51 protein-coding genes (1 of these 51 cut by a window edge) are annotated in these 57,671 nt (G+C 70.5%); 33 read left to right on the top strand and 18 right to left on the bottom strand.

Translation table 11 applies throughout. The features are described 5' to 3' along the window. The 3 genes in view from CGQ25_RS11280 to CGQ25_RS11270 are tightly spaced (at most 36 nt apart) and all read left to right on the top strand, a layout consistent with a single transcriptional unit that may run on beyond the window. Positions 1-473: the 3' end of an O-antigen ligase family protein gene (locus CGQ25_RS11280; protein ID WP_208709751.1), read on the top strand. It extends 820 nt beyond the left edge of the window; 473 of the gene's 1,293 nt are visible here — the last part of the coding sequence; its start codon lies off the left edge, out of view; the stop codon is at positions 471-473. Further along, positions 457-1,662, top strand: a complete 1,206-nt coding sequence (locus CGQ25_RS11275) for a hypothetical protein (RefSeq protein WP_208709749.1) — start codon at positions 457-459, stop codon at positions 1,660-1,662. The genes CGQ25_RS11280 and CGQ25_RS11275 overlap by 17 nt, the downstream gene beginning before the upstream one ends. Positions 1,663-1,698: 36 nt before the next feature. Continuing rightward, entirely contained in the window at positions 1,699-2,688 is a 990-nt protein-coding gene (locus tag CGQ25_RS11270; RefSeq protein ID WP_208709746.1) for a polysaccharide pyruvyl transferase family protein, read from the top strand. Positions 2,689-3,259: 571 nt separating this feature from the next. On the opposite strand, the gene rfbA is transcribed toward CGQ25_RS11270, so the two are convergent. After that, the gene (gene rfbA, locus CGQ25_RS11265) at positions 3,260-4,135 is read right to left on the bottom strand and encodes a glucose-1-phosphate thymidylyltransferase RfbA (protein ID WP_208709745.1); all 876 of its coding nucleotides are present in this window, start codon (positions 4,133-4,135) and stop codon (positions 3,260-3,262) included. 54 nt (positions 4,136-4,189) lie between these two features. Between rfbA and rfbB the strand changes: the two genes are divergently transcribed. The 3 genes from rfbB to CGQ25_RS11250 all read left to right on the top strand — a co-directional run bounded on the left by rfbB (position 4,190) and on the right by CGQ25_RS11250 (position 8,125). Next, complete coding sequence (rfbB, locus tag CGQ25_RS11260) at positions 4,190-5,185, top strand: dTDP-glucose 4,6-dehydratase (protein ID WP_208709743.1); 996 nt, start codon at positions 4,190-4,192, stop codon at positions 5,183-5,185. 169 nt (positions 5,186-5,354) lie between these two features. Continuing rightward, positions 5,355-6,659 carry a glycosyltransferase gene (locus tag CGQ25_RS11255; RefSeq protein ID WP_208709741.1) on the top strand — a complete coding sequence of 435 codons (1,305 nt, stop codon included), beginning with the start codon at positions 5,355-5,357 and terminating at the stop codon, positions 6,657-6,659. Beyond that, entirely contained in the window at positions 6,656-8,125 is a 1,470-nt protein-coding gene (locus tag CGQ25_RS11250; RefSeq protein WP_208709739.1) for a bifunctional dTDP-4-dehydrorhamnose 3,5-epimerase family protein/NAD(P)-dependent oxidoreductase, read from the top strand. Before CGQ25_RS11255 ends, CGQ25_RS11250 begins: the two co-directional genes overlap by 4 nt. Before the next feature lie 36 nt (positions 8,126-8,161). Here the strand turns inward: CGQ25_RS11250 and CGQ25_RS11245 are convergent, their stop codons facing one another. Both CGQ25_RS11245 and CGQ25_RS11240 read right to left on the bottom strand, forming a co-directional pair. Continuing rightward, positions 8,162-8,329: a hypothetical protein gene (locus tag CGQ25_RS11245; protein WP_208709737.1), complete on the bottom strand. Its 168-nt coding sequence runs from the start codon at positions 8,327-8,329 to the stop codon at positions 8,162-8,164. A gap of 2 nt (positions 8,330-8,331) precedes the next feature. Next, complete coding sequence (locus CGQ25_RS11240; protein WP_255405778.1) at positions 8,332-9,045, bottom strand: class E sortase; 714 nt, start codon at positions 9,043-9,045, stop codon at positions 8,332-8,334. A 228-nt stretch (positions 9,046-9,273) separates the two neighbouring features. Here CGQ25_RS11240 and CGQ25_RS11235 point away from each other — a divergent pair, with 228 nt between their 5' ends. The 5 genes from CGQ25_RS11235 (at position 9,274) to CGQ25_RS11215 (ending at position 17,324) form a co-directional block, all read left to right on the top strand. Beyond that, positions 9,274-10,734 (top strand): FG-GAP-like repeat-containing protein, encoded by a 1,461-nt coding sequence (locus CGQ25_RS11235; protein WP_208709733.1) that lies wholly within the window; start codon positions 9,274-9,276, stop codon positions 10,732-10,734. A 124-nt stretch (positions 10,735-10,858) separates the two neighbouring features. Then, complete coding sequence (locus tag CGQ25_RS11230; RefSeq protein WP_208709731.1) at positions 10,859-12,673, top strand: VCBS repeat-containing protein; 1,815 nt, start codon at positions 10,859-10,861, stop codon at positions 12,671-12,673. A gap of 113 nt (positions 12,674-12,786) precedes the next feature. Then, positions 12,787-14,676, top strand: coding sequence for a VCBS repeat-containing protein (locus tag CGQ25_RS11225; protein ID WP_208709730.1), 1,890 nt, complete (start codon positions 12,787-12,789; stop codon positions 14,674-14,676). A gap of 230 nt (positions 14,677-14,906) precedes the next feature. Continuing rightward, complete coding sequence (locus tag CGQ25_RS11220) at positions 14,907-16,436, top strand: FG-GAP-like repeat-containing protein (RefSeq protein WP_255405260.1); 1,530 nt, start codon at positions 14,907-14,909, stop codon at positions 16,434-16,436. A gap of 147 nt (positions 16,437-16,583) precedes the next feature. Further along, the gene (locus CGQ25_RS11215; protein WP_208709728.1) at positions 16,584-17,324 is read left to right on the top strand and encodes a CGNR zinc finger domain-containing protein; all 741 of its coding nucleotides are present in this window, start codon (positions 16,584-16,586) and stop codon (positions 17,322-17,324) included. Positions 17,325-17,329: 5 nt separating this feature from the next. On the opposite strand, the gene CGQ25_RS11210 is transcribed toward CGQ25_RS11215, so the two are convergent. Together CGQ25_RS11210 and CGQ25_RS11205 are read right to left on the bottom strand one after the other, a co-directional pair. Further along, entirely contained in the window at positions 17,330-17,683 is a 354-nt protein-coding gene (locus CGQ25_RS11210) for a hypothetical protein (protein WP_208709726.1), read from the bottom strand. 111 nt (positions 17,684-17,794) lie between these two features. After that, positions 17,795-18,508 (bottom strand): hypothetical protein, encoded by a 714-nt coding sequence (locus CGQ25_RS11205; protein ID WP_208709724.1) that lies wholly within the window; start codon positions 18,506-18,508, stop codon positions 17,795-17,797. Positions 18,509-18,635: 127 nt separating this feature from the next. Between CGQ25_RS11205 and glgX (CGQ25_RS11200) the strand changes: the two genes are divergently transcribed. Continuing rightward, a complete protein-coding gene (glgX, locus tag CGQ25_RS11200; RefSeq protein ID WP_208709722.1) occupies positions 18,636-20,786 on the top strand; it encodes a glycogen debranching protein GlgX in 2,151 nt (716 codons plus the stop codon). Positions 20,787-20,808: 22 nt separating this feature from the next. On the opposite strand, the gene CGQ25_RS11195 is transcribed toward glgX (CGQ25_RS11200), so the two are convergent. After that, positions 20,809-21,315 (bottom strand): MarR family winged helix-turn-helix transcriptional regulator, encoded by a 507-nt coding sequence (locus CGQ25_RS11195; RefSeq protein ID WP_208709720.1) that lies wholly within the window; start codon positions 21,313-21,315, stop codon positions 20,809-20,811. Between the two features lie 150 nt (positions 21,316-21,465). Here CGQ25_RS11195 and CGQ25_RS11190 point away from each other — a divergent pair, with 150 nt between their 5' ends. The 4 genes from CGQ25_RS11190 (at position 21,466) to treZ (ending at position 28,519) form a co-directional block, all read left to right on the top strand. Continuing rightward, a complete protein-coding gene (locus CGQ25_RS11190; RefSeq protein WP_208709718.1) occupies positions 21,466-21,711 on the top strand; it encodes a hypothetical protein in 246 nt (81 codons plus the stop codon). Between the two features lie 71 nt (positions 21,712-21,782). Continuing rightward, on the top strand, positions 21,783-23,993 hold the full coding sequence (gene glgX, locus CGQ25_RS11185; protein ID WP_208709717.1) for a glycogen debranching protein GlgX: 2,211 nt from the start codon (positions 21,783-21,785) through the stop codon (positions 23,991-23,993). A 19-nt stretch (positions 23,994-24,012) separates the two neighbouring features. Continuing rightward, positions 24,013-26,580 (top strand): malto-oligosyltrehalose synthase, encoded by a 2,568-nt coding sequence (locus CGQ25_RS18475; protein ID WP_255405257.1) that lies wholly within the window; start codon positions 24,013-24,015, stop codon positions 26,578-26,580. Continuing rightward, positions 26,573-28,519, top strand: a complete 1,947-nt coding sequence (gene treZ / locus CGQ25_RS11175; protein WP_208709715.1) for a malto-oligosyltrehalose trehalohydrolase — start codon at positions 26,573-26,575, stop codon at positions 28,517-28,519. Before CGQ25_RS18475 ends, treZ begins: the two co-directional genes overlap by 8 nt. A gap of 65 nt (positions 28,520-28,584) precedes the next feature. On the opposite strand, the gene CGQ25_RS11170 is transcribed toward treZ, so the two are convergent. Then, complete coding sequence (locus CGQ25_RS11170) at positions 28,585-29,094, bottom strand: Hsp20/alpha crystallin family protein (protein ID WP_208709713.1); 510 nt, start codon at positions 29,092-29,094, stop codon at positions 28,585-28,587. A 213-nt stretch (positions 29,095-29,307) separates the two neighbouring features. Beyond that, positions 29,308-29,571: a GlsB/YeaQ/YmgE family stress response membrane protein gene (locus tag CGQ25_RS11165; RefSeq protein ID WP_208709711.1), complete on the bottom strand. Its 264-nt coding sequence runs from the start codon at positions 29,569-29,571 to the stop codon at positions 29,308-29,310. A gap of 177 nt (positions 29,572-29,748) precedes the next feature. Between CGQ25_RS11165 and CGQ25_RS11160 the strand changes: the two genes are divergently transcribed. Then, on the top strand, positions 29,749-30,645 hold the full coding sequence (locus CGQ25_RS11160) for a diacylglycerol kinase family protein (RefSeq protein WP_208709709.1): 897 nt from the start codon (positions 29,749-29,751) through the stop codon (positions 30,643-30,645). A gap of 36 nt (positions 30,646-30,681) precedes the next feature. After that, complete coding sequence (gene mgrA, locus CGQ25_RS11155) at positions 30,682-31,692, top strand: L-glyceraldehyde 3-phosphate reductase (protein WP_208709707.1); 1,011 nt, start codon at positions 30,682-30,684, stop codon at positions 31,690-31,692. A gap of 106 nt (positions 31,693-31,798) precedes the next feature. Here mgrA and CGQ25_RS11150 read toward each other — a convergent pair whose 3' ends face one another. Next, complete coding sequence (locus CGQ25_RS11150; RefSeq protein WP_208709705.1) at positions 31,799-32,110, bottom strand: PLD nuclease N-terminal domain-containing protein; 312 nt, start codon at positions 32,108-32,110, stop codon at positions 31,799-31,801. Positions 32,111-32,223: 113 nt separating this feature from the next. On the opposite strand from CGQ25_RS11150, the gene CGQ25_RS11145 reads away from it, so the two are divergent. Beyond that, a complete protein-coding gene (locus tag CGQ25_RS11145) occupies positions 32,224-33,309 on the top strand; it encodes an inositol-3-phosphate synthase (RefSeq protein ID WP_208709703.1) in 1,086 nt (361 codons plus the stop codon). A 160-nt stretch (positions 33,310-33,469) separates the two neighbouring features. Then, positions 33,470-34,891: an FAD-binding oxidoreductase gene (locus CGQ25_RS11140; protein WP_208709701.1), complete on the top strand. Its 1,422-nt coding sequence runs from the start codon at positions 33,470-33,472 to the stop codon at positions 34,889-34,891. On the opposite strand, the gene CGQ25_RS11135 is transcribed toward CGQ25_RS11140, so the two are convergent. The 3 genes from CGQ25_RS11135 to mshA form a co-directional block, all read right to left on the bottom strand. Continuing rightward, on the bottom strand, positions 34,792-35,346 hold the full coding sequence (locus CGQ25_RS11135; protein ID WP_208709699.1) for a MerR family transcriptional regulator: 555 nt from the start codon (positions 35,344-35,346) through the stop codon (positions 34,792-34,794). The two genes, CGQ25_RS11140 and CGQ25_RS11135, sit on opposite strands and share 100 nt — an antisense overlap. A gap of 231 nt (positions 35,347-35,577) precedes the next feature. Next, a complete protein-coding gene (locus tag CGQ25_RS11130; protein WP_208709698.1) occupies positions 35,578-37,305 on the bottom strand; it encodes a formate--tetrahydrofolate ligase in 1,728 nt (575 codons plus the stop codon). 138 nt (positions 37,306-37,443) lie between these two features. After that, positions 37,444-38,712 carry a D-inositol-3-phosphate glycosyltransferase gene (gene mshA, locus CGQ25_RS11125; RefSeq protein WP_208709697.1) on the bottom strand — a complete coding sequence of 423 codons (1,269 nt, stop codon included), beginning with the start codon at positions 38,710-38,712 and terminating at the stop codon, positions 37,444-37,446. A 99-nt stretch (positions 38,713-38,811) separates the two neighbouring features. Here mshA and alr point away from each other — a divergent pair, with 99 nt between their 5' ends. From alr to CGQ25_RS11095, 6 genes are all read left to right on the top strand, one after another. Beyond that, positions 38,812-39,990 (top strand): alanine racemase, encoded by a 1,179-nt coding sequence (gene alr, locus CGQ25_RS11120; protein ID WP_208709695.1) that lies wholly within the window; start codon positions 38,812-38,814, stop codon positions 39,988-39,990. Continuing rightward, entirely contained in the window at positions 39,987-40,649 is a 663-nt protein-coding gene (gene tsaE, locus CGQ25_RS11115) for a tRNA (adenosine(37)-N6)-threonylcarbamoyltransferase complex ATPase subunit type 1 TsaE (protein WP_208709693.1), read from the top strand. The genes alr and tsaE overlap by 4 nt, the downstream gene beginning before the upstream one ends. Then, positions 40,646-41,329: a tRNA (adenosine(37)-N6)-threonylcarbamoyltransferase complex dimerization subunit type 1 TsaB gene (gene tsaB, locus CGQ25_RS11110; RefSeq protein WP_208709691.1), complete on the top strand. Its 684-nt coding sequence runs from the start codon at positions 40,646-40,648 to the stop codon at positions 41,327-41,329. Before tsaE ends, tsaB begins: the two co-directional genes overlap by 4 nt. A 41-nt stretch (positions 41,330-41,370) precedes the next feature. Beyond that, complete coding sequence (gene rimI / locus CGQ25_RS11105) at positions 41,371-41,826, top strand: ribosomal protein S18-alanine N-acetyltransferase (RefSeq protein ID WP_208713049.1); 456 nt, start codon at positions 41,371-41,373, stop codon at positions 41,824-41,826. Next, positions 41,823-42,902 carry a tRNA (adenosine(37)-N6)-threonylcarbamoyltransferase complex transferase subunit TsaD gene (gene tsaD, locus CGQ25_RS11100; RefSeq protein WP_208709689.1) on the top strand — a complete coding sequence of 360 codons (1,080 nt, stop codon included), beginning with the start codon at positions 41,823-41,825 and terminating at the stop codon, positions 42,900-42,902. The genes rimI and tsaD overlap by 4 nt, the downstream gene beginning before the upstream one ends. Before the next feature lie 694 nt (positions 42,903-43,596). Next, complete coding sequence (locus tag CGQ25_RS11095) at positions 43,597-43,983, top strand: endonuclease domain-containing protein (RefSeq protein WP_208709687.1); 387 nt, start codon at positions 43,597-43,599, stop codon at positions 43,981-43,983. An 18-nt stretch (positions 43,984-44,001) separates the two neighbouring features. Here CGQ25_RS11095 and CGQ25_RS11090 read toward each other — a convergent pair whose 3' ends face one another. The 3 genes from CGQ25_RS11090 to CGQ25_RS11080 form a co-directional block, all read right to left on the bottom strand. Then, positions 44,002-44,190 (bottom strand): YwiC-like family protein, encoded by a 189-nt coding sequence (locus tag CGQ25_RS11090; protein ID WP_208709685.1) that lies wholly within the window; start codon positions 44,188-44,190, stop codon positions 44,002-44,004. Further along, positions 44,187-45,335: a glutamate--cysteine ligase gene (locus tag CGQ25_RS11085; RefSeq protein WP_208713048.1), complete on the bottom strand. Its 1,149-nt coding sequence runs from the start codon at positions 45,333-45,335 to the stop codon at positions 44,187-44,189. The genes CGQ25_RS11090 and CGQ25_RS11085 overlap by 4 nt, the downstream gene beginning before the upstream one ends. A 94-nt stretch (positions 45,336-45,429) precedes the next feature. Further along, positions 45,430-47,154, bottom strand: coding sequence for an acyl-CoA dehydrogenase family protein (locus tag CGQ25_RS11080; RefSeq protein WP_208709683.1), 1,725 nt, complete (start codon positions 47,152-47,154; stop codon positions 45,430-45,432). Positions 47,155-47,270: 116 nt separating this feature from the next. Between CGQ25_RS11080 and ykgO the strand changes: the two genes are divergently transcribed. Continuing rightward, entirely contained in the window at positions 47,271-47,393 is a 123-nt protein-coding gene (gene ykgO, locus CGQ25_RS11075) for a type B 50S ribosomal protein L36 (protein WP_208709681.1), read from the top strand. A gap of 35 nt (positions 47,394-47,428) precedes the next feature. Continuing rightward, complete coding sequence (locus CGQ25_RS11070; protein WP_255405255.1) at positions 47,429-48,274, top strand: shikimate 5-dehydrogenase; 846 nt, start codon at positions 47,429-47,431, stop codon at positions 48,272-48,274. A 126-nt stretch (positions 48,275-48,400) separates the two neighbouring features. Here CGQ25_RS11070 and CGQ25_RS11065 read toward each other — a convergent pair whose 3' ends face one another. Further along, positions 48,401-49,624, bottom strand: coding sequence for a class I SAM-dependent methyltransferase (locus CGQ25_RS11065; protein ID WP_208709679.1), 1,224 nt, complete (start codon positions 49,622-49,624; stop codon positions 48,401-48,403). A 54-nt stretch (positions 49,625-49,678) separates the two neighbouring features. Between CGQ25_RS11065 and CGQ25_RS11060 the strand changes: the two genes are divergently transcribed. The 3 genes from CGQ25_RS11060 to groL all read left to right on the top strand — a co-directional run bounded on the left by CGQ25_RS11060 (position 49,679) and on the right by groL (position 52,264). After that, a complete protein-coding gene (locus CGQ25_RS11060; RefSeq protein ID WP_208709677.1) occupies positions 49,679-50,065 on the top strand; it encodes a hypothetical protein in 387 nt (128 codons plus the stop codon). Positions 50,066-50,275: 210 nt separating this feature from the next. Then, positions 50,276-50,572, top strand: coding sequence for a co-chaperone GroES (groES, locus tag CGQ25_RS11055; RefSeq protein ID WP_208709675.1), 297 nt, complete (start codon positions 50,276-50,278; stop codon positions 50,570-50,572). Between the two features lie 78 nt (positions 50,573-50,650). Then, on the top strand, positions 50,651-52,264 hold the full coding sequence (groL, locus tag CGQ25_RS11050) for a chaperonin GroEL (RefSeq protein WP_208709673.1): 1,614 nt from the start codon (positions 50,651-50,653) through the stop codon (positions 52,262-52,264). A 95-nt stretch (positions 52,265-52,359) separates the two neighbouring features. On the opposite strand, the gene CGQ25_RS11045 is transcribed toward groL, so the two are convergent. Next, complete coding sequence (locus tag CGQ25_RS11045) at positions 52,360-53,343, bottom strand: DUF389 domain-containing protein (RefSeq protein ID WP_208709671.1); 984 nt, start codon at positions 53,341-53,343, stop codon at positions 52,360-52,362. A 170-nt stretch (positions 53,344-53,513) separates the two neighbouring features. On the opposite strand from CGQ25_RS11045, the gene CGQ25_RS11040 reads away from it, so the two are divergent. Next, positions 53,514-55,610 (top strand): acyltransferase family protein, encoded by a 2,097-nt coding sequence (locus CGQ25_RS11040; protein ID WP_208709669.1) that lies wholly within the window; start codon positions 53,514-53,516, stop codon positions 55,608-55,610. A 172-nt stretch (positions 55,611-55,782) separates the two neighbouring features. Beyond that, positions 55,783-57,294: an IMP dehydrogenase gene (gene guaB / locus CGQ25_RS11035; RefSeq protein WP_208709667.1), complete on the top strand. Its 1,512-nt coding sequence runs from the start codon at positions 55,783-55,785 to the stop codon at positions 57,292-57,294. A 78-nt stretch (positions 57,295-57,372) separates the two neighbouring features. Here the strand turns inward: guaB and CGQ25_RS11030 are convergent. Then, the coding region (locus tag CGQ25_RS11030; RefSeq protein ID WP_208709665.1) for a VCBS repeat-containing protein at positions 57,373-57,671 on the bottom strand (299 nt) is incomplete at its 5' end.

Genomic DNA, 57,671 nt, shown 5'->3' with positions numbered 1-57,671 from the left:
ACGTCGGCTTCGCTAAGTTCTCGCAGCCGCTCAACCTCGAAACAGGAACCGGGGCACTTCGGTACGATGTCAACGCTTCAGCTTTAGTTGAGTTGTTCGGTTCCGACTATATGCTCACTGGTCTCGGATTGAATTCTTTCGGGCAGCGCCATCTTGATGAGACTCAACCAGGGAAGAACTTGCCTGGCTATCTTGGGAATCTGCCGCTCCAGCTGGCATACGACGGTGGCCTAGTCGCGATCGTGATAGTTGGCATTTCCGTCGTAGCGGTGTCGTATGGCCTGATGAAGAAGGGCGGGGGCAGGACCTTTCTTGTGCTTGGCTCCGCCTACCTTCTCTTCTCTATATCAACAAGTACTTTGTGGCTCTTACAAACATGGTATTTTGTGGGGCTCGGTTGGGCCTCACTGCAGCCCTTGCCGACATGCACGATCCATGGATCCTTCAGGGAGCGCCGTGTCATCATCACGTAAGGCGTTCGTGAGGGATGGCGCAGCTTTGCTCGGCGCTGAGGGTATTTCTCGCGTCATTGTTTTCGGTGTGTCTTTCGTTGTCGCTCGTCATGCTGGCCTGGAAGCACTCGGAACACTTGCGCTTGTACAATCACTGTTGGCATATGCGACGGTCGCAGGCGACGCTGGCCTGGGTACAAATGCCGTCCGTGTAATAGCGTCGCGACAAGACGATAGCCCGGTCATCAGGGACACATTTCTTCTCCAGACTGGGCTCACGTTCGCTGCCTTACTTGTGCTGATTCCGGTAACAGCTCAAGCATCTTCTTGGGACCTAGCGCTGTCTTTGGCGCTCGTACCCGTTGCGACGGCGATGAGAACGTCGTATGTGCTCCAAGGACGTCTACATGCCGTGGCTGCGGCGAAGGCTCGGGTCGGCGGCAACCTCGCGACTGGCCTCAGTGGAGTACTTGTGGCGGCTCTCGGGGGTCCGCTTTGGGCAATCGGATTGAGTTATAGTTTCGGCGCAATTGTGACGACTATCGCGGTGAATGCAGCGTCGCGTTTCAATTTGTCGAGCATCACTGCTGGATTTAGACTCGGCGCAATGGTGGGCCTTCTACGAAAAAACTTGGGACTTGCACTGTTCACTGTGCTTGTACATGCTTACTCGTCACTCTTGATCGTTTTTGCTCAGTATGGACCGACTCCTGAGCTATTAGTGCAGGCATCAGTGGCGACGCGAGTACTGCTGCTTCTCGTAATTCCCTCACAAATATTGGGTGGTATTGTTCTTCCACGGCTTGTGGGTAGCGCAAAGTCTAAACTGTCCCTAATCTTGGGGGCTCCATTTCTCGTCGGGCTGTTGATTGCTTTCTGCTCGTACTTTGCGGCCCCAACCTATGTCCCACTGTTATTTGGAGAGTCGAGTATGGGCAGTGTTGCCGCAGTACAAGCGATCTCCTGGCAGGTTCCATTCTCGATGGCGAGCTCTGTTCTGCTGGCCTATTTGCTGTCGAAAGGTCGCTACTGGCTTTCCTCCGGAATACAATTGATTGGCCTTCTAGTGCAGCTAGCTGCTTGCTGGGCCTTAGCCGCGCGCGGCGCGGAGTTGTATGTTTTTTCAATTGTTGTGAGTGAGATTGCGCTTGTCTTGCTCCTGATATTCGCTCGGCTGCTCTGGGTATACTCCGCGCGCCACAGGGCGTAGGCATCTTGTTCGGCTTCATCTTTGGGGGGATTTTCTGTGAGTGTGGTTCTCGTCGGGGGGTCTGGGTGGGGGAATCTGGGTGACGATTTAATCGCCCGGGAGATTGTTCACGCATTGCCGCCTGAAGACCGCGGAGCGGTTGTTCTTGTTGGTGGCGGTCTTTCTTTGAAGGCTGATATCCAGTTTGTACGTCGAGTTTCTTTGTCGGGAAAGCTGCGAGAGCGATTGCGTCTTTTGTACGAGATCGCGCGTGCAAGGGAAGTGATCATAGGCGGCGGAGGCCTCTTAGATGATCGGTTGCCTGATTTTTATCGCCCGTTTACTCGTATTGCGCAATGGAGTGCTCTCGTCGGAACGCCTTATAGATTCCTCGGTATTGGCGTAGGTCCGGTTAGGCGTCCTAGCACGGGAAGTAATTACTTGAAGGCGCTCAAAGGTGCGAGCGCTGTAAGTGTTCGAGATCATGCATCTGCTCAGCGACTTGCTGGGATAGGCTTCCGCGGAGCCGTGGAAGTGGTTGACGACCCCGCTCTTTGGCGGAAGCGGTCGGTAACGACGACCCGGCCGAGGTTTGACATTTGCATAAACTTGCGCTGCTGGGCAAGCGAAGGGAGTTCCATGCCATCCTATGATGGCGCCAGCATTGAGCGGATTTTGGACGTTGTAGCTTATGCAGTTAGGCGGGTCCACGGAAGGGGTGCTCGCATAGCGCTCGTCTCAATGTCCGAATTGAGGGGAGACCAAGATTCAGTGATTCTTAATAGATTGGTGCGTTTATTAGACGGTGACATTGAAGTCTTCGCGGGCGTTCCGGTCGAGACTGTTGAGCGGGTGATCGCTTCATCATCGTCTGCACTTGGCATGCGATTACACTTCTTGCTGATTGCTTATCTACACGGAGTGAGACCAATTGGGCTTTCCTACGACCCCAAGGTGACGCAACAGGCAGAGAAGCTAGGATTTGCCGCGATGGAGCTTGATGATGACCTCGCGGGTGAAGCTCTTGCCCTCCGCCTGCGCGGCTGATCGCGTTATCAGGTTTATGGCTGCCATACGTCCTGGCCACCATGATTCCATTGATCTCTGCGCGGGTGGGCGTTGTAGCTGTGTGAGAAAATGTAGTCTCGGAAGCGTTACATTGTGGTGTGCGTAATTCTTTTGAACGGGAGGCAAGGCAGTCCGGAGGGGCACGTGGCGACATGCGGACTGCAGCTTCTTAGTGGTGCTATTGATCGCGATCTTGGCCGGTTTTTGCGTTCATCGTATTCGTGTGCAATCGGGTCTTATCGTCCCATTTCGGTTCGAAACATAATTTGATGCCAGCCGTTGGAAAGTTGCCGACTGCTGCGGCTAAGATGCGCCATGTCGGTCAGTAGGCTGGCAAACCGCTGAAATGAGAGTCTCGTCTGATGCAGTCCGGCAAGATGGCGTCTTCCCCGTGCCGGGAACAGGTCGGCCATTTGCCGGGGTAGCGTGAGGTCGCGGCTCTATATTCGGCCTCCCGCCTTGTGCTGGACTCTCTGTGCGCAGCGTAAGGGGGTCGGGGTTGCACGTCGGATGCTTCCGTTAATGGTGCGGCGGTCCCGCGAGCGAAGCGTTACTGAGGCGAGGTGCGGTTGAGCAGTTGGAGAAGGTAGCGTCCGTAGCCGCTTTTGACGAGGGGCTGGGCGGCTTTCCGGAGGGATTCGTCGTCGAGGAAGCCTTGGCGCCAGGCGATTTCCTCGGGTGCGCCGATCTTGAGTCCTTGGCGGTTTTCGACCGTGCGGATGAAGTTGGAGGCGTCGTTGAGGTCGCTGAAGGTGCCGGTGTCGAGCCATGCTGTGCCGCGGGGGAGGACTTCGACGTGGAGCCTGCCGGCGTCGAGGTAGGTGCGGTTGATGTCGGTGATCTCGAGCTCGCCGCGGGCGGAGGGCTTGAGGTCCTTGGCGATGGCGACGACGTCGTTGTCGTAGAAGTACAGGCCGGGGATGGCGTAGTTGCTCTTGGGCTGGGCGGGCTTCTCCTCGATGGAGACCGCGCGCCCGGTGTCGTCGAATTCGACGACGCCGTAGGCGCTGGGGTCCTTGACCCAGTAGCCGAAGACGGAGGCGCCGTCGATGTCGTGGTGGCGGCGCAGCTGGGTGCCCAGGCCGGGGCCGTAGAAGATGTTGTCCCCGAGGACCAGGGCGACGGTGTCGGCGCCGATGTGCTCGGCGCCGAGGATGAAGGCCTGGGCCAGGCCGTCGGGGGAGGGCTGCTGGACGTAGCTGATGGAGATCCCGAAGTGGGACCCGTCGCCCAGGAGCCGTTGGAAGAACGGGGCGTCCATGGGGGTGGTGATGACCAGGATGTCCCTGATGCCGGCCAGCAGCAGGGTGGAGAGCGGGTAGTAGACCATGGGCTTGTCGTAGACGGGCACGAGCTGCTTGCTCACGCCCAGGGTGATGGGGTGGAGTCTGGACCCGGTGCCCCCTGCAAGGATGATTCCCTTCATGGAGGTCATCATTCCGGTTCGCGCGCGTGTTCCCAAAACCGATACATTCGGCTCATGCGATTGCTCGTCACTGGGGGCGCCGGGTTTATCGGCTCCAATTTTGTCCATTATGTGATCAAGAACACGGCCTATGAGGTGTGCGTCGTGGACAAGTTGACGTATGCGGGGAATCTGGCGTCGTTGGAGGGGCTGGAGGGGGAGCGGTTCCGGTTCGTGCGGGGGGACATTGCGGACGCGGCGCTGGTGGATCCGCTGGTGGCGGGGGCGGATGCGGTGGTGCATTACGCGGCGGAGAGCCACAACGACAATTCGCTGCGGGACCCGCGCCCGTTCCTGGAGACGAACATCGTGGGCACGTACACGCTGATCGAGGCCGCGCGCCGGCACGGGACGCGGTTCCACCACATCTCCACCGATGAGGTGTACGGGGACCTGGAGCTGGACGACCCGCAGCGGTTCACGGAGTCCACCCCGTACAACCCCTCGAGCCCGTACTCGGCGACCAAGGCCGGATCGGACCTGCTGGTGCGGGCGTGGGTGCGCTCGTTCGGGCTCGCGGCCACGATCAGCAACTGCTCGAACAACTACGGCCCCTACCAGCATGTGGAGAAGTTCATCCCGCGCCAGATCACCAACGTGATCGACGGTGTCCGGCCGAGGGTGTACGGGCAGGGCAGGAACGTGCGGGACTGGATCCATGCCGAGGACCACTCCTCCGCGGTGCTGGCCATCCTCGAGCGCGGCAGGATCGGGCAGACGTACCTGATCGGCGCGGACGGGGAGCGGGACAACAGGGCGGTGGTGGAGCTGATCCTGGAGCTGATGGGCCAGGCGCCGGACGCGTACGACCTGGTCGCTGACCGGGCCGGGCACGACCTGCGCTACGCGATCGACTCCACCAAGCTGCGCACCGAGCTCGGCTGGGAACCGGCCTACCGGGACTTCGCGGCGGGCCTGGCCGCCACGATCCGGTGGTACCGGGAGAACGAGCACTGGTGGCGCCCACAGAAGGCCGCCACCGAGGCCCGGTACGCGGAGCAGGGCCAGTAAATAGACGCACGGGCTCCCTGTAAGGCGTTTTAGAAATCAATCCGCAGGGAAATGCGGCGCCTCGGTCGTCAGTGGTCTATCCGAGGACCCGTGCCCAGCGCCCAAGGTCGGGGTGATGGAGCCAATGCAGTAAGATGGCGGGGGCGCGCGCTATGAGTGAGGGGGAACTTTGAGTAAGTCTGTCGCGATTATCGGGACGCGAGGGTATCCAAGTTACTACGGCGGATTTGAAACGGCGGTGCGGAGACTTTCACCGTACCTTGCCGAAAACGGTTGGGATGTTGTGGTTTACGGGCGGCCAGGGGCAACGCGGCCGGACGATCCCCAATCTGACGAACGCGTTAGATCCGTCATAACGCATGGTGTGGAATCCACGTCGCTGAGCACTCTTTCGTTCGGGCTAACATCAGTACTCCATGCTATGAAATACCGCCCGGACGTCGCTCTCGTGATGAATGTGGCGAATGGTTTCTGGCTGCCCCTGCTTAAGCTCCGTGGCATTCCGACGGTCGTCAATGTTGATGGTATTGAGTGGGAGCGTGCCAAATGGGGTCGCGTCGCCAAGAGGGCGTTTCGGCTCGGCGCTCTTCTGACGGCGAAGTTCGCCACTGAACTCATCGCCGACGCACATGCAATCGCGGAACGCTGGCGACGAGAATTCGGGCGCACAGCCCGGTTTGTCCCATACGGCGGGGATGTACCGGCTGAGCTCCCCATCGAGGAAGGACTGACGCACCGTGGATACATTCTCATGGTGGCTCGTTTCGTCCCCGAGAATACTGTCGCGGAATTCTTCAGGGCTTCAGAAGCACTCGCCACCCGACATCCTGTAGTCATCGTCGGCTCCTCAGGGTATGGGGGGGAGTTCGACGAGCAGGCGGGAGCGCTAGCAAAGGCCCACAGCAACGTTCGCTGGCTCGGCCACCTCAGTGATGACCGGAGACTCCACTCGCTCTGGCAGCACGCGGGAGCATACTTCCACGGGCACAGCGTGGGAGGTACGAATCCGGCCCTTGTTCAGGCCATGGCTTGTGGTGCGCCGACCGTCGCCCGCGACACCGTATACAACCGAGAGGTTCTCGGTGATACCGGCTTCTTCGTTGAGCCAACTGCTGAGGCCATCATTGAGGGCCTCGACGAAGCGATGGCGAGGGCATCTTCCATCGACACCACGGCGATCGTCGCGCGCGCCGAGGAGCACTACTCCTGGACCGGTGTCTGTGACGGTTACGAAAAGGCTCTGTTGGACCATATCGGCGAGAAGGATTCGCGGACCGGTACCCCTGCACCGAACGATATCCTCACTGCAAACCCGCACGAGGACCTGGAATCCGAGACCTCAACCAGTTCTTCAAATGGCGAAATGGAAGAGTTCGAGGCCGAGTTCGGCACGACGGTCGAAAGCAATCTTGCCGTGTCGGATGAAGATTCTCAGGAAGAGAATGTTGCGCCGGCGAGAGGCGACCGCAGGTGAGTCTAAGAGAAGGGTCCGGTATCGAGTTCTCCAAGCCCCTGACGGTGCAGGGGACGGCGATCCCGGGGCTGCTGCTGCTGGACCTGCCGGTGCACGGGGACGGCCGGGGCTGGTTCAAGGAGAACTGGCAGCGTCAGAAGATGACCGGCCTGGGGCTGCCGGACTTCGGACCGGTGCAGAACAACATCTCCTTCAACGCGACCGCCGGGACGACCCGGGGGATCCACGCGGAGCCGTGGGACAAGTACGTCTCGGTCGCCACGGGCCGGATCTTCGGTGCGTGGGTGGACCTGCGCGAGGGCCCCACGTTCGGGGCGGTGGTCACGGCCGAGCTGGATCCCTCCAGGGCGGTGTTCGTCCCGCGCGGGGTGGGCAACGCGTTCCAGACCCTCCAGGACGGCACGGCCTACACGTACCTGGTCAACGACCACTGGTCCGCCGAGGTCCAGGGCGAGTACACGTTCCTGAACCTGGCCGACGAGACCGTGGCCATCCCGTGGCCGATCCCGCTGGCAGACGCGGAGCTGTCGGAGAAGGACCGCGCCCACCCCCGCCTGGCCCAGGTCGCCCCGATGCGGCCCAGGACGGTCCTCGTGCTGGGGGCCAACGGCCAGCTCGGCAGGGCCCTGCGGGACGCGTACGGCGCCGATGACTCACCTGCCGCTGTCGAGTTCGCCACGCGCTCCGAGTTCGACCTCGCCGATCCGGGCGCGTACGCCTCGCGGGACTGGTCGCAGTACGGGGCGGTCGTCAACGCCGCCGCCTACACGGCCGTCGACAAGGCAGAGACGCCCGAGGGGCGCCGGGAGGCGTGGGCGGTCAACGCCGGCGCGGTGGCGAAGCTGGCCCGGGTCGCGGCCGAGCACCGGATCACCCTGGTCAACGTCTCCAGCGACTACGTCTTCGACGGCACCATCGCCGTGCACTCCGAGGACGAGCCGTTCTCCCCGCTGGGGGTGTACGGGCAGTCCAAGGCCGCCGGGGACGCCGCCGTGGCCGCCGTCCCGCGGCACTACACCGTGCGCACCTCGTGGGTGATCGGGGACGGGAACAACTTCGTGCGCACCATGGCGCGCCTGGCCGCCCAGGGGGTGAGCCCGGCCGTCGTCGATGACCAGATGGGCCGGCCCACCTTCACGCAGGACCTCGCCGCCGGCATCCGGCACCTGCTGGACACGCAGGCCCCGTACGGGACCTACAACCTCAGCTGCTCGGGGGAGACCGCGAGCTGGGCCGACGTCGCCGCGGAGGTGTTCGCCGTCGCCGGACGCCACCCCGGCGACATCCAGCGCACCACCACAGCCGCCTACTTCGCCGACCGGCCCCACACTGCCCCACGCCCGCTGAACTCCACCCTGGACCTGCACCGGATCGAATCCACCGGCTTCACACCCCAGCGCTGGGAAGACCGACTCCGCACCTACCTTGGTGCCGATGATCAGGGCCGCATCACTCAGAGTCGCTGAAAACTCGTGGGGCCAGCATGCGCTGGCCCCACGTGTTCAGAACAGCAGCATCCCCACAGTATTGTCGCTCGCATGCGTCACCTCAGCGAGCCAGGGGAACAGGAACCGCACCATGAGGGACAGCGCCGCTGCCACGAGGAGCAGGCTGGTCAGGATGCGCAGCCACAGCGGGCCGGGGAGGTTCCGGAAGATCCAGGCGTACATCGTCAGCCTTTCTGGGCGGCGGCCACGGTGGCGGCGATCTCGGGCGGAGGGCCTGCCGACGTCGGGCGCCAGGAGTCGAGCGTCGAGTAGGCGATGAACCGCTCCGTGGAGCCGTAGCGCGGGTGGCAGGTGGTCAGGGTCAGGAGGCTCTCCGTCGGCTTCGCTCCCGGCTTGTGCGGCACGGGCAGCAGGACGTCGAGGGCGTCCGGGAGCACGATCTCGCTGCTGCGGAACACGTACGTGTAGTACGCGTCCTTGGTCTGCAGGTAGATCTTGTCGCCGGGCTCGAGCAGGTCGATGTTGTCCAGCACCGCGCCGTGCGTCTGGCGGTGGCCGGCGAGGGCGAAGTTCCCCGGCGCACCCGGCATCGACGTGGACCCGTAGTGGCCCAGCCCCAGCGTGTCCAGGACGTCCCGGCCCGTGCCCTCGAGCACCGGCCGCGCGTACGCCTCCCCGAATCGCGGGATGTACATGACGCCGATGACGCTCAGGTTGCCCGGCTGCGGGGGCACGGGCGCCGGTCCGTCGCCGGGCTTCGGCGCGGCGGTGGCGGTGGGGGAGGGGGCGGGGTCCGGCGTGGCCGCGTCCTGGACGAACTCGCGGACCACGGCGCCCTGGCGGGCGTCGGCCTCGACGTTCGTCCACCACAGCTGCCACACCACGAAGAGCACGATGATCGCCCCGACCGTGCAGACCAGCTCCCCGACCACCTGCAGGGCGAAGAGCCCCCCGCGGGCGCGAGGGCGCGGGGCACGGCGGCGCCGTCGGAGCGCAGTTCCAGATGACTCGGAGTCAGTACTCGCGTCTGTCTCCGTGCGCGCGGCTGGCAACGGATCCCCCTTCGTTCGCCGGTCTGAAGCAGAATACCAACCCGGGATAGAGTGCCCTGGTCACATCATCCGCGCCGGGCCTCGCATCCCCGGCTGCTCACCCTTGGGGGCCCCTTGGACGTCCTGTCTCCGCGCTTCGGCGCGCCCGCACGCAGGTGGTTCGCCACCGCCGTCGTGCTTCTCACCTTCATCACGGCGCTCGTGGCCCTGCCCGCGCGGCCGGCGGCCGCATTCGGCACCGAGATCGTCACCATCAGCGGCGACCCCGTCACCTCGGTCCAGCTCTGCGCCACCGTCTCCTGGCCCACCGACGGCCTGTCCCAGTACCGCTGGCTCCTCGACGGCCAGCCCACGGCAGCCACCGGCCGGTGCTACACCCGCGACCCGCTCAACGACACCGGCAAGGCCCTCAGCGTCCAGGCGGAGGAGACGAGCCGGAACTTCGGGTACCACGCCGGCAGCTCGGCCGCGTTCGGCCCGCTCGGGACCCGCGTCGAAACGGTGCCGGTGGTGCTGGTCGGCCAGCCCGACGCCGGCCACGAGCTCTGGCCCGAGTTCCTCGGCTACAACCGGCCCACCACGAAGCCCACCGCACTGCCCATCTCGTACACGTACGCCTGGACCCGCGACGGCGCGCCCATCCCGGGCGCGACCGAGGCCAGGTACACCGTGCAGGCCGCGGACCGCGGGCGCCGGCTCGGCGTCATCGTCACGATGGGCACGGTGGGCTCCTCCGCGCCCGTGACCGCCTCCATCCTCGTCCCCGCGACGCGCCGCGCCGCCGGGTTCAACGGCGACGGCACCGCGGACCTGTTCGCCCGTACTGCCGCCGGGGACCTCGTCCTCTACCCGGGCGACGGCCGCGGCGGCTGGCTCGCGCCGCAGACCATCGGCCGCGGCTGGGGCGGCTTCGACACGCTCCTCGCCCCCGGCGACTTCGACGGCGACGGCGCCGCCGACGTGATCGCCCGGGACGCCGCCGGCCGCCTCTTCCTCTACCAGGGCAACGGCCAGGGCGGCTGGAAGGGCGCCTGGCAGATCGGCCAGGGCTGGGGCGGCTTCAACGCCCTCGTCGCGCCCGGCGACTTCAACGGGGACGGCACCAACGACCTCATCGCCCGCGACACCGCCGGCCAGCTCTGGCTCTACCCCGGCAACGGCCGCGGCGGCTGGCTCGGGGCCCGCGTGATCGGCACGGGCTGGGGGAGCCTCTCGGGCCTCACCTCGCCCGGCGACTTCGACGGCGACTTCGCCCCCGACGTCCTCGGCATCGCCTACGACTACGGGTTCGGCCACCTGAAGCTGTACGGCGGCAGCGGCGCCGGCGGCTTCGGCGCCCGCCAGGGCAGCTACATCGGCGACGGCTGGTGGGGCCTGCGGTTCGTCGGCGGCCCCGGCGACTTCAACGGCGACGGCGACGCCGACGTCTTCTCCGTCAACGCCGCCGGCGACCTCACCATGTACTGGGGGATCGGCAGCATGCACGCCCGGTACGGCGACGCCGGCGGCGACTGGCGGAACCCCTCCTCGAGCGTGGCCGGCTGGGGCTGGGGCGGCTTCACCGCCGTCTTCTAGGGGCCGACGGCGGGTGGCGGCCCGTGCGGCGGGCCCGGCCCGGGCGAGGCGATAGAGTTCCTTCATCGCATCCGATCCGGCCGGGCACCGCACCGCCCCGCCGCTCACGTCCTTGGGGGACTCCTTGGTCACTGCCGACCCGCGCTCCTGCGCGCCCGCACGCCTGCGGCGACTCGCCGCCGTCGTGCTCTCTGCCATCCTCGCCGCGGTGCTCCTGGCACCCGCCGCCCACGCCGCGGATCCCGAGGCGCCCGTCCTGACGCTCATCCAGCCGCCCGCGGAGGCCGTTGTCCCGGGACAGCCGGCAGCTGTGACGTTCACGGCGTCCGCGCCGGTCACCTTCGTGGTCTTCCACTTCAGGGATGCCTACACCCGGGAAACGGTCCGCGCCGAATGGACGGGGCCCGGCACCACGACGGCCTCGGTCGCCCCGATCACCGCCAAGACGATCTCCCTCAGCGGCACGCACCAGCTGACCGACGTCTACGTGGCCGGCGGCGGCCTGGCCCGGTTCGTCCACCGCGGCGAAGAGCCCGCGGGCAGCGCGCCCCTGAGCTCCGGTGACCTCCAAATCGACAACCCGAATCCGACCCTGGCCGACTTCCCCGCGTACACGCCGGTGATCAAGGAGGAGCGCGTCCCCGGGCTGCGGCTCTCGATCGCGAATCCCGTCACCGTGTGGCCTGCCGGCGCGGAGATCTCCTACCAGTGGTTCAGCGACGGCCAGCCGATCCCCGGCGCCACCAACCCGGACTACGGACTCGGGCTCTCCGAGGCCGGCACGACGATCACCCTCACCATCTCAGCCACAGCGCCCAGCTACCGGCCGGCGCAGTTCACCAGCGCCCCCTACGGCCCCGCTGCCCGCACGGTCCTGGTCCCGCGGGTCGTCATGGCGGGCAACGCCGCCGTCGGCGGGAGCATCCGCCCCGAGTTTGGCTCGCCGGTTCCTCCGTCCGTCATCCCCGACGGCGGCACCCCCACCTACACCTACCTCTGGAAGCGCGACGGCGTGCCCATCCCGGGGGCGGTCCAGCCCCAGTACACGGTGACGGCCGACGACGTGGCCCACCTCCTCAGCGTCGACTTCACCCTCTCCTACGACGGCGGCCTCTCCAGCAAGACCGTCACGACGCCCGCCGTCCGGGCCAGGGCCGCGGCGCAGACGAGCGGCTTCGACGCCGACGGGCGGGCCGACGTCTTCGCCCGCACCGCCGACGGCACGCTCATGCTCTACCCGGGCAACGGCGCCGGCGGCTGGCTCCCCGCCCACGCGGTCGGCTGGGGCTGGGGCGGCTTCGACAAGCTCCTCGCCCCCGGCGACTTCGACGGCGACGGCGCCCCCGACGTCCTCGCGCGCGACGCCGCCGGGCGGCTCTTCCTCTACTCCGGCAACGGCGCGGGCGGCTGGAAGGGCAGCCGCCAGGTCGGCGCGGGCTGGCAGGGCATGAAGGACATCGTCGGCGCCGGGGACTTCACCGGCGACGGCTTCAACGACGTCCTCGCCCGCACCGCGCAGAACACCATCGTCGTGTACCCGGGGGACGGGCGCGGCAGCTGGCTCGCACCGGCCACCGTCGGCTGGGGCTGGGACGGCCTGGACCAGCTCACCGCCGTGGACATGGACGGCGACTTCAAGACGGACCTCGTGGCCCGCGACCAGCAGGGCAGCCTGCGGCTCTTCCGCGGCGACGGCGCCGGCGGGTTCATGAACGTCAGCGCGCAGACGATCGGCACGGGCTGGACCTTCGCGCGCATCGGCACCGTGGGCGACTTCACCGGCGACGGCGACCCGGACGTGTTCGCGGTCGACGGCGGCGGGAGCCTCTCGATGTACCTCACCAACGCGACGGCCAAGGGCCGCAGCCTGGCGGAGGGCTACTGGAAGGGCGCCTCGAAGGTCGGCTGGGGCTGGGGCGGGTTCACGGCCGTCTTCTGAGCTGGAGGCGCTGCGGCCGCCAGGCCCGGTCCGGGCGAAGCGATAGAGTGCCCTCATCGCACCGTTCCGGCCGGGCACCGCACCGCCCCGCCGCTCACCTGTTGGGGGACTCCTTGGTCACTGTCGACCCGCGCTCCGGCGCGCCATCGCGCGCGAGGCGGCTCAGCGCCGTCGTGCGCTCAGCGTTCACCGCGGCACTGCTGCTTGCGGCGAGCCTCGTCGCGCTGCCCGTTGGGCCAGCCGCCGCCGACGGGACGGCAGTCCCGGCACTCACGTCCGTGGTCGGCCCGGCAGCAACCCTCAAGCCCGGCGAGATCGCGCAGACACGCTTCACCCTCTCGGCGCCCGCCCAGAGGGTGCGGTTCGTGTACGCCAACGAGGAGGGCAACGCCGGGTATTCGCTCGAATGGACGGGAACCCCAACCGGTTCCGGCGCATTGGAGGCCGTGGCCAGCGGCACCGTCCAGGACCACCACTGGAGCGGCGCCTACACGCTGCACAGCGTCATCATCGAATTCCGTGACGGGCAGGCCACCGTGTGGATCTATCGCAACGGTGAGACTGACGTCTTCGGCGTCCCCGGCGTGACCGAGGTGGCCCCGATCGTGCTCGAGCCTGGCGACTACTCGGTCGACAACCCAGACAGGATCCTCGCCGACCACGTGTCCCCGCCCACCCCGACCCTGGTCAACCAGTACGAGCCGCACTTCCCCTATCTCAAGGCCGAGATGGGCGCCTGGCCGCCCTACACGCTGTTCAACTACACGTGGCTGCGGGACGGCGTGCCGATCGAGAGCCGCAGCGGGAACACGTATGCGTTCGAGCCCTCCCGGGATGCTGGGGCCATGATCAGCGTGCAGGTCACCGCGCGGACCCCGGGCTACCGCGAAGTCGTGGTCACCTCCGCAGGCTTCGGCCCCATGCCGCGGCCTGTTTCGGCGCCGCAGATCCGCATCGCGGGGACCCCTGCGGCGGGTAAGGACCTGTACCCCGATTTCGCCAGCCAGGAACCCGTCACCGTCACACCGGCCGGCGGGGAAGCCGTCTACAGCTACATCTGGAAGCGGGACGGCGTGGTTGTGCCCGGAGCGGCCACCGCCCGGTACACCGTGGCTCCCGAGGACAGGCTGCACACGCTGTCTGTTGAGGTCACCATCTCCTTCGGCCCCAGCGCCTCGACGACCAGGTCCGCGCAGCGGGTGGTCCCGGCCGTCCACCGCTCCCAGGGGTTCGACCTCGACGGGAACGCCGACGTGTTCGCCCGCACCGCCGCGGGCGAGCTCATGCTCTACCCCGGCGATGGCCGGGGCGGGTGGCTTGCCCCGCGCGTGATCGGCACGGGGTGGAACGCCTTCGACGCCGTGCTCGCCCCTGGCTCGTTCGACAACTCCAGCAGTGGGGACGTCATCGCGCGCGACGCCGCGGGCCGGCTCCTCCTGTACGCCGGCAACGGGCGGGGCGGCTGGGAGATGCCCTACTTCAACGGCGACGGCCGCGTGAACACCCAGATCGGCCAGGGCTGGGACATCTTCGACACAATCGTGCCCGCTGGCGACTTCAATGGTGACGGCACCAACGACCTCCTGGCCCGCACCCGTGCCGGTGACCTGGTGCTGTACCCGGGCGACGACGGAGTCGGCTTCCTGCCTCCGCGCACCGTGGGGTGGGGATGGCGGGGCCTCGACCAGATCCTCGCACCCGGTGACGTGAACGGCGACGGCGCCAATGACGTCCTCGCGCGTGACGCGTCCGGCACGCTGCGCCTGTACGCCGGCGACGGCAAAGGCGGTTTCGCCCCGGGCACCGGGACAGCCATCGGCTGGGGCTGGAGCGGCATGAAGCGCATTGGCACCGCCGGCGACTTCGACGCGGACGGCAAGCCGGACGTCTTCGGGATCGACGACGCGGGCCGGCTCACCATGTACTACGGCAACGGCGCCTCCGGCTGGAAGGGCGCCGCAACCATCGGGTGGGGCTGGGGCGGGTTCACGGCCGTCTTCTGAGCGGCCGTCTTCTGACCGGCGGCCGCCGGGAGGGGTTCCCGCCTGTGGGGTGACGGGTCAACCGGGGTTTGACCCGTCACCCCGCAGGAGGACACATGTTCCCCGGAGCCGCGGGGACGTCAGGGCCCAAAGTCCCATCCCTCCGAGGCCCCCGGTGGGATACGGTCGGCGCGACAGGGACGTCCCGGTCCGAGAGCCGTCTCGGCCGGCTGCCTAGTGGGGGGCTTCGCATGAACCTTGTACCGCGCCCAGCTGCATCCGCCTCAGCCGCGGCTGCGAGGCTCAGGCGGGCGGCCGCCGTCGTCCTCGCCGCCGTGGTGGGCGCGAGCCTCATGCTCCCCGCCGGGCCGGCCGCGGCGACGACGACGCCCACTCCCACACCGACACCGACACCGACGCCGAGCGCCTTGGCGCCCGCGTCCGTGATCACCATCACCGGCGACACGACCGCGGACCCGTACCTCTGCGCCGTCGTGCCCTGGGCCACCGCCGGGCGCGCGCACTACACGTGGTCGCTCGACGGCGCGCCCATCGCGGACCTCGACAACCGCTGCTACTGGCGGGACCCGAAGAACGACTCCGGCAAGCTCCTCAGCGTCACCGCCGACGAGGCCACCGACACCGGCACCGAGCACGGCGCGTCCGCCCAGGTAGGGCCGCTGGCCACCAGGATCACCGTCCCGCGCCTGGCGGTGATCGGCCAGCCCGACGCGGGCTCCAAGCTCTGGCCGGAGTTCCCTGGGAACCCGCAGCCGACCCCCACCGCAGTGCCCGCGACGACCCCGCCGCTGCAGCTCACCTACGCCTACGCGTGGACGCGCGACGGCGCCGCGATCCCCGATGCGACGGCGGCCGTCTACACGGTCAAGCCCGAGGACCGGGGCCACCGCCTCCAGGTCACCGTCACCGTCAGCACCTACGGCTCCTCCGCCGCGGCGACCGCGGACGTCCTCGTCCCCGCCACGCGCCGGGCCGCCGGGTTCAACGCCGACGGCACGGCGGACGTGTTCGCCCGCAACGCCGCCGGCGACCTCCTCCTGTACCCCGGGAACGGGCGCGGCGGCTGGCTCGCGCCGCAGACCATCGGCTGGGGCTGGGGCGGCTTCAACCTCCTCCTGGCGCCTGGGGACTTCGACGGCGACGGGTTCACCGACGTAATGGGCCGCGACGACCAGGGCCGCCTGTTCCTGTACCAGGGCAACGGCAGCGGCGGATGGAAGAACGCCGTGCAGGTCGGGCAGGGGTGGCAGGGCTTCACCGCCATCATCGCCCCCGGGGACTTCAACGGCGACGGCACCAACGACCTCCTCGCCCGCGACCCCGACGGCGCCCTCTGGCTCTACCCCGGCAACGGCCGCGGGGGCTGGCTCGAGCCCTCCGTGGTGGGCCTCGGATGGCAGGCCCTGCACCACGTCACCTCCGCCGACGACTTCAGCGGCGACCATGCCCCGGACGTCTTCGGCGTCGACTACCTCAGCGGCCAGGGCCCCCTGCGGCTCTACCTCGGGGCCGGCGACGGCGGCTTCCGCACCGCGGCTCCGGCCACGGTCGGCTGGGGATGGTGGGACCTGAAGGCCGTCGGTGCGCCAGGCGACTTCAACGGCGACGGCGACGTGGACCTCTTCGCCATCGATTCCGCCGGCCAGCTGACCATGTATTGGGGCGCCGGCACCGACATGGCGCGCTACGACGCGGCCGGCCGTTTCAAAGGCCAGGCGACGATCGGCTGGGGCTGGGGCGGGATGACCGCGGTCTTCTGAGGGGGCAGCTCGCTCTTCTGACGGGCCGCTTGCCGCAGGGGTTGGCGGACGACGGAGTGGTGCCGGCGCCGGGACGGGTTCCACTTCTCGGGGTGACGGGTCAGACGCGGTTTGACCCGTCACCGCGCAGGAGGAAGGGTGCTGTCCGTGACCGCCGATTCGCCCGCCGAGCACGACCCCGGCCTGGCCGCGCTCTTCGCGCTCCTCAGCACGAGCATCCCCGGCATCCCCGAAGGGCTCCACTACCCGCGCCAGCTGCGGCGGATTGCCGACCTCGCGGGCCTCCCGATCGAGCCCGAGTACGACCTCGACGCCTACCTCGCCGACCTCCGGAAGCGGCTGTACGGCGCGGACACCGGGGACACCGAGGGGGCGTCGGACGCTGGGGAGTCAGGAGATGCCGGGGACGCCGCGGGAGAGGGGGAGCGCGAGGGCGCCGCCGCCGCACAGTGGGGGATGCTCTGCCCCTCGCCCGTCGAGGCCGACGTGGAGCCGGTCGCAGACCTCCGCGACGGCCTCGCGGCGGCACTCGCGGAACCCGACGGCGCGCGGCGGGCGGAGATGCTCAACGGGATGAGCCAGCAGTACGGACTCTTTCCGGCGGTCGACGACGAGGGCCGGCCCCGTGTCCTGCCCACGAGGCACGACGTGGTCTCATGCCTCGCCGCCGTGCTCATCCCGGCGGCCATGCTGCTCGCCACGGCGGAACGCCGTGAACGGATGCGCACGTGCGCGGACCTCGAATGCGGGACGCTGTTCCTGGACCGCACCCATTCCGCCCGCCGGCGCTACTGCTCCGCGAAGTGCACCTCGCGGGCGAGCACCCGGAGGCAACGGGAACGCCGTGCCGGCGCCGGGGCGGAGGGGCGTGGGCTCGGGCCGGGCTGAGGGCGCTACGGCTGGCCGTTGACCGTGGCGATGGAGACCATGGTCCAGTTGCCGAACGTCATGACGGACTGGGTCGCGAGGTGCTCCGCGCCGGCGTCCTGACGGTGGCCGTGGAAGAAGCGGTGCAGGTGGCCGTGGACGCTCGAGCCGACCACGAAGCCGCGCCCTTGCGTGCCGTCCGAACCGCGGCGCTCCTTGTCCCAGTCGATCATCGTGTACTCGGCGGAGGTGCCGCCCTGGAGCGGACGGCTCAGGATCACGATCCGGTGGTCCGGCGAGACCGCTCGGACGTTGAAGGGCTCGGGGCCGGCGTCGTGGAACACCACCTTGTCCCCGAGGGAGAGGACACGGAAGTCCATCGTCGTCCTCCTGCTGGAACGAGTGCGTGCCGATCAAGCGTAAGCGCTTACACTCGCGCCGCGCCTATGTTTCGCGGCACACGCGAAATGTGACGCAAATCACCATTGGCGTTAGTGGCAGACGCCCTTCGGAGCCCGGGCGCCGGACTCCTCGGCCGCCTCGCAGAACTTCTCCTTCGCCTCGGCGGGAAGCTTCCCCCACCCGACGTTCTGCACGACGCTCTGCTCGATCGGCGCGGGTGCGGGGTCCGGGACGGCGACAGGTGCGGGCTCGGGTTCGGGGACGGGCGCGGCGACCGGGGCGGGCGCCGGTGCCGGTTCGGGCGCCGGGACGGCTGGCTGGACAGCCGCCGCTGCGACCACCTCGGGGGCAGGCTCGGCAGGGGCGGGAGATGCCTCCGGCGGGGCCGGCTTGATGTCGGCCGCGGCGGGGAGCGGCCGGGCGGGGGAGGCTGCCGCCGCGACCGGCGCGGGATTCGCGGAGAGCTCGCCCACCGCACGGTCCGAGACCTTGTGCGCCGCGGCGGCCATGTAGGCTCCCTGGGCCTGCGCGGCGAGCGAGGCGGCGGAGGCGCCCAGTGTCATGAGCGCCACGGCGGCTGCGACGACGAGGGGGCGCCGGGTGCGTTCGTCGCCTGCCAGCACGGCCAGCGGAACCGCCGCCAGCACCACGAGCCCGGAGGCGAAGGCGATCTTCGGAGCGAGGACGAAGAGGACCAGCAGCAGCGCGGCCACCCCCACGACGCCCAGCCAGAGACCCAGGCGCACGGGCGCCGGAGCGTCGACCTCCTCGAACTCGAAATCGAAATCGACTGCTGTGGCCATGTCAGAGCCTTTCCCTCCTGTGACGCCTCACGCTGCGGACCGGCGGAGACCGGGACAGTCCAAGCCCATCACTGAACCTGGACCTGTTCACCCTGAACTGTCGATGCCGTCCATTATCGTCCTACCCATGACGACGGGTGGATACGCAGGAACGGGTTCTTTCGGGACAGATTCCTTCTGGGGGGCCCAGCCTACGGCACACAGGACCCGCTTCGCCCTCGCGACCGCCCCCGAGGCGGAGAGGGTGGAGCTCTGCCTCGTCGGCGCCGACGGCCGGCAGCGGACCGTGGACCTCGCCCGGACGGGAACGGGCGACGGCGGCTACGTGCGCTGGGAGACGACCGTTCCCGACGTGCGGGCCGGCCAGCTCTACGGCTACCGGGTCCACGGGCCCTGGGAGCCGGCCCGCGGGCTTCGCTTCAACCCGTCCAAGATCCTCCAGGACCCGCGCGCGCTCGCCGTCTCCGGCCGCAACGAGTGGGGCCAGGAGATGCACGCCTACCGGTTCGGCGACCCCGCCGCGATGGACACCTCGGACTCGCTGGGCCACAGCATGCTGTGCGTGGTCGTGGACCACGGCGAGTACGACTGGGAGGGCGACGCCCCTCCCCGCACCCCCTACAACGAGACCGTCATCTACGAGGCCCACCTCAGGGGGCTCACGCAGCTCCATCCCGAGGTTCCCGAAGCGCTCCGCGGGACATACGCGGGAGCCGCCCACCCCGCCGTCGTGCGCCACCTCGCCGAGCTGGGGGTGACCGCGCTCGAGCTCATGCCCGTGCACCAGTTCGTCAACGACGGCAGCCTGCGCGAGAAGGGCCTCGTGAACTACTGGGGCTACAACACCATCGGGTTCTTCGCCCCGCACTCCTTCTACTCGTCCCTGGGGGACCGCGGGCAGCAGATCTACGAGTTCAAGGAGCTCGTCAAGGCCTACCACCGGGCGGGCATCGAGGTGATCCTCGACGTCGTCTACAACCACACGGCGGAGGGGAACCACCTCGGGCCGCAGCTGAGCTTCCGCGGGATCGACAACGCCGCGTACTACCACCTGGTCCCGGGGGACGAGTTCCACTACACGGACTACACCGGCACCGGGAACTCCCTCAACGTGGGCAACCCGCTGGCGCTGTCGCTCGTGATCGACTCCCTGCGCTACTGGGTCACGGAGATGCACGTGGACGGGTTCCGGTTCGACCTCGCGACCGTGCTGGCGCGCGAGGAGGGGGACGTGGACATGGTCTCCCCGTTCTTCGAGCTCGTGGCGAAGGACCCTGTCCTGTCCCGCGTGAAGCTGATCGCCGAGCCGTGGGACATCGGCCCGGGCGGGTACCAGGTGGGCAACTTCCCCGCGCGCTGGACCGCGTGGAACGGGCGCTTCCGCGACTGCGTGCGCGACTTCTGGCGCGGCGAGCCGGGCACGCTCCGCGAGCTCGCCATGCGCATCACCGGCTCCGCCGACCTCTACCAGGACGACGGCCGCAGGCCCAGCGCGTCCATCAACTTCGTCACCGCCCACGACGGCTTCACCCTGCGGGACCTCGTCTCCTACAACGACAAGCACAACGAGGCCAACGGGGAGGACAACCGCGACGGCGAGAGCATGAACCGCTCCTGGAACTGCGGCGCCGAGGGCCCCACGGACGATCCCGGGGTGCTCGAGCTGCGCGCCCGGCAGCAGCGCAACCTGCTCCTGACCCTCGTCCTGGCGCAGGGCGTGCCGATGATCAGCCACGGCGACGAGCTCGGCCGAACCCAGGGCGGCAACAACAACGCCTACTGCCAGGACAACGGGACCACGTGGATCGACTGGGAGCGCGCGGACACGGAGCTGCTCGACTTCACCAAGCGCCTCGTGCGGCTGCGCGCCGACCACCCCGTCTTCCGGCGCCGGCGCTTCTTCGACGGCTGCGCCGTGGACCCGGCCGACGGCGACACCCTCCCGGACATCGTCTGGCTCGACGCCGACGGCACCGCCATGGGGCCCGAGGACTGGGACAAGGACTGGGCCCGGTCCCTCGCGGCCTTCCTCAACGGCAACGCCGTCCCCGGGACCGGGCGGCACGGCTCGGGCGGGGACTCGGACTTCCTGGTGATCCTCAACGCCGCCGCCAACGACGTCGAGTACCGCATCCCGGGCGCGGACTTCCCGTCCAAGTGGTCCACGGTCCTGACCACGTGCGCGCACCACCTGGTGGGGGAGACCACGGCGGCGGGGGAGGACTTCGTCGTGCCGGCACGCAGCGCCGTCGTGCTCGAGGCGGTGGCGCGGCGCTAGGGGCGGCCCCTGCGGGAGGCCGCTATGGGTGGGCTGCGGGGTCGATCGTGTCGACGGCCTCGCGCATGCGGGTGAGGAAGGCCAGGACGGTCTTGGCCTCGTCCTCGCTGAGGGACCGGGCCACCTCGATCATGCGCTCGTGCATGCTCCCCAGGGTCTGGCGGACCTCGTGGTCCGAGCCCGGGGTGGGCCTCAGGATGAGCGCGCGGCGGTCCGTCGGGTGCGGCTCGCGGGTCACGTGGCCGCTGCGGACGAGGCGGTCCACGAGGCTGGTCATCGACGCCGAGGTAATGCCGAGGCGACCCCGCAGGTCCTTCGGGCTGACCGAGACGCCACGGGCCTCTGCCTCCAGCAGGTACCGCAGCGCCAGCAGGTCCGTCTCGCCCATCGACATGGCCTCGCGGGTGCGCCGCCGCATCGCAGACTCTGAGGCCCGGTAGTCGCGCAGGGCGTTGAGCACCGCGACGGGGAGTGATCCGCGCGGCGGGTCCTGCTCGTACCAGTAGCCCCCGGTGTGAGGCGTCTCCATCCGGCTCCCTTCGGATAGCTAGAAGAACTAGCTAATCATATGCGGCCTTCGGCGCGCCGCCGTCCGGAGCGGTTAGACAACCATCGGAGAGTCGGATATAAGTAAGTAGCTCGACACGCTACTAAATAATCTAACTAGCGAGGGATCCTGATGATGCTTGAGTCCGACGCCACCGTCCATGTCCTCGCGACCCCGTTCGGGATCACTGCGGGGAGCGGTGCACCCTTCCACTGCCAGGCTCCGATGCGGCTCGTCTCGGAACCCATGGCGCCCGGATCGGCCCTCGGGAAGGGCCTGCTCGAGTGGCGCTGCGCCTGCGGGCTGCGCATGGACGCAGGGATGATTCCCCTTCCGTTCACCGGTCAAACCGACCTGCTGGCAGCCTCCGCAGCGTGAGCAGAGCGGTCACATAGACTCGCTAAGATGCCCACACGGCCACTCTCGGCCGCACAGCAAGGAGCTGATTCATGGACAAGGACATCTGGCCTGGCACCGCCTACCCTCTCGGCGCCACCTTCGACGGAACGGGCACCAACTTCGCCCTGTTCAGCGAGGGCGCGGAGAAGGTGGAGCTCTGCCTGTTCAGCGCCCGGCGCAAGGAGACGCGCGTCCAGATGACCGAGGTGGACGGGTTCGTGTGGCACTGCTACCTCCCGAACGTCCAGCCCGGCCAGCTCTACGGGTACCGCGTGCACGGACCCTACGACCCGGACAGCGGCGCGAGGTTCAACCCCAGCAAGCTGCTCCTCGACCCGTACGCGAAGGCCGTCATGGGGCAGCCGGACTGGGCCCAGCCGCTCTTCTCGTACAACTTCGGCGACCCGCGCAGCCGCAACGACGAGGACTCGGCCAAGCACCAGATGCTCGCCGTGGTCACCAACCCGTTCTTCGACTGGCAGGGCGATGCGCAGCTGCGCATCCCGTACCACCGGACGGTCATCTACGAGGCCCACGTCAAGGGCCTGACCCAGCTCCACCCCGACGTCCCGGAGGAGCTCCGCGGCACGTACGCCGGCGTGGCCCACCCCTCGGTGGTCAACCACCTCACCAAGCTCGGCGTGACCGCCATCGAGCTCATGCCGGTCCACCAGTTCGTGGACGACAGCACCCTGCAGGACAAGGGGCTGCACAACTACTGGGGCTACAACACCATCGGCTTCTTCGCCCCGCACGCCGGCTACTCCTCCAGCGGCAACACCGGCCAGCAGGTGCAGGAGTTCAAGGCCATGGTCCGCACGCTGCACCGCGCGGGCATCGAGGTGATCCTCGACGTCGTGTACAACCACACGGCCGAGGGCAACCACCTGGGCCCCACGCTGTCCTTCCGGGGCATCGACAACGCCGCGTACTACCGGCTCGTCGAGGACGACCAGCAGTACTACATGGACTACACGGGCACCGGCAACTCCCTCAACGTCCGCCACCCCCACGCGCTGCAGCTCATCATGGACTCGCTGCGGTACTGGGTCACCGAGATGCACGTGGACGGGTTCCGGTTCGACCTCGCCGCCACCCTGGCCCGCGAGTTCTACGACGTGGACCGCCTCTCCAGCTTCTTCGAAATCATCCAGCAGGACCCGGTCATCTCCCAGGTCAAGCTCATCGCCGAGCCGTGGGACGTGGGCCCCGGCGGCTACCAGGTGGGCAACTTCCCGCCGCAGTGGACGGAGTGGAACGGCAAGTACCGCGACACCGTCCGCGACTTCTGGCGCGGCGAGCCGGCCACCCTCGGCGAGTTCGCCTCCCGCCTCACCGGCTCCGCGGACCTCTACCAGCACAACGGCCGCCGCCCGGTCGCCTCGATCAACTTCATCACCGCGCACGACGGCTTCACCCTGCGCGACCTCGTCTCCTACAACGAGAAGCACAACGAGGCCAACGGCGAGGACAACAACGACGGCGAGAGCCACAACCGCTCCTGGAACTGCGGCGCCGAGGGCCCCACGGACGACCCGGCGGTCCTCGAGCTGCGCGCCCGCCAGCAGCGCAACTTCATCGCCACGCTCCTGCTCTCGCAGGGTGTGCCGATGATCGCCCACGGGGACGAGCTGGGCCGCACCCAGGACGGCAACAACAACGTCTACTGCCAGGACAACGAGCTCTCCTGGGTCGACTGGAAGAGCGCGGACGGCCCCCTCGTCGAGTTCACCGCAGCGGTGACCCGCCTGCGCGCCGAGCACCCGACGTTCCGCCGCAGCCGCTTCTTCGACGGCCGCCCGGTGCGCCGCGGTGAGGGCCAGCCCCTGCCGGACATCGAGTGGATCCGCGCCGACGGCGAGCCGATGGTCCCGGAGGACTGGGACATCGCCCTTGGCCGCAGCGTGGGGGTGTTCCTCAACGGCAACGGGATCCGCGGCCAGGACGCGTACGGGCGTCCGATCAACGACGCCCACTTCCTCATGTACTTCAACGCCGACGACACCGACGTGGACTTCCGCCTCCCCGGGGACGAGTACGCTCCCGGCTGGGACGTCCTGCTCGACACGTCGGGGGAGACCGCCGGGGAGACGGAGATCCCCGCCGGCGCACAGCTCACGGTCCCCGCCAAGAGCACCGCGGTGCTGCGGGCCCACGAGCCGGTCGTGGAGGAAGTGGACCACTCCGTGGCCGCGTCCCTCGCAGCCCAGGCCGGATCGTCGTCGCCCAACCAGCCCTCGACGAGCCTCAGCGGCATCTGAGGCGGGGACAAGGAGCGCCATGAAGACCCCCGCCTCGACCTACCGCCTCCAGATCCGCCCCGGCTTCACGCTCACCGATGCCGCGGACCTGGTGCCCTACCTCCACTCCCTCGGCGTGGACTGGCTCTACCTGTCCCCGCTGCTGGAGTCCGTGGGCTCCTCGGAGCACGGCTACGACGTCTCCGGCCCCTACCGGGTGGACCGGGAACGCGGCGGGCGCGAGGGCCTCGCGGCCGCCGCCGCGGCGGCGCACGACGCCGGCCTGGGCGTCCTCGTGGACATCGTGCCGAACCACTTCGGCGTCGCGTCTCCCGAGGAGAACCCGTGGTGGTGGTCGCTCCTGAGGGAGGGGCGCTCCTCGCGTTACGCGGACGCGTTCGACGTCGACTGGGACGCCGGGGGCGGGAAGGTGCTCCTGCCCGTGCTGGGCAGCGCCGAGGACGTGGAGCTGCTCGCGATCGAGGGCAACAGGCTGCGCTACTACGAGCACCTGTACCCGCTCGCGCCGGGCTCGTGGACCGAGGGCGACTCCGCGCAGGAGGTGCACGAGCGCCAGCACTACCGGCTCATCCCGTGGCGCGAGGCGGACACGAAGCTGAACTACCGGCGCTTCTTTGCGGTGAACAGCCTCGCCGGGGTGCGGGTCGAGGTTCCGTGGGTGTTCGAGCAGAGCCACGCCGAGGTGCGGCGCTGGATCGAGGAGGGGCTCGTCGACGGGCTGCGGATCGACCACCCAGACGGGCTCTTCGACCCCGCCGAGTACCTCGTCCGCCTGCGGGAGCTCTCCGGCGGGGCGTATACCCTCGTGGAGAAGATCCTCGAGGACGGCGAGGAGCTGCCCGAGGACTTCGAGTGCGAGGGCACCACCGGCTACGACGCCCTCGGCCTCATCGACCGGGTCTTCGTGGACCCGGCGGGGGAGGCGCCGCTGACCGACCTCGACACCAAGCTCCGCGGCGAGCCCGCCGACTACCCCGCCATGACCCATGGGACCAAGCGGTGGATGGCGGACGGCCTCCTCAACGCCGAGATCCGCCGGCTCGCGCGGCTCGCCGCGGTCCCGGCCGCGGCGGTTGAGCGCAGCGAAGCGGAGTCGAAACCCCTCGGCATCGACACGGCGACGGTGGTTGAGCGCAGCGAAGCGGAGTCGAAACCCCTCGGCATCGACACGGCGGCGGCGGTTGAGCGCAGCGAGGCGGAGTCGAAACCCCAGGGCATCGACACCCTCGCCGACGTCCCGGCGGCGGCGGTTGAGCGCAGCGAAGCGGAGTCGAAACCCCTCGGCATCGACACCCTCGCCGACGCGCTCGCCGAGATCGCCGCCCAGTTCCCCGTCTACCGGACCTACCTGGCCCCCGGGCGCACCGGCGCCGGGGACGGAGGCGAGCACGACGCCGCCGTGCTGGCACGCGCGTGCGAGCAGGCCGCCGTCGTGCGCCCCGACCTCGCTGCGACGGTCGAGGGGCTCGCGCCGCGGCTCGCCGACCCGGGCGAGGAGCTGTGCCGGCGCTTCCAGCAGACCACCGGCATGATCATGGCCAAGGCCGTCGAGGACACCGCGTTCTACCGGTACTCCCGTCTCGGCACGCTCACCGAGGTGGGCGGGGACCCGACCCGGTTCGCCCTCCCGCCAGCGGAGTTCCACGCGGCCGCCGCCGAGCGCGAGCGCCGCCAGCCGCACTCCATGACCACCCTCACGACCCACGACACGAAGCGCAGCGAGGACACCCGCGCCCGCATCACGGTCCTGGCCGAGCTCGCCGACGAGTGGGCCGCGCTGCTGCCGCGGCTCATCGCGGCGACCCCGGACGCCGCCGTCCTGGACGGCCCCCTCGCGAACCTGCTGTGGCAGGCGGTCCTCGGCGCGTGGCCGGCGGACCGAGAACGGCTCCTGCAGTACGCCGAGAAGGCCGCGCGCGAGGCCGGGGTGCACACGCTCTGGACCGACCCGAACCAGGAGTTCGAGGACGGCCTGCGCGCGCTCGTCGACGCCGCGACCGAGCCCGGCGAGGCGCACACGCTCCTCGCGGAGTTCGCGGACCGGATCGCCCTGTTCGGGGCCTCCAACGGGCTCTCCGCCAAGCTCGTCCAGCTCGCCATGCCCGGGGTCCCCGACGTCTACCAGGGCACCGAGTTCTGGGACCGGTCCCTGTGCGACCCGGACAACCGCCGCGAGGTCGACTTCGCCGCCCGCGCCGAGGCCCTCGCCGCGCTCGACGCCGGCGCGCCCGTGATCTCGCCGCTGGCCGAGGAGGCCAAGCTCCTCGTGGTGTCCCGGACCCTGCGGCTGCGCCGCGACCGGCCCGAGCTCTTCTCCGGCTACGCGCCCGTCGAGGCGTCCGGCCCCGCCGCAGCGCACCTGTTGGGCTTCAGGCGGGGGGAGCGCGGCGTCGTCGCCCTCGCCACGCGCCTGCCCGCCGGGCTCGCCGCTGCGGGCGGCTGGGGCACGACGACGGTGCGGCTCGCCCGGGACGCGCGGTGCGCGTTCACCGGCGAGCTCTTCGAGGCCGGCGAGGTGCCGGTCGCAGACATCCTGCGCGCGCTCCCGGTCGCGCTGCTCGTCCCCGAGGAGGCCCACCATGACTGAGCGGAGCGCAGCGGAGTCGACGGTGGTTGAGCGGAGCGCAGCGGAGTCGACGGTGGTTGAGCGGAGCGCAGCGGAGTCGAAACCTCCGCTTGGCAGCGTCTGGGCCCCGGTCCCGGAGGACCTCGAGCTCGTGCTCGGCGACGAGCGGATCGAGCTCGAGCCCGTTCCTACCGGCCCCGCCAAGGAATCCGACCCCACGGGCGGACCCGGCTCCGGCTGGTGGGCGCCGCCGGCCGCGGACCGGGACCGTGTGGCCGCGGCCCTCGCGGCAGGGGAGCGGTACGGCTACATCGTCGACGGGGCCGGACCCTTCCCCGACCCCCGCTCGCGGCGCCAGCCCGAGGGCGTCCACGCCCTCTCCGCGGGCTTCGACCCGGGCGCGCACGAGTGGGCCGACGAGGGCTGGGCCGGCCGCGAGCTCGCCGGCTCGGTCGTGTACGAGCTGCACGTGGGCACCTTCACCCCCGAGGGCACGCTCGACGCCGCGGCAGCCCGGCTGCCGTACCTCGCCGAGCTCGGCGTCGGCTTCGTGGAGCTCCTGCCGGTGAACGGGTTCAACGGCCCCTACAACTGGGGCTACGACGGGGTCCTCTGGTACACGGTCCACGAGGGCTACGGGGGCCCAGCGGCCTACCAGCGGTTCGTCGACGCGGCGCACGCGGCGGGGATCGCCGTCGTGCAGGACGTGGTGTACAACCACCTCGGCCCGAGCGGGAACTACCTGCCCCAGTACGGGCCCTACCTCGTCCCCGGTGCGGCGACCGGGTGGGGCGACGCGGTGAACCTGGACTCGGCCGCCTCCGACGAGGTCCGCGCCTTCATCCTGGGCAACGCCCGGATGTGGCTCGAGGACTACCGGGTGGACGCCCTCAGGCTCGACGCGGTCCACGCGTTCGTGGACCGGCGCGCCCTGACGCTGCTCGAGGAGCTGCAGCTGCTGGCCGAGGACATCGAGGCGGGGACCGGGCGCCGCAAGGTGCTCATCGCCGAGTCCGACATGAACAACCCGCGCCTCCTCGAGTCCCGGCCCGCGGGCTACGGGCTCGGCGCCCAGTGGAGCGACGACTACCACCACGCCCTCCACGTCGCGCTCACGGGCGAGACGTCCGGCTACTACGAGGACTTCGCCGACCTTGAGGCGCTGCCGAAGGTGCTGCGGGGCGGCTTCTACCACGACGGGACCTACTCCAGCTTCCGCGGCAGGGTGCACGGGCGCCCCGTCGACCACTCGCTCGTGGACGCCGCGCAGCTCGTGGTCTGCAGCCAGAACCACGACCAGGTGGGCAACCGCGCCACCGGCGACCGCCCCAGCGCGACCCTGTCCCGCGACGGGCTCGCCGTCGCGGCCGTGCTGACGCTCGCCTCGCCGTTCACGCCCATGCTGTTCATGGGCGAGGAGTACGGGGCCACGACCCCGTGGCAGTTCTTCACCTCCCACCCCGAGCCCGAGCTCGCCGAGGCCACCCGCAAGGGCCGCATCGAGGAATTCGCGCGCATGGGCTGGGACCCGGCGCTCGTGCCCGACCCGCAGGACCCCGCCACGCGGGAGCGGTCCGTCCTGGACTGGTCCGAGGCCGAGACCCCCGACGGGGCCCGCATGCTGGACCTCTACCGGCGGCTCATCGCGGCCCGCGCGGAGCTGCCCGGGCTGTGGCAGGGGCGGCTCGACGAGACCGAGGTGACCTCCGGCGGGGGAGAGGCCGGCGCAGGCGACGTGGACGCCGGGGCACGGTGGGTCGCGTGGCGGCGTCCGGGCGCCATGGTGTGCGTCGGCTTCGGGCCGGGGCCGGTCGAGGTCCCGCTGCCCGCGGGCACGCGGGCCCGGATCGCCGTCGCGACCAGCGAGGACTGCTCCGTCGAGGCGACGCACGACGGCGGCGCGGCCGTCCGCTTGGCCGGCCTCGCCGCCGTCGTGCTCGCCCTCCCTCCTTCCGTCTAGGGGTCACTTCCTGAAGGTCAGCTCCTGAAGGTCACCTCCTGGAGGTCACCTCCTGCGGGTCCGGATCAGGCCGAGACCGACTTCTGACCGCCGGCTGCGCCCTGGTCCCCGTGGCGCTCGCCGAGGTCCTGCGGGGCGGCGTCGCCACTCCGGTGGCCCACCACCTTCATGTCGCCGCCCTGGTCGGTCGCGACGGGGATACGGCGCGGTCGGGCTCGTTCGGAGACGGGGATGGTCACGGCGAGGACGCCGTTGCTGTAGTTCGCGGTGATGTTCTCCGTGTCGATGCCCTGGCCGAGGGTCAGCTGGCGCAAAAAAGTGCCGCCCTCGCGTTCCCGCGCGATCCAGGCCACGCCCTCGCGTCCGCGGACTGTCCGTTCCGCGCGGATCGTGAGGAGCTGGCCGTCGACGTCGATGTCGACGGACCCCGGGTCGATGCCGGGGAGGTCGGCGTGGACGATGTAGTGGTCGCCCTCGCGGAAGAGGTCGATCGGCATGAGCCTCATGCCGCTGCGCTGGCCGAGCAGGGCGGTGGCGAAGCGGTCGAGCTCGCGGATCGGGTCGAAGTCAGCCATGGGAATCACTCCTCAGGTCTGCCCCAACGGGCGTGTTGTCTCTCCTTGTCTTCGGGTGTCGGGCACGCTCCCGACACACACTTAATTAGCACTCTCCGCCGGCGAGTGCCAAGACCTTTCAGGCCGCGTTTTTCCGGTCCGGGCGGCCGACGCGCGGGCACGCGAAGAGGGACCGCACCCGGCGGGTGCGGCCCCTCTCGTCGGGATGGGGGACTAGGCGCGGCGCCGGGTGACGAGGCCCCAGATGAGCAGGACCACGAGGGAACCGATGATCGCGGTGATCCAGGCGCTCAGGCTCCAGAAGGAGTTCATGAGGTCCTGCTTGAAGATCATGCCGCCGATCCAGCCGCCGAGCAGCGCTCCGACGACTCCGAGGAGGAGGGTGGCAAGCCAGCCGCCGCCCTGCTTGCCCGGCAGGATCGCCTTGGCGATAGCGCCGGCGATGAGGCCGAGGATGAGGAAACCGATGAAGCTCATGTCAACTCCTTGTGTGGTGCGATCATGTCCGGTGCTTGCGTGGTGCCCAAGCTTCCTCATTACTAACACCGATGCAGGACGCCGTCACGACCCGGGAGCGCGCCGTCACCACATCTTTACCCGGCTTCGGTTCGGTAACGTAGCGGTCATTGGCGCCGACCGGGAGGGGAAGACCGCGTGGAACGCTGCGCACTCATCGTGAACCCGAGCAAGGCCGGGGCGGAGCCGCTCACGGCGGACTTCCGCCGCCGGTGCGAGGCCGAGGGCTACGAGGCGCTCGTCCTCGAGACGACGGTCGAGGACCCGGGCGGGGGCATGGCCCGGGAGGCGCTCGAGCGCGGGGCGGGGCTCGTCGTCGTGGGCGGCGGGGACGGGACGGTGCGCGCGGCGGCCGGCGAGCTCGCCGGCAGCGGTGTCCCGCTCGCCGTCGTGCCCCTGGGGACCGGCAACCTGCTCTGCCGAAACCTCGGGATCCCCGTGGACGACCGGAGCACGGCGCTCGACGCCGCCTTCGGGACGGCCACCCGGGACGTGGACGTGGCCTGGGCGCGGGTGGACGACGGCGACGAGCTCGCCTTCGCGGTGATGGCCGGGATGGGCCTCGACGCGACCATCATGGCGAACACGAACGACGACCTGAAGGCCAAGGCGGGCTGGTTCGCCTACATCGTCGCGGCGGCGCAGACGATCGTGGGGGACTCGTACCTCATCAAGGTCTACGTTGACGGGAAGCTCAAGCTACAGCGGCGCCAGCGCGGCGTCATGATCGGCAACTGCGGGAGGATCCAAGGCGATGTCGAGGTCTTCCCCGGGGCCACGGTGGACGACGGGATCCTCGACGTCCTCGCCGTCGCGCCGAGCGGAGTGGTCGGCTGGTTCCGGGTGGCCAGCTCGCTCCTGTCCCGCTGGCGGCGCCACACGCCCCCTGACCTCGGGCACTACACCGGCAAGATCATCCACGTCGCCGCGTCCCGTCCCCACGACATCCAGCTCGACGGCGACCACCTGGGCACCGGGAAGACGCTCGCCGTGCGGGTGGACCCCCGGGCGCTCACGATGCGGATTCCGGCCTAGGACGCGCGCCGGCCGCTGCGGCTAGGATCGTGGACTGTGACCTACATCGCAGCGGCTGACCGCTACCCTTCCATGCAGTACCGGCGCGTGGGCCGCAGCGGCCTCAAGCTCCCGGCCATCTCCCTGGGCCTCTGGCACAACTTCGGGGACGACAAGCCCTTCGAGGTGCAGCGGGACATCCTCCGGCGGGCCTTCGACCTCGGCGTGACCCACTTCGACCTCGCCAACAACTACGGGCCGCCCCCGGGAAGCGCTGAGCGGAACTTCGGCCGGCACCTCCGCGAGGACTTCCGGCCGTACCGGGACGAGCTCGTCATCTCGACCAAGGCCGGGTACCTCATGTGGGACGGTCCCTACGGCGAGTGGGGCTCGCGCAAGTACCTCATCTCGAGCCTCGACGCGTCGCTCGCCCGGATGGGCCTGGAGTACGTGGACATCTTCTACAGCCACCGCTTCGACCCGGAGACGCCCCTCGAGGAGACGATGGGCGCCCTCGACTACGCCGTGCGCTCGGGGCGGGCCCTGTACGCCGGCATCTCCTCCTACTCGCCGGAGAAGACCCTCGAGGCTGCGGCGATCCTGAAGGACCTCGGCACGCCCCTGCTCATCCACCAGCCGCGCTACTCGATGCTGGACCGCTGGACCGAGCAGGGGAGCCCCGACCTGTACCAGGCGCTCGAGCAGGCAGGCGCGGGGTCCATCGTGTACAGCCCGCTCGCTCAGGGCCGGCTCACCGACCGCTACTTCGCGGGCATCCCCGAGGGATCCCGCGCCTCGCAGGAGCACTTCCTGACGACGGCCCAGACCGAGGAGAGCCTCGACACCGCCCGGAAGCTCAACGACCTCGCTTCCGAGCGCGGGCAGACGCTCGCGCAGATGGCCATCTCGTGGGTCCTGCGGCCGCGGCCCAACGGCGCGCCGCCGGTCACGTCGGCACTGATCGGCGCATCGTCCGTCCAGCAGCTTGAGGACAGCCTCGGGGCCCTGCGCACCCTCTCGTTCAGCACCGAGGAGCTGGAGCGCATCGACGCGATCCTGGCGGGCTGACCTCCGGAGGTGACTCCCAGACGGAAGGGGGAGGGGCGCACGACGGCGACCACTCGCCGTCGTGCGCCCCTCCCCGTCGCTGTGCCGGGCTGAGCCTGAAGCGGGCTCAGCCGATGCGCTTGCCGAGGTTGACGCCCAACGACGTCTTGAGCCCGGCCGAGGACGCGCTGTCCCCCGTGCCGCGCGACGCAGCCGACTGGCCGTACTTCCGCCCGAACAGGAAGTACGCGATCGGGCCGAGCGTGTTCACGAAGGACCCGAGAACCCACGCGACCTTGGGCCCGTTGACCTGGTCCGCCGGGCGCTTCTTGAGGTCCCGCAGGGCTGCGGCCTGGAGCGCGATCTGGACAACCGCGCCGACCACCACCCCGAAGCGCTGTCCGCCGGAAAGCTCACTCCACTTCTTCTTGCGTGCCATGCCGCCAGTGTAGGCAGGTGACACAGGGGCTGGGGAAGGGCGCCGCGCCGTTAGGATGGCTGTGCTCTGGCGTCGCAGCAGCGCCGCTGGGCCCAGTGAACGCAAGGAGTGACGTGTCAGAGAAGAAGATCCGTGTTGCCATCGTGGGCGTGGGGAACTGCGCCGCCTCCCTCGTGCAGGGCGTGCACTACTACCGGGACGCCGATCCCGCGGGCACCGTCCCCGGCCTCATGCACGTCGAATTCGGCGACTACCACGTGGGCGACCTCGAGTTCGTCGTCGCGTTCGACGTGGACGGCAAGAAGGTCGGCTTCGACCTGGCCGACGCGATCGTCTCGAGCGAGAACAACACGATCAAGATCGCGGACGTTCCCCCCACGGGCGTCACCGTCCAGCGCGGCCACACCCTCGACGGACTGGGCCGCTACTACCGCGAGACCATCGAGGAGTCCGCGGAGGAGCCGGTCGACGTCGTCGCGGCCCTGCGCGAGGCCCGCGTGGACGTCATGGTCTGCTACCTGCCGGTCGGCTCCGAGCAGGCCGCGAAGTTCTACGCGCAGTGCGCCATCGACGCGCACGTCGCGTTCGTCAACGCGCTGCCGGTGTTCATCGCCGGCACGCCGGAGTGGGCCGAGAAGTTCCGCGCGGCCGGGGTGCCGATCGTGGGCGACGACATCAAGAGCCAGATCGGCGCGACCATCACCCACCGCGTCCTCGCGAAGCTCTTCGAGGACCGCGGCGTGACCGTGGACCGCACGTACCAGCTGAACGTCGGCGGCAACATGGACTTCAAGAACATGCTCGAGCGCGACCGCCTCGAGTCGAAGAAGGTCTCCAAGACCCAGGCCGTGACCTCCAACGTCGAGGCCGAGCTCGCTGCCCGCGACGTGCACATCGGCCCCTCGGACTACGTCCAGTGGCTCGACGACCGCAAGTGGGCGTTCGTGCGCCTTGAGGGCCGCAACTTCGGCGACGCGCCCGTCTCGCTCGAGTACAAGCTCGAGGTCTGGGACTCGCCCAACTCCGCCGGCGTCATCATCGACGCGGTCCGTGCGGCCAAAATCGGCCTCGACCGCGGGATCGGCGGGCCGCTCACGTCCCCGAGCGCGTACTTCATGAAGTCCCCGCCCGTGCAGAAGAACGACGACGCGGCCCGCGCCGACGTCGAGGCCTTCATCCGGGGCGAGCTCGAGCGCTAGGCACTTCTGCCCAATCCGCCGGATGGGCAGTCCTGCCGTCGCCGCGCCGCTGACCGCCGGCGTAGACCGGAGGTGTCAGCGGCGCGGCCGATCTGGGGGCGTGCGAGGCGCGGTGCGCGTCGGAGAGTGAGTCTCGCGAGATCCTCATCAGGAGGATTCCATGTCCACCCCAGCCTTCAACGCGCTCCGCGAGAGCGTCCGCGGTACCGTGATCGAGCCCGACGACGAGGGCTACGAGGCCGCCCGGCGGGTCTACAACGGCATGGTCGACAAACATCCCGCCGCGGTGCTGCGCGTCGCCCAGACTGCGGACGTGATCACCGCGGTGCGGTTCGCGCGCGACGCGGGGCTCGACCTCGCGATCCGGGGCGGCGGCCACAGCGCGCCCGGCTTCGGAACGGTCGACGACGGACTCGTCCTGGACTTCTCCGCGCACCGCGGCGTCTGGGTCGACCCGCGTGAGAAGCGCGCCCGGGCAGAGGCCGGCGCGACATGGGGCGACTACAACCACGCCACCCACGCCTTCGGCCTCGCGAGCACCGGCGGCATCCTCAGCACCACCGGGGTCGCCGGGCTCACGCTCGGCGGCGGGATCGGCTACCTGGCCCGCAAGCACGGGCTCGCGTGCGACAACCTCCTCTCCGCGGACGTGGTCCTCGCCGACGGCCGGCTCGTCCGGGCCAGCGCCGAATCCGAGCCGGACCTGTTCTGGGCCCTGCGCGGCGGCGGCGGCAACTTCGGCGTGGTGACCTCGTTCGAGTTCGCGCTGCACGACGTCGACACCGTCCACGTGGGCATCGTCGCGTTCCCGGCGGCGGAGGGCATCGCCGTCGGGGAGTTCTACCGCGACTGGATTGCGTCCCAGCCCGAGGAGTTCGGCGCGTTCTTCGCGTACCACCAGGCCCCGCCCGTCCCGTTCATCCCCGAGGAGTGGCACGGCCGGCAGGTGGCGCTGATCGTGGGAATGTGGACCGGAGACCTCGCCGAGGGGGAGGCGCGGTGGGCCCCTGTGCTCAAGGCGGCGCGAACGGTCGGGTCCCTCGTGGCCCCGATGCCGTACCCGTTCCTCAACGCCGCATTCGACTCCGCGAACCCTCCCGGCCTGCAGGGCTACTGGAAGGCGGACTTCGCCCGCGAGCTCAGCGACGACATCCTGCGCGTGGCGCAGCAGTTCGGATCGACGGTGCCGAGCCTCTCGACCGCCAACCACTTCTACCCGATCGACGGCGCGGTGCAGCGCGTGCCGGCCGGCGCCACCGCGTTCCCGTACCGGGACGTGAACTTCGCGCCCGTCATCGCGGGGGCGTGGGAGGACCCGGCGGACAACGAGGCCAACATCGACTGGGTGCGCCGCTACTGGAGCGCCCTGCACGAGTTCACCGAGCCCGCCGGGTACATCAACTTCCAGGACGCAGACGACCAGGCGCGCATCGAGACGAACTACGGCCCGAGCTTCGCCCGGCTGGCGCAGGTCAAGTCCGTCTACGACCCGGACAACTTCTTCCACGTCAACCAGAACATCAAGCCCGCGCACGCGAGCGAAGGCGCGGAGCCGGCGCCGACGGAGCCGGCACCGGCCTGACAGCCGCCCACGACGGCGCGCGCGTACGCGGCGAGCTGGGCGTCGGTGGGCATGACCCCGAGCGCCGCCATCGCCTCGAGGTGCGCATCCAGCGCGGCGCGGGCCCCGGTTGGGACGTCCGGCCACCCCACGGCCGCCACGACCTGGTTCCCCGCGGCGGTGCGCCCGGGCCGGGGCGCGTCGAGGCGCTGGATCACGGCCTGGAGCGCCTTCATCACCTCGATGCGGTCCGCGCCCTCGTCGATCAGGCCCACGACGGCGCGCACCTGGGCAACGCTGAGGCCGACGGCCCTGCGCAGGGTGCTGATCGTGCCCAGCCGCGTGAGGTGGGCCGGGCCGTAGTCCGCCAGGGTGGCGGTGACGGGTTGGCCGGGGCGCAGGAGTCCCTCCCGCAGGTAGAACTTGATGGTGGCGACGGGCGTCCCCGACCGGTCGCTGAGTTCGCTGAGCTTCACTGTCCCTCCGGCGGCTCCCTCGGTGCCGATGAGTCGATGGAGGAGCCACCCGCATTGGATAGTGACGGCGCATGGTGCTATCCCTATGGCGCCTCTGTGGATAGCAACACTATCTTGGATCTTGCGTCCGCGCGGACGCCGAGGGAGCGTTGATGGGCCGATCTGGGGGGCGCTCCCTCGGCTAGGTGCTTCGCCGGCGCGCGTCAAGAAGCGGCGCGCGTCACACTTGCGTCAGAACAGTCCGACGACCTCGCCGTCGTCGTCGAGGTCCATGCGCATCGCGGCTGGCACCTTCGGCAGGCCGGGCATCGTCATGAGGGTCCCGGTCACCGCCACGATGAACCCCGCGCCCGTGCGCGGCCACAGCTCCCGCACGTGCACCGTGAAGCCCTCGGGGGCACCGAGCAGCGCCGGATTGTCCGAGAACGAGTACTGCGTCTTCGCCATGCACACCGGCAGCCCGTCCCAGCCGTTCTCGTGGATCTGCACCAGGGTCCGCCGCGCCTGCTCCGAGAATTCGACGCCGGCACCGTGGTAGACCTCCCGCACTACCGTCGCGATCTTCTCCTCCACGCTCATCTCGAGCGGGTACAGGGGCTGGCACGTCCCCGGCTCCTCGAGCGCCGCGAGCACCTCGCGCGCGAGGTCGTCGCCGCCGTCGCCCCCGCCACCGCGGCCCCACACGTCCGCCACTGCGACGCGGGCGCTCGCCGCGCCGCACAGGCGCACGACGGCGTCGAGCTCCTCGGGCGTGTCGGTGCCGAACCTGTTGACGGCGACCACCGGCTCGAGCCCGAACTTGCGCACGTTCTCCAGATGCCGGGCGAGGTTGGCGAAGCCGCGCTCGACCGCGGCCGCGTCCGGCACGGCGAGCGCGTCCTTGGGCACACCGCCGTGCATCTTCAGCGCGCGGACGGTGGCCACGAGCACGACGGCGGAGGGCGCCACGTCCGCGTACCGGGCCTTGATGTCCATGAACTTCTCGGCGCCCAGGTCCGCGCCGAACCCCGCCTCGGTGACCACGATGTCGGCGAGGCGCCGCGCCGTCGTCGTGGCCAGGGCCGAGTTGCAGCCGTGCGCGATGTTCGCGAACGGTCCGCCGTGCACGAGCGCGGGCGTGCCGGCGATGGTCTGGACGAGGTTCGGCTTGATCGCGTCCTTCAGGAGCATCGCCATGACGCCGGCAGCGCCGAGGTCCGCGACGGTGAGCGGCCTGCGGTCGTAGGTGTAGCCGAACGTGATGCGGCCCAGGCGCTCCTTGAGGTCCTCGACCGAGGACGCGAGGCAGAACACCGCCATGACCTCCGAGGCCACCGTGATGTCGAAGCCGGCCTCGCGCGGGACGCCCTGGGTGGGGCCGCCGAGGCCGATGACGATGTCGCGGAGGGAGCGGTCGTTCATGTCCATGACCCGCTTGAAGGTCACGCGCCGCGGGTCGATCTGCAGGGCGTTGCCCTGGAAGACGTGGTTGTCGATCAGGGCGCAGAGGGCGTTGTTCGCTGCCGTGATGGCGTGGAAGTCCCCCGTGAAGTGGAGGTTGATGTCCTCCATCGGCAGCACCTGGGACCGGCCGCCCCCGGTCGCGCCGCCCTTCATGCCCAGGATCGGGCCGAGGCTCGGCTCGCGGATCGCGATCATGGTCCTCTTCCCGGCGCGGGACAGGGCGTCGGCGAGCCCGACGGTGAGCGTGGACTTGCCCTCCCCGGCCGGGGTCGGGGAGATCGCCGAGACGAGCACGACGTGGCCGCGCCGGTCCTGCAGGGGCAGGCGCGCGACGTCGATCTTCGCCTTGTACCGCCCGTACAGCTCGAGCGCGTCGGCGGGGATCCCAGCCCGCTCGGCGATCTCCTCGATGGGGCGGAGGGTTGCCGCGCGTGCGATCTCGAGGTCTGTGGGGGCTGCGGTGGACGCGGAGCTCCCGGAATCCCGGGCGCCCGGCGACGATGCCAAGGCGGTCATGGCGTCACCCTACCCCGCGCCCTGCCCGTTCAGCGCGAACCTTCTGGGGGTCACCTTCTGGGGGTCACGTGCTGTGTTGGGGGTGATCTCGGGGTCAGAGGGGGTGACCTCGGCGGCAGAGGGGGTGACCTCGGCGGGTCAGGGGACGACGGCGTGCTCCGCCGCCAGCGCGCGCTCGCGCAGCGCCGCGCGGTAGGCCTGCCGGGTGGCCTCGGCCGTCTGCTCCCAGCCGAACCGCTCGGCATAGATCGACGCCGCGCGCCCCAGGTCGGTGCGCGTCTCCGGGTCGTCGTGGAGCTGCTCGAGCACGGCGGCCCACGCCTCGGGGTCGTGCCCGTCGACGAGGAATCCGGTGCGCCCGTCGCACACCGCGCGCGTGAGGCCGCCGACCCGGGCCGCCACCACGGGGGTCCCGCACGCCTGCGCCTCGAGCGCCACGAGCCCGAACGACTCCGAGAAGCTCGGCATCGCCACGACGTCGGCGGAGCGGAACCAGTCCGCGAGCTCCGCCGCCGGCGCGGGCGGGAGGCGGCGCACGACGCCGTCGAGCCCCTCCTCGCCCACGAGCACGTCGAGGTCCAGCCCGGCCGAGCCGCTCGGCGCCCCCACGATCGACACGCGCAGCGGGATGTCCGGGCGCCGCCTCCGAAGCACCCCCGCCGCGGCCACGAGCACCGGCGGCCCCTTCAGCCGCTGGATCCGACCCGCGAACAGCACATGGAACGTCCCGGGCGCGATCCCTCGCCCGGCGCGGGAGCCCGTGCGGAACGCCGGCCGGAACACGGAGAGGTCCACACCGGGGGAGACCACGTCGATCCGGTCCTCGTCCACCCCGTAGTGCCGCTCGAGCTCGTCCCGCTCGGCCGGCGTGTTCGCCGTCAGCCGGGCCGCGGTGTCGGCGATCCTCTGCTCGCCGCGCTCGCGGTTGCTCGGCTCGGGCGTGTCGCCCGCGGCGAGGTGCAGGTTCTTCACCCGCGCCATGGTGTGCATCGTGTGGACCAGCGGGATGCCCAGCTCGTCCGAGACCCGCAGCCCCGCGATCCCGGACACCCAGTAGTGCGAATGCACGACGCCGGTCCGCTCGCCTCCCGCTGCGAGGCCCGCGCGCATGCGGCGCAGGACCCCGGCCGCGAACTCCTCGGCGAGCGGGGGCATCTGTTCCTTCGCGAGCCGGCGGCGGGGGCCGGCCTCGATGTGGTGGACCAGCGCGCCCTCCTCCAGCGCCACGACGTCCGGCTGGGCCGGATCGGTGGCGCGCGTGTAGATGTCCACGGCCAGGCCCGCTGCAGCGAGGGCGCGGGCCAGGTGCGAGACGTAGACGTTCATGCCGCCGGCGTCCCCGGCGCCCGGCTGCTCGAGCGGAGACGTGTGGAGGGAGATCATCGCCACGCGGTGGAGGTGCTGCACGCTCCCAAGGCTACGTTGCCGCGGAAGCCGGCCCGGCGGCGTCGTGCGTCCCTTGGTGCACGGAAACGGCGTGTTCTGAGCCCCGAGTAGACTGCTGGCGTGACTTCCGAGCCCACCCCAGCCCCCTCCAGCCTGCCCACCGCCCGCCTGCCCGAGCGCGCCGCCGTCGTCGACCTCGACGCGATCCGCCACAACGTCGGCGTCCTGCGGCAGGTGGCCGACCCGGCCCGGGTCATGGCGGTCGTGAAGGCGGACGCCTACGGGCACGGCGCCGTCCAGGTGGCGCGCGCCGCGCTCGCGGCCGGGGCGGCGTGGCTCGGCGTCGCCCACATCTCCGAGGCCCTCGCCCTCCGCGCCGCCGGCATCGACGCGCCCATCCTCGCCTGGCTGCATACGCCCGACTCGAACTTCTCCGCCGCCGTCGCCGCCGGGATCGACCTCGGCTGCTCCGGCTGGGAGCTCGACCGGATCGTCGCGGCGGCCCGCGAGCAGCAGCGCCCCGCGCGGGTGCACCTCAAGATCGACACGGGGCTCGGCCGCAACGGAGCCACCGCCGAGCGCTGGGACTCCCTCGTCGGCGAGGCCGTCGAGTACCAGGACGAGGGGCTCCTGCGCGTCGTCGGCGTGTTCAGCCACCTGGCCGTGGCCGACGAGCCCCACCGTCCCGAGACCGACACCCAGCTCGACGCGTTCCGCGAGGCCGTCGCCGTGGCCGAGGACGCCGGCTGCGACCTCGAGGTCCGCCACATCGCGAACTCCCCGGCCGTGTTCTCCCGCCCGGACGCCCACTTCGACCTGGTCCGCGTGGGGATCTCCGTGTACGGGCTCTCGCCGTTCCCGGACCAGAGCTCCGCGGACCTCGGCCTCCGCCCGGCCATGACCCTCCGCGCGACCCTCTCCCAGGCCAAGCGCGTGCGTGCCGACCAGGGCGTCTCCTACGGCCTGCTCTACCACACGCGGGACGCCGCGACGCTCGCCCTCGTCCCGCTCGGCTACGCCGACGGCGTGCCCCGGACCTCCTCCGGCGGCCCCGTGCAGATCGCGGGGGAGACGCACCGCGTCGCCGGGCGGGTCGCCATGGACCAGGTCGTGGTCGACCTCGGCCCGGACCCCGAACCCGCCTCGCTCGCCGGCGCCGAGGCCGTGCTGTTCGGCACCGGCGACAACGGCGGCCCCACCGCCGACGACTGGGCCAGGGCTGCCGGCACCATCAACTACGAGATCGTCACGCGCATCAGCCCGCGCGTGCCGCGCGTCTACGTCGGGGAGGGCGCGTGAGCGCTGCCGGCGCCCCGGCATGGGAGCTCGCCTTCGCGCCCGCCTCCGCCGAGGAGACGCAGGCGCTCGGCGCGGCGCTCGCCGGCGCGCTCGCACCCGGTGACCTCATCGTCCTCACGGGCGAGCTCGGCGCCGGCAAGACCACGTTCACCCAGGGACTCGGCGAAGGTCTCGGGGTGCGACCCGGCATCATCTCGCCGACGTTCGTGCTCGTGCGGATCCACCCCAACCTGCCCGACGGGCCCCGCCCCGGCGGCCCGGACCTCGTCCATGTCGACGCGTACCGCCTCGAGGGGGAGGGCGAAATCGACGACCTCGACCTCGAGAACTGGGCCGACACCGCCGTCACGGTCGTCGAGTGGGGCCGCGGGCGCGTCGAGCACCTCGTCGACTCATGGCTGGACATCGAGCTGGTCCGGGCGGGGGCGCCGGCGCCCGGGGCCGACCACGCCGCGCCCGTGCTCGACTTCGACACCGAGGACGACGACGAGCCGCGCCTGCTGAGGATCCGCGCCTTCGGCCCGCGGTGGGCCGAGCACCCGCAGGTGCCGTGGCCCGCCGTCGACCGCCCCGCCTCCGCCGAGGTCACCCCTGGTGACGCCGAGGTCACCCCTGGTGGCGCCGAGGTCACCCCGTCCGAGCGGGAGGCAGGCCGATGATCGTCCTCGCCATCGACACCTCAGCCATCGCATCGGCGGCGCTCATCCGCTGCCACGAGTCCTTCAGCGACGCGGCCGTCCTCGCATCGTTCGCCACCGAGGACACCAAGTCCCACGCCGAGGTCCTCGCGCCCGGCATCCGCGCCCTCCTCGACGAGCAGTCCGTGGGCGGGGCGGACATCGCCCGGATCGTCGTCGGCGTCGGGCCCGGCCCCTTCACCGGCCTCCGCTCCGGGATCGCCACCGCCAGAGCCCTCGCCTTCGCCTGGGACACGCCGCTCGAGGGCCTCATGAGCCTCGACGCCCTCGCGTGGGACGCCGTGGCGGAGGGTGCGCCGTCGAGCGAGTTCCTCGTGGCGACCGACGCGCGCCGCAAGGAGCTCTACTGGGCCCGCTACGCCGCGGACGGCACGCTCCTCGACGGCCCTCACGTGACCTCGCCCGGCGAGCTGCCGGCACTTCCCGTCTACGGGGCCGGGGCCGGGATCTACCCGGAGCAGCTCGCCTCCGCAGGCGCACGGCCCGTGGCAGCGTTCGACGCCGCGCAGCCGACCGCCGCGTCGCTCGGCCTCGTCGCCGTGGCCCGGCTCGCGGCAGGCAGCCCGCTGGCCGACACGACACCCCTGTACCTCCGCGAGTCCGACGCGCAGGTGCCCGGCCCCCGGAAGCGCGCCCTGTGAGCGGCGCGCGCGAGCTGCCCGCCGGCGTCGTGCTCCGCGAGATGACCGACGCCGACGTGCCAGCCGTCCATGCCCTCGAGACCGCGCTGTTCCCCATCGACGCGTGGCCCAAGCAGATGTTCCGCGACGAGCTCGCCCAGCCCGAGACGCGGCGGTACTACGTGGCGCAGGGGCCGGCGGGAGAGATCGTGGCCTATGCGGGGCTCATGTGCGTCGAGCCCATCGCGGACGTGCAGACGATCGCCGTCGTGCCCGAGTTCGAGGGGCGGGGGATCGGGTCTGCACTCCTGACCGAGCTCATCGCCGAGGCACGACGGCGGGGCGCCGCCGACGTCCTGCTCGAGGTCCGAGCCGACAACCCGCGGGCCCAGGCGCTGTACCGGCGCTTCGGCTTCCGGCAGATCCACGTGCGCCGGCGGTACTACCGCGACGGCGTCGACGCACTCATCATGCAGCTGGCCCTCGCGACGGGCGGGCCGGAAGGGGAACGCGAATGAACCGCGACGAGCCGCTGGTCCTCGGCATCGAGTCCTCGTGCGACGAGACCGGCGTGGGCATTGTGCGGGGGACGCGCCTGCTGGCCAACACCGTCTCCTCCTCGATGGACGAGCACGTGCGCTTCGGCGGCGTGATCCCTGAGATCGCATCCCGCGCGCACCTCGACGCGCTCGTGCCGACGCTGCGCGAGGCGCTAGGGACCGCCGGCGTCACGCTCGACGAGATCGATGCCTTGGCCGTGACGTCGGGACCCGGGCTCGCGGGCGCGCTCATGGTGGGCGTGTGCGGGGCGAAGGCCCTGGCTGTGGCGACCGGCAAGCCGCTCTTCGCCGTCAACCACCTCGTGGCGCACGTGGGTGTGGGCCTGCTGGACGGTGGCGTGTATGGGGGCGAACTGCCGCCGGACCTCGGCGCGCTGCTGGTCTCCGGCGGTCACACCGAGGTGCTGCGGGTGCGGAACATCGCGGGGGACGTGGAGCTGCTCGGCTCGACGATCGACGACGCCGCCGGCGAGGCCTACGACAAGGTGGCCCGACTGCTCGGGCTCGGCTACCCCGGCGGGCCGGCGATCGACAGGATCGCCCGAGAGGGCAACCCCAAGGCCATCCGGTTCCCTCGCGGGCTCACGCAGCCCAAGTACATGGGGACCGCCGAGGACCCCGCGGCGCACCGCTACGACTGGTCCTTCTCCGGCCTGAAGACCGCGGTGGCGCGGTGCGTCGAGCAGTTCGAGGCGGCGGGGGAGCCCGTGCCGGTCGCGGACATCGCGGCGTCCTTCCAGGAGGCGGTCGTGGACGTCATCACCTCCAAGGCCGTCCTCGCGTGCCGCGAGCAGGGCATCGAGAACCTGCTGCTCGGCGGTGGCGTGGCGGCCAACACACGGCTGCGGGAGCTCACGGCCGAGCGGTGCGCGGCAGCGGGGATCTCCCTGGCGGTCCCCGAATTCTCCCTGTGCACCGACAACGGCGCGATGGTGGCTGCCCTCGCGGCGCGGGTCATCATGGACGGCGGCCAGCCGAGCGACCTCGATTTCGCGCCCGAGTCTTCCCTGCCGGTGACCTCCGTGACCGTGTAGGGGGCGGCGCTCAGGGCCCGTGTTCCAAAGTGCACAACTCGTGAGCACCGTGAAGCTTCAGAGGCCTCATAGCCGTCCGAGTTGTGCAGTTTCTGACCTTGACCCCTCCCGAGTTGTCCACACATGGCCAACGGGGCCTGCTCCCGCCTTGGATCACGGGGAGGATGTGGGCGTGGAACATGTCGCTGAATATCTGGCTGCTGTCGGCGGGAGTGCCCGGGCGGGCCAGCTGCTGCAGCATTTCCCTGCACGCAGTGTGGCTGCGGCCGTCGGGACCGGAGACGTCCTCCGGGTAGGGCAAGGGCTCTATGCGCTCGCTTCCGTTGCAGTGGCAGAGCAGTTGGCTCTTAAGGCCAGGGCCGTTCTCTTCGGCAGGTCGGCCGCGCTCGCCCACGGGCTCGGAGTCCTGCATCGACCTGAGCTCGTCGAGGTGGCGGTTCCTCGGGGACGCCGGGCCCGGGCGGTCCCAGGCACAAGGGTCGTCACTCGGCTACTGCCGCCGCGTGACCTGGTCACGAGGGGTGCTGTCCAGGCCACATCCGTTGTCCGTACCGTGCTCGACTGCGCTGCAGGCCTCCCATTCGCCGAAGGACTCGCCATCGCCGATTCCGCCCTTCGTCTGGGCAGAGCCACACCGAGCCAGCTGCGGGATGCAGCACGCGACTGGGTGGGCAGGAACCGGAGGGCTCAGCGGATGGTCCTCGCTGCGATGGACGGACGGGCGGCGAACGCCTTCGAGTCGGGGCTCCGGGCCGCGTGCCTCGAAGCAGGCGTGGTGATGGAACCTCAGGTGAAGATCGGAACGGAAGGCGGCGAGTATCGGGTGGACCTCGCCAAACTGAAGCTGCTCGTCGCCGAAGCAGACAGCTTCGAATGGCACGGCGGACGTGAAACCCTGCACCGGGACTGCACGCGCTACAACGAGCTCGTCCGTGAAGGCTGCACCGTTCTGCGTTTCAGCTGGGAGCACGTGATGTTCGAGCGGGCATGGATCGGCGAGGTCGTATCAGCAGTCGACAGGCGTCTGAAACTGCACAAGTCGGAGTACAAGGCAGGCGAGACCGTGCCTTCTGCGGCCTGACTTGTGCAGTTTCGGACTTCACGCCCGTCGGCGCCACCTCAGCACACCCTCCACCACCGCATAGACGCCAGCGGCGGCAGCGACCCAGAGGGCAGGCTGCGGGTGGGACGTCAGGGCGAGCACGAGGGCTGCCAGCGCGAGCACCAGCACGATCCGCAGGGGCGAGCGGCGGCGGCCACTCCGGCCGCCCCTGCTGGGGGGGTTCACCCCTCGTAGCCCTCGCGCATGAGCCGAGCCTCCTCGAGCACGACCGCCCGCAGGTCACCCCCGTGGTCCGCGGCGACCCGGCGCTGGCGCTGGTACCCGGCGCCGCGCCGGATGATCCCCTCGATGTCGCGCAGCTCGGCCTCGCACCCGAGATCCTGCGCAATGGGGGCCAGCCGGTCCATGGTCTCGGTGAGGTGCTCGGTGACGAGCTTCTCGTTGCCGGCGGCGTCGAGGATGATGATGGCGTCCATCCCGTAGCGGGCGGCGCGCCACTTGTTCTCCTGCACGTGCCAAGGCGGCATCGTGGGGATGGTTCCGCCGGCGTCGAGGGTCCGCGAGGCCTCCTCCACGAGGCATTGGGTCAGCGCTGCGATCGCGCCGACTTCCTCGAGCGTCGAGAGCCCGTCGCAGACCCGCATCTCGATGGTGCCCAGCCGGGGGACGGGACGGATGTCCCAGCGGATCTCGCTGATCGTGTCGATGACCCCGGTGGCGAGCATGTCCTGGACATAGCCCTCGAACCCGGCCCAGTCGGTGAACTGGAAGGGCAGGCCGGCGGTGGGCAGCTGCTGGAACATGAGCGCGCGCTGGGACGCGTAGCCCGTGTCCTCGCCGCCCCAGAAGGGGCTCGAGGCCGAGAGGGCCTGGAAGTGGGGGAAGTAGTTCACAAGCGCGTCGAGCACGGGCATGGCCTTGTCCCGCCGGTCCAGGCCCACATGGACGTGCACCCCGTAGATGACCATCTGGCGGCCCCACCACTGCGTCCGGTCGATGAGCTTGGCGTACCGCTCCTTGTCGGTCACCGGCTGGAGGCGCGGGGGGCTGAAGGGATGGCTTCCGGCGGAGAAGAGCTCGACGCCGATGCGGTCCGTCACCGTCCGCACCGCGGCGATGGACTCGGCGAGGTCCGCTGTGGCGTCGGCGACGGTGTGGTGGACGCCCGTGACGACCTCCACCGTGTTGAGCAGCAGCTCCTGGTGGATGCGGGGGCAGTCGTCGGAGAACAGCTCGGCGTGCTCGTGGCCCAGGCGGTCGAGGACCTGCGGGGCGACCGAGACGAGCTCGCCGCCGTGCTTGTCGACGAGGGCGAGCTCCCATTCCAGCCCGATGGTGGACTGCTCGGACTGCGCGAAGTCGATCTTCAGGTGTCTACCCCCGGGTCATGCCGGCGGTCCGCCGGCGGGCCGTACAAGTCCCCCCAGTCTACGGGTCGGGCGCGCACCGGCCGGCGTCGCTGCGTCACATCACACGGGCCAGGATCTCCTCGGCGCGCGCCGTATCGGAGAGGCAGCTATAGCCGAGGCGGCGCTCGCGCCCCAGCCGGGAGGCGATGAATGCCTCGGCGACGCACGACGGCGCGCCCTCCACGAGCAGGACGGCCTCCAGAGCCAGGGCGAGGGTCTCGGCCAGGGCCCGCGCCCACCGCTGGGCCTCCTCGGGCTCGCGTGCCGCGTCCGCCATGAGTGCGAGGGCGCGTTCGAGGTGGGCGTCGAGCTCCGGGTCTGCCCCGCGCGGCCGTTCGAGCTCCTCGGCGAGGGCTTCGGCGGCTTCGGGCTCACGGGCGAGCGCCCGCAGGACGTCGAGCGCCACGACGTTCCCCGACCCCTCCCAGATGGCCATGACGGGCTGTTCCCGATAGCGCAGCGCGAGCGGGAAATCCTCGGTGTACCCGTTGCCGCCGAGACACTCGAGCGCGTCGGCCGCGTGGCCCGGACCGCGCTTGCACACCCAGTACTTGGCGACCGCGGTGGCGATCCGCGCGAAGGCCCTCTCCCGACCGGCCCCCGCGCCGAGGTCACCCCGTGTGGCGCCGAGGTCACCCCCTGTGATGCCGAGGTCACCCCCTGCGGCGCCGAGGTCACCCCCTGGACGCGGCCACACGGCGTCGTCCGCGGCGGCGAGCCGCATGCCGAGCGCCACCGCGCCCTCGTACTCGAGCGCGAGGTCGGCGAGCACGGCTGCCATGGCCGGCTGGTCGGCGAGGAGCCGCCCGAACGCGCGCCGGTGCCGGGCGTGCCACACCGCCTCCGCGACGGCCTGCCGCATGCCCGCGGCGGTCCCGAGGACGCAGTCCAGACGGGTCTCGTGGACCATCGGGATGATCGCCCGCACGCCCCGGCCCGGCTCGCCGAGCCGCCACCCGAGGGTGTCCTCGAACTCGACCTCCGCTGAGGCGTTCGAGCGGTTCCCCAGCTTGTCCTTGAGCCGCACGAGCCGGAACGGGTTCCTCGACCCGTCCTCGAGCACGCGCGGCACCAGGAAGCACGAGAGCCCGGCGGACTCCTGGGCGAGGACCAGGAACGCGTCGCTCATGGGCGCCGAGCAGAACCACTTGGCGCCCGTGATGCGGGCGGTGCCGTCGCCGGCGTCGGCCGCGCGAGTGGTGTTGGCCCGCACGTCCGAGCCGCCCTGCCGCTCCGTCATCGCCATGCCCATGAGCACCCCGGGCTTCGCCGCGGGCCGGACCAGCCGGGGGTCGTAGACGTCGCCGAGGAGCCCGGGGAGCCACTCGCGCGCGACGGCGGGTTCGCCCACCACCGCGGGCACCGCGGCGTGCGTCATGGAGACGGGGCACGCGTGCCCGGGCTCGGCCTGGGCAAAGAGCATGAACGCCGCCGCCCTCGCCGCGTGGGCGCCAGGGCGCGGATCCGCCCACGACGACGTGTGCGCGCCGTGGGCGACCGCTGCGCCGAGCACGTGGTGGTAGGCCGGGTGGTAGTCCACCTCGTCCGTGCGCTCGCCGTAGCGGTCCAGGGACCGGAGCGTGGGCGGGTGGACGTTGGCGAGGCGCGCATGCTCGGCGAACTCCGCGGAGCCGACCAGCCGGCCGATCCCCGCGAGCTCGGCGGAGGCCCACCCGGCGCCGTGGCGGCGGACCGCGTCCACGAGCGCGGCGTTGGAGGAGAACTCGTCGACGTCCGTGCGCGGCGGCGGCTGGTTGGCGCTCGCGGGAGTGGGCTCCATGGTCCCATTGCACACCCGGGCCCCTGCGGGGACCAGAGACGCGGAATATGAGAACAGTTCTCACTGTTGAGGGGTGCGAGGCCCACGAACCTCACAGACCGACGAAAGGAACCACGATGAAGGTCCGCAACTCCCTCCACGCGCTGAAGAAGATCCCGGGGGCGCAGGTGGTGCGCCGCCGCGGCAGGACGTTCGTGATCAACAAGAAGAACCCCCGCGTCAAGGCGCGCCAGGGCTGACGACACCGGGACCGGCGCGGCACTAGCCTTGTGCCGTGCCGATCCTGAACAAAGACATGACGCTGTGCATCTCGCTCTCGGCCAGGCCGAGCAACAACGGGACGCGCTTCCACAACTACCTCTACGAGGCCTTGGGCCTGAACTGGATCTACAAGGCCTTCGCGCCCACGGACCTCACCCAGGCGATCGCCGGGGTGCGCGGGCTCGGGATCCGCGGGTGCGCCGTGTCGATGCCGTACAAGGAGGACGTGATCGCGCTCGTGGACCGGATGGACGCCTCGGCGGCCGCGATCGACTCCGTGAACACGGTCGTCAACGACTCCGGCGTCCTCACCGCCTACAACACCGACTACACGGCGATCGCCCAGCTGATCGAGCGCAACGCGCTCGTTCCGGAGTGGAGTGTCATGCTGCGCGGGTCGGGCGGCATGGCCAAGGCCACCGCCGCGGCGTTCCGCGACGCCGGATTCCGGAACGTGACGGTCGTGGCGCGCAACGAAGAGGCCGGGCGCGCGCTCGCGGACCTCTACGGCTTCGGGTGGAAGCCCTCGGTCGAGGCGGCGCTCCAGGACGCAGCCCCCGGCGCCGCCGCGGCGGACGTGCTCGTCAACGTCACGCCCATCGGCATGGCGGGCGGCCCCGACGCGGACTCGCTCGCGTTCCCCCAGGACGCCGTGGAGGCCGCGCGGGTGGTGTTCGACGTCGTCGCGCTCCCGCCCGAGACCCCGCTCACCCGCGCGGGCCGCGCCGCGGGGAAGACCGTCATCTCCGGCGCGGAAGTCATGACGATCCAGGCCCTCGAGCAGTTCGTCCTCTACACGGGCATCACGCCGACGCCCGAGCAGGTCGCCGCGGCCGAGGAGTTCATGCGGGCCCAGTGATGTCGGCCCAGCGACGTCGGGCCCAGTGACGTTGCGGGTCCCGTCCCTGCCCTTGAGGGGTCATGTCCTTGCAGGGACATGACCCCTCAACGGGTCGGCAGGGACCCCGCAACGGGTGGGGGAAGCTCAGGCGGGTTCGACGACCGCCGCGACCCGCTCCTCGCCGATGCGCGTCAGGACCAAGGTCGCCTTCTTCGAGGCGCCCTTCTTCTGCCCGACCAGGAGCATCTTCCGCAGCTCCTCGGGCGTCACGGAGGTGCCGCGCTTCTTGATGTCCAGGACGCCGATGCCTTCCTCGCGCACCCAGGCGCGCAGGGCCTTGACGCTGTACGGCCGCACCTCGAGCACGCGGTAGGCGCGCGCGAACGGGGTCGCGACGAGGTCAGGCGCGCAGATGTACGCGATGTGCTCGTCGACGAGGTGGCCGCCGAGCCGTTCGGCCAGCTCCGCGACGAGGCCCGCGCGGATGACTGCGCCGTCGGGCTCGTAGAGGTAGCCCTCGAGCGGCCCGACGTGCGGCTCGGTGCCCTTGTCGAAGTCGGTCTCGGCGACGAGCTCGGACGCGCCTGCCGCGGAGAGCACGAGGGCGGCGCGCCGCACGGTCGGGCGCCGGAGGGCGTTGAAGTACAGGGCCACCTCGGCCACGTCGCCGTCGACCGACACCCACTGCGCCTCACAGCCGTCCGGGATGGACTCGTGCGGCACCCCGGGGCCGAGCTTGACGCCCACGGGCAGGCCGCGCGCGGCGAGGGACTCCACGAAGGACAGCGGCGGCGAGAACTCCTCCGGGTCCCAGATCCGCGTGGTGCCCGACGACGACGTCTCGCGCCGCGCCGGGTCCAGCCACACGCCGTCGAACGCCTCGAGCGGCACGGACTGGGCGTCCGCGTGCACCACGCGCGCCTTGGGGAACGGCATGAGGTTCATGGTCGCGCAGGCGGCGGTCGTCTCGTCGAGCTCGACGGCGGTCACCTCCAGGTCGAGCGAGGCCATCGCGAGCGCGTCGGCGCCCAGCCCGCAGCCGAGGTCCGCGACGTGCGACACGCCGGCGTCGACGAACCGCCGCGCGTGCCGGGCGGCCACCGACAGTCGCGTTGCCTGCTCGAGGCCGGCCCGCGTGAAGAGCATGTGGGCGGAGAACTCGCCGAACTTGGCCTGCGCCTTGGCGCGCAGCCGTGCCTGGGACAGGACGGCCGAGACGAGCTCGGGGGAGTGACCCTCCTTGCGCAGCCGGGAGGACAGCGCGAGCGCCTCGTCCTCCCGGTAGGGGCCGAGGGAATTGAGGAGGGCCCAGCCCTCCGGCGTCAGCAGGGGCGCCAGCTGCTCCGGGGTGTGCTTGTCATGGGGCATCCTTCCAGCCTAAATGGGCGCCGTAGGGAGGTGCTCATTGGATAGGGTTGACGTATGGAGTCCACCCCAGCCGCTGACCCGTCGCCCGCGCGCCCGGATCGGGGGCGCAGCATCATGCGGCTCCGTCCCGCGGCCCGCACCCTCCTGATCGCAGGCATCGCCGTCGCCCTCGTCGCCGGGGTGCTGCTCGCCGTCGTCCTCGGCCTCGACGCCTTCAACGCCGCCGTGTACTCCATGGGCGGGGACAAGAACATCAACGACGCCACCGCGGAGGCGCAGGCCCTGCGGGACCAGTACGCGGGGGTGAAGGCCGCGTCCATCGTGGGGGTCATTGTGGGCCTCGTCCTCCTGATCGGCTCGCTCGTCGTCCTGTACCTCTCGCGCCCGCAGAACGGCGACGACGGCGAGGACCTGAGCTTCGACGAGCTCGCGGGGGAGTAGGGCCGGCGCCGCCAGGCCTGGCCGGGGCCGGCGGTGGCGGAACGCCACGCTGGCACTCGCCTTGACCGAGTGCCAACCAGCTCACTAGAGTCGGCGGTAGCACTCGGCAGCGTCGAGTGCTAACCATGTCAGGCACGCTCCCGGCACCCGCGACGACGGTTGCTTGCCCGGCTCCCCAACCCGTGACCCGTTCATGAAAAGGAGAGATCCGTGTCGGTCTCCATCAAGCCCCTCGAGGATCGCATCGTCGTCAAGCCGCTCGAGGCCGAGCAGACCACGGCTTCCGGTCTTGTCATCCCGGACACCGCCAAGGAGAAGCCGCAGGAGGGCGAGGTCGTCGCTGTCGGCCCCGGCCGCGTTGACGACAACGGCAACCGCGTCCCCGTCGATGTCGCCGTCGGCGACGTCGTCCTCTACTCGAAGTACGGCGGCACCGAGGTCAAGACCGGCGGCGCCGAGTACCTCGTGCTCTCCGCCCGCGACGTCCTGGCGATCGTCGTCAAGTAACGCTCTGCGCTGCGCCCCGGCCGCCCCAGGCGGCCGGGGTGCCGTGTTTGGCCCACTCAGGAATCACAGGAGTACTGCATGGCTAAGCAGCTCGCATTCAACGACGACGCCCGCAAGGCCCTCGAGGCCGGCGTCGACAAGCTCGCCAACACCGTCAAGGTGACGCTCGGCCCGCGCGGCCGCAACGTCGTCCTCGACAAGAAGTGGGGCGCGCCCACCATCACGAACGACGGCGTCACGATCGCCCGCGAGGTCGAGCTCGACGACCCGTACGAGAACCTCGGCGCCCAGCTCGCCAAGGAGGTCGCGACCAAGACCAACGACGTCGCCGGCGACGGCACGACGACGGCGACCGTCCTCGCCCAGGCCCTGGTCAAGGAGGGCCTGCGCAACGTGGCCGCCGGCGCCGCCCCGGGCGAGATCAAGCGCGGCATCGAGGCTGCGGTCGAGGCCGTGGCAGGGCGCCTCGTCGACAACGCCCGCGAGGTCTCGGGCCGCCACGTCGCGAACGTCGCGGCCATCTCGGCCCAGTCGGAGGAGATCGGCGAGCTGCTCGCCGAGGCCTTCGAGAAGGTCGGCCAGGACGGCGTCATCACCATCGAGGAGTCCTCGACCACCCAGACCGAGCTCGTGCTCACCGAGGGCATGCAGTTCGACAAGGGCTACCTCTCGCCGTACTTCGTCACCGACGCGGAGCGCCAGGAGGCCGTCCTCGAGGACGCGCTCATCCTCATCCACCAGGGCAAGATCTCCTCGCTCACCGAGTTCCTCCCGGTCCTCGAGAAGGTCCTCGCCGCCTCGAAGCCGCTGTTCGTCATCGCCGAGGACGTGGAGGGCGAGGCCCTCTCGACCCTCATCGTCAACCGCATCCGCGGCACGGTGAGCGTCGTGGCCGTGAAGGCGCCGGGCTTCGGCGACCGCCGGAAGGCCATGCTCCAGGACATCGCGACCCTCACGGGCGCCCAGGTGGTCTCCCCGGAGGTCGGCCTGAGCCTGGACCAGGTGGGCCTCGAGCAGCTGGGCACCGCCCGCCGGATCACGGTGACCAAGGACAACACGACGATCGTCGACGGCGCCGGCTCGGCGTCCGACGTCGAGGCCCGCGTCGCGCAGCTGCGCGCCGAGCTGGCCCGCACCGACTCCGACTGGGACCGCGAGAAGCTCCAGGAGCGCCTCGCGAAGCTCGCCGGCGGCATCGGCGTCATCAAGGTCGGCGCGGCCACCGAGGTCGAGCTCAAGGAGAAGAAGCACCGCATCGAGGATGCCGTGTCCTCGACCCGCGCGGCCCTCGAGGAGGGCATCGTGGCCGGTGGCGGCTCCGCGCTCGTCCATGCGGTGCGCGCCCTCGACGAGGACGAGTCCGTCACGGCCCTCACGGGCGACGCCGCGGCGGGCGTCAACATCGTGCGCCGCGCGCTCGTCCAGCCGCTGCGCTGGATCGCCCAGAACGCCGGGTTCGACGGCTTCGTCGTCGCCGCCCGCGTCCAGGAGGCGGAGGTCAACCACGGCTTCAACGCCAAGACGGGCGAGTACGAGGACCTCATCGCGGCCGGCGTCATCGACCCGGTCAAGGTGACCCGCTCGGCGCTGCGCAATGCGGCGTCCATCGCGGCCCTCGTCCTGACCACGGAGACCCTCGTGGCCGAGAAGCCGGCCGAAGAGGACGACGAGCACGCCGGCCACAGCCACTGACGCTCGTTCCCGCCGCACGCACGACGGCGCGCGGTGACCACGGCGGCGGGCCTCCTTCCAGCGGAAGGGGGCCCGCCGCCGTCGTGCATGCGGGCCTACCGGCGGCGGCGCCTGCCGGCCGACCAGTGCGTACGGTCCCTCAGCCGCGCCAGCGCCTGCGGGGGCATCTCCGGGGTCAGTGTGCGGTAGACGACGAGGACGACGACGGCGGCGACCACGATCCCGGTCAGATTCAGCGCGAGCTGGAGCGCCGAGCCCAGGGCCTTCTCCGGCTGGCCCAGGACAAGCGCGACGGCGACGTACCCGGCGGCGGGGACGGTGGTGACCGAGATGAACACGCCCACCAGCGCCGAGGACTTGTTCCCGACGAGGGAGACCATGCCCACCGCCCCCGCGATGACGGCGACGATGAATGAGTACGGGCCAGGCTTGTAGATGAACTCGACGGCGGAGTCGGGAGCGGCCACGATCGCCGGGTCGAAGAGCCGGAGCGGGACCGAGACGGCCGCCGCGGCGGCCACCGTCAGCATCGCTGCCGGGAATCCGACCAGGAGCGCGAGCGCGGCCTGCCGCGCGAGCACCCACCGCCGCTCGACCAGGGCCACCGCCACCGCGGCGAGGGGGCCGAACTCGGGCCCGACCACCATCGCCCCGACGATCGCGATCGTGGAGTCGGTCACGATGCCGATCCCCGCGAGGTTCGTCGCGGCGACGAGGAACACGAGGAACTGCCACGTGAGCCGCGAGTCCGAGCCGGTGCGCTGCTTGAGCTCCTCCCAGATCACGGCGTCCGACCCCTCGCCGGGGGCCTCCGCGACCGCCTCGTCGGCGCGGGTGCCGAGGACGGCGTCGGGGGTGAACAGGGCCACGGAGCCGGCGTCGCGGACCCCGAGGGCGTCGAAGCCCTCGAGGAGCTGCTCGACCGACTCCCGGGCGACCTGGAGCTCGATCAGGTCGCCGGGCGGCTCGAGGGACGCCTCCGAGACCACGACGACCTCCGCCACGCCGCGGTGGTCCCGGGCGACGCCGACCACGGCCTCCGTCATCCCCGAGGGGACCTGCACCCGGATCATCATCATGGCCGAGACCCTTCCCGCCAGCGGACAGCCCTCCCAACGGGGAGCAATGACCTTCACAACGTACACACAGCTTCCCCGGAATGAATGGACGCTGGAAGCGGCAGGAGCTGCTCTCCGGCCGCGATAGCATGAACGTTCTGCCCAAAGCTCCGAGGAGGCCCTCGACCGTGATGTCCGCGCGTCCTGAGTCCGTCACCGCCACGTACCAGCCCCGGCACATGGCGGCCCCCGGGGGACCCGCGCACGGTTCTGCCCAAGGGCCCGCGCAGAGGAAGTTCCGCCCCGAGATCCAGGGCCTGCGGGCCGTGGCCCTCGGCCTCGTGGTCGCCTACCACGTGTGGCTCGGCCGGGTCTCGGGCGGCGTCGACGTCTTCCTCCTCATCTCGGCCTTCCTCATGACCGGCCAGTTCGCGGACCGCTACCGCCGCGGCGTCCGGGTCCACCTGGGCCGGCACTGGATCCACACCTTCCGCCGGCTCCTCCCCGCCGCGGCCGTCACGATCGCCGGCACGGTGTTCGCCGCGCTCGTGTTCCTCCCCGGGACGCGCTGGGCGTCGGTCCTCGAGCAGGCGTGGGCGTCGCTCGCCTACGTGGAGAACTTCGTCCTCCAGCGCGACGCCGTGGACTACTACGCCGGCAACCACGCTGCCGCGAGTCCCTTCCAGCACTTCTGGTCCCTGTCCATCCAGGGCCAGGTCTTCCTGCTGTTCCCGCTCCTCTTCGTGGGGATGGCCGCAGTGTGCCGGCGCCTCCGCCTCCACTACGAGCGCGTCCTCTTCTGGCTCTTCGCCGCGGTCTTCCTCGTCTCCCTGGGCTACTCGGTGTACTTCACCGCCGTCTCCCAGTCCGAGGCCTACTTCGACACCCTCGCGCGGTTGTGGGAGTTCGCCCTCGGCGCGCTCCTGGCCCTCGTGTCCCGCCGGATCACCCTCCCGCGGCGCGCGGCCGCCGTCGCCGGCTGGGCGGGCCTCGCGTCGATCGTGGCGTGCGGGCTCGTCCTGCAGGTCGACGGCGCGTTCCCCGGCTTCGCGGCGCTGTGGCCAACGCTCGCCGCGGGCGCGGTCATTCTCGCGGGGGTCGACGGCGGCCCCGCCGGCGTCCACCGGATCCTCACGCTGCGCCCGCTGCAGCGGCTCGGCGACATCTCCTATGGGCTGTACCTGTGGCACTGGCCACTGCTGGTCATGGCCCTGGCGGTGTCGGGCAAGGACCGCATGGGCTGGCTGTCGGGCAGCGCGGTGGTGCTCGCGGCGGCCGTGCTCGGCTACCTCACCACGCGGTTCGTGGACCGCCCCTGGCGCGCCTGGTCGTGGCCCGAGTCGAGCCGCCGGCGGGGACTGGTCGCGGTCGCGGCGTGCGCCGCCGTCGTCGCGCTCCCCGTGGCGAGCGTCCAGGTGTCCCTCCAGGCGGCCAACTACAAGGCGCTCGCGAACGCCTCCCGGGACAACCCGGGTGCGGCCGCGCTCGTGCCAGGCTACGCGGGGCGCCCGGACCCGTCGGCGAGCCTGCTGCCGCTGGCCTCGACGGTGAGCCAGGACTGGGCGCACCTGCCCGAGCCGTGCTCTGCCGACCTCGGCCTGCCGTCCGAGCTCGCGGACGTGTGCACGCAGTCGAGCCCCGCCGATCCGGCGGCGATCACCAAGAACGTGCTGGTGCTGGGGAACTCCCACTCCCAGCAGTGGCTCGCGGCGTTCGAGCCCATCGCGGTACAGCACAGCTGGCGGCTCTACCAGCTGGCCAAGGGCGGCTGCTTCTACGATCCGGAGGCCGTCGTGGAGTGGGACGAGTGCAACGACTACAACAAGGTCGTCGCCGAGCACCTCGCGGCAAACCCGCCTGACGCGGTGGTGCTGGTCGGCACGGTGGCGGCGCCGTCGTCGCCGGAGGAGACGCTCACCCCCGGCCTCGAGCGGCTCGTCGAGGGCTTCCTCGCCCGCGGCATCCAGGTCGTCGCGATGCGGGACAACCCGCGCTTCACGTTCAACATGGCCGACTGCGTCTCCCAGCACGGCGCGGACGCCCTCGCCTGCCGGCCACTCGCCTCGGCGGTGCTCGCCGAGCAGGACCCGCTCGTGCCGTTCGCCCAGATGTTCCAGGAGGGCTTCTTCCCGATCGACATGACCGACTACATCTGCCCCGGCGGCGACTGCCGCGGCGCGATCGGGAACGTCTTCGTGTACCTGGACGACAACCACCTGACGAACACGTACACGGCGTCCATGTCGCCCATGCTCGAGCAGCGGCTGCTCGAAGCCACCGGATGGTGACGGCCGCGACCGGTGTGGGCTTGGTCACCGGGACGCCGGGACGGAATACCTCGGGGCCCGGCGGAAGTTTAGGATAGAAGCTACCCGCAGCAGACCAGACCCGTAAGCACTGGCTGGTCATCAGCGCATCCCGTCTCACCATGCCCACCCGGCACACGGCCAAGGAGCACTCATGACCACGTCCCCCGAGCACGATCCCTTCGGCTTCCTCGGACTGACCTACGACGACGTCCTGCTGCTGCCCGGCCCCACGGACGTCATCCCGTCCGAGGCCGACACCTCCACGCGCCTCACCCGGCGCATCCGCCTCGGCATTCCGATCCTCTCCGCGGCCATGGACACCGTCACCGAGGCCCGCATGGCGATCAGCCTCGCCCGTCAGGGCGGCATCGGCATCCTGCACCGGAACCTCTCCATCCAGGACCAGGCGGACCAGGTGGACCAGGTCAAGCGCAGCGAGTCCGGCATGATCACGAAGCCCGTCACCGTGGGCCCCGAGGCGACGCTCAAGGAGCTCGACGACCTCTGCGCCCACTACCGCGTCTCCGGGCTGCCCGTCGTCGACGAGAACCGCAAGCTGCTGGGCATCATCACCAACCGCGACACGCGGTTCATCCCCGGAGACCAGTTCGCGACCCGCAAGGTGCACGAGGTCATGACGCCGATGCCGCTGATCACGGCCAAGGTCGGCGTGGCCCGCGACGAGGTCATCGGCCTCCTCGGCAAGCACCGCATCGAGAAGCTGCCGCTCGTGGACGAGATGGGCATCCTCCAGGGCCTCATCACCGTGAAGGACTTCGAGAAGGCAGACCAGTACCCGAACGCCACGAAGGACGACTCCGGCCGCCTCCGCGTCGGCGCGGCGGTCGGCTTCTTCGGCGACGGCTACGAGCGCGCCATGGCGCTCGTCGAGGCTGGCGTGGACGTCCTCGTCGTCGACACCGCCAACGGCCACTCGCAGGGCGTGCTGGACATGATCGCGCGCCTCAAGAAGGACCCCGCGGCCGCCCACGTCGACGTGATCGGCGGCCAGGCCGCGACCCGCGAGGGCGCCCAGGCGCTCATCGATGCCGGCGCGGACGCGATCAAGGTCGGCGTCGGCCCGGGTTCGATCTGCACCACGCGCGTCGTCGCCGGCGTCGGCGTCCCGCAGATCACCGCGATCTACGAGTCGTCCAAGGCCGCGATCCCGGCGGGCGTGCCCCTCATCGCCGACGGCGGCCTCCAGCACTCGGGCGACATCGGCAAGGCCATCGTTGCCGGTGCGGACTCCGTGATGCTCGGCTCGCTCCTGGCCGGCACCGCCGAGGCCCCCGGCGACCTCGTGTTCATGAACGGCAAGCAGTTCAAGTCCTACCGCGGCATGGGCTCGCTCGGGGCGATGCAGACCCGCGGCAAGAACACGTCCTACTCGAAGGACCGCTACTTCCAGGCCGACGTCCCCAGCGACGAGAAGCTCATCCCTGAGGGCATCGAGGGCCAGGTGCCCTACCGCGGCCCGCTCTCCGCGGTCGCCCACCAGCTCATCGGCGGCCTGCGCCAGACCATGTTCTACGTGGGCGCCCACACTGTCGACGAGCTCAAGGCCAAGGGCAAGTTCGTGCGCATCACGGCGGCCGGCCTCAAGGAGAGCCACCCCCACGACATCATGATGACCGTCGAGGCCCCCAACTACCGCCGGTAGCCGCACCAGACGCACGACGGCGCCCCCTCCTGGGTGGGAGGGGGCGCCGTCGTGCGTGGGCCTGGTCGGGTGGGGCCGTCAGGGGAGGGTGAGGCCGTTCCAGCCCCAGCCGACCTGGGTGCGGGTGAGCCAGCCGCCGGTGCCGTTGCCGGGGTAGAGGTAGAGGCCTCCGGAGGCGGTGTCGCGGGCGAGGATGTCGTTCTTGCCGTCGCCGTTGAAGTCGCCGATGCCGAGGATGGCGTTCATGACGCCCCAGCCGGAGCCGACCTGGGTGCGGGTGCCGAAGCCTCCGGTGCCGGTGCCGGGGTAGAGCCAGAGGGCGCCGTTGGCGTCGCGGGCGAGGACGTCGCTCTTGCCGTCGCCGTTGAAGTCCCCGG

Source organism: Sinomonas sp. R1AF57 (assembly GCF_002224485.1).
Classification (GTDB): domain Bacteria; phylum Actinomycetota; class Actinomycetes; order Actinomycetales; family Micrococcaceae; genus Sinomonas; species Sinomonas flava.
This window is presented reverse-complemented; position numbering and strand designations above follow the sequence as displayed.

Bases quoted from the DNA above. Each gene is read 5' to 3' on its own strand.
- rfbB (WP_208709743.1), top strand. From the start codon at position 4,190: ATGCGATTGCTCGTCACTGGGGGCGCCGGGTTTATCGGCTCCAATTTT.
- CGQ25_RS11195 (WP_208709720.1), bottom strand. From the start codon at position 21,315: ATGGAGACGCCTCACACCGGGGGCTACTGGTACGAGCAGGACCCGCCG.
- CGQ25_RS11150 (WP_208709705.1), bottom strand. From the start codon at position 32,110: ATGGCACGCAAGAAGAAGTGGAGTGAGCTTTCCGGCGGACAGCGCTTC.
- guaB (WP_208709667.1), top strand. From the start codon at position 55,783: ATGACCACGTCCCCCGAGCACGATCCCTTCGGCTTCCTCGGACTGACC.
- CGQ25_RS11190 (WP_208709718.1), top strand. From the start codon at position 21,466: ATGATGCTTGAGTCCGACGCCACCGTCCATGTCCTCGCGACCCCGTTC.
- rfbA (WP_208709745.1), bottom strand. From the start codon at position 4,135: ATGAAGGGAATCATCCTTGCAGGGGGCACCGGGTCCAGACTCCACCCC.
- CGQ25_RS11205 (WP_208709724.1), bottom strand. From the start codon at position 18,508: ATGGCCACAGCAGTCGATTTCGATTTCGAGTTCGAGGAGGTCGACGCT.
- CGQ25_RS11045 (WP_208709671.1), bottom strand. From the start codon at position 53,343: ATGATGATGATCCGGGTGCAGGTCCCCTCGGGGATGACGGAGGCCGTG.
- CGQ25_RS11140 (WP_208709701.1), top strand. From the start codon at position 33,470: ATGTCCACCCCAGCCTTCAACGCGCTCCGCGAGAGCGTCCGCGGTACC.
- groL (WP_208709673.1), top strand. From the start codon at position 50,651: ATGGCTAAGCAGCTCGCATTCAACGACGACGCCCGCAAGGCCCTCGAG.
- CGQ25_RS11220 (WP_255405260.1), top strand. From the start codon at position 14,907: ATGAACCTTGTACCGCGCCCAGCTGCATCCGCCTCAGCCGCGGCTGCG.
- CGQ25_RS11170 (WP_208709713.1), bottom strand. From the start codon at position 29,094: ATGGCTGACTTCGACCCGATCCGCGAGCTCGACCGCTTCGCCACCGCC.
- CGQ25_RS11095 (WP_208709687.1), top strand. From the start codon at position 43,597: ATGGTCCTCGCTGCGATGGACGGACGGGCGGCGAACGCCTTCGAGTCG.
- tsaD (WP_208709689.1), top strand. From the start codon at position 41,823: ATGAACCGCGACGAGCCGCTGGTCCTCGGCATCGAGTCCTCGTGCGAC.
- CGQ25_RS11065 (WP_208709679.1), bottom strand. From the start codon at position 49,624: ATGCCCCATGACAAGCACACCCCGGAGCAGCTGGCGCCCCTGCTGACG.
- glgX (WP_208709722.1), top strand. From the start codon at position 18,636: ATGACGACGGGTGGATACGCAGGAACGGGTTCTTTCGGGACAGATTCC.
- CGQ25_RS11060 (WP_208709677.1), top strand. From the start codon at position 49,679: ATGGAGTCCACCCCAGCCGCTGACCCGTCGCCCGCGCGCCCGGATCGG.
- ykgO (WP_208709681.1), top strand. From the start codon at position 47,271: ATGAAGGTCCGCAACTCCCTCCACGCGCTGAAGAAGATCCCGGGGGCG.
- CGQ25_RS18475 (WP_255405257.1), top strand. From the start codon at position 24,013: ATGAAGACCCCCGCCTCGACCTACCGCCTCCAGATCCGCCCCGGCTTC.
- CGQ25_RS11040 (WP_208709669.1), top strand. From the start codon at position 53,514: ATGTCCGCGCGTCCTGAGTCCGTCACCGCCACGTACCAGCCCCGGCAC.
- CGQ25_RS11080 (WP_208709683.1), bottom strand. From the start codon at position 47,154: ATGGAGCCCACTCCCGCGAGCGCCAACCAGCCGCCGCCGCGCACGGAC.
- CGQ25_RS11130 (WP_208709698.1), bottom strand. From the start codon at position 37,305: ATGACCGCCTTGGCATCGTCGCCGGGCGCCCGGGATTCCGGGAGCTCC.
- CGQ25_RS11165 (WP_208709711.1), bottom strand. From the start codon at position 29,571: ATGAGCTTCATCGGTTTCCTCATCCTCGGCCTCATCGCCGGCGCTATC.
- tsaB (WP_208709691.1), top strand. From the start codon at position 40,646: ATGATCGTCCTCGCCATCGACACCTCAGCCATCGCATCGGCGGCGCTC.
- CGQ25_RS11210 (WP_208709726.1), bottom strand. From the start codon at position 17,683: ATGGACTTCCGTGTCCTCTCCCTCGGGGACAAGGTGGTGTTCCACGAC.
- rimI (WP_208713049.1), top strand. From the start codon at position 41,371: ATGACCGACGCCGACGTGCCAGCCGTCCATGCCCTCGAGACCGCGCTG.
- CGQ25_RS11245 (WP_208709737.1), bottom strand. From the start codon at position 8,329: ATGTACGCCTGGATCTTCCGGAACCTCCCCGGCCCGCTGTGGCTGCGC.
- treZ (WP_208709715.1), top strand. From the start codon at position 26,573: ATGACTGAGCGGAGCGCAGCGGAGTCGACGGTGGTTGAGCGGAGCGCA.
- glgX (WP_208709717.1), top strand. From the start codon at position 21,783: ATGGACAAGGACATCTGGCCTGGCACCGCCTACCCTCTCGGCGCCACC.